Annotated in this window: 56 protein-coding genes and 3 pseudogenes (1 of these 59 running past the window's edge); 26 read left to right on the top strand and 33 right to left on the bottom strand. The window is 68.9% G+C overall.

What is annotated here, in order from left to right; genetic code table 11:
* From JWP65_RS09530 to JWP65_RS09545, 4 genes and pseudogenes are all read right to left on the bottom strand, one after another.
* Nucleotides 1–307, bottom strand: a pseudogene (locus tag JWP65_RS09530) (EamA/RhaT family transporter); the annotation flags it as partial.
* 70 nt (nucleotides 308–377) lie between these two features.
* Nucleotides 378–503 carry a hypothetical protein gene (locus tag JWP65_RS09535; protein WP_299763083.1) on the bottom strand — a complete coding sequence of 42 codons (126 nt, stop codon included), beginning with the start codon at nucleotides 501–503 and terminating at the stop codon, nucleotides 378–380.
* Between the two features lies 1 nt (nucleotide 504).
* Nucleotides 505–1,344: a cyclopropane-fatty-acyl-phospholipid synthase family protein gene (locus JWP65_RS09540; RefSeq protein WP_299763085.1), complete on the bottom strand. Its 840-nt coding sequence runs from the start codon at nucleotides 1,342–1,344 to the stop codon at nucleotides 505–507.
* A 28-nt stretch (nucleotides 1,345–1,372) separates the two neighbouring features.
* Nucleotides 1,373–1,591, bottom strand: coding sequence for a hypothetical protein (locus JWP65_RS09545; RefSeq protein ID WP_299763087.1), 219 nt, complete (start codon nucleotides 1,589–1,591; stop codon nucleotides 1,373–1,375).
* Between the two features lie 191 nt (nucleotides 1,592–1,782).
* Here JWP65_RS09545 and JWP65_RS09550 point away from each other — a divergent pair, with 191 nt between their 5' ends.
* The gene (locus JWP65_RS09550; protein ID WP_299763089.1) at nucleotides 1,783–4,629 is read left to right on the top strand and encodes a PAS domain S-box protein; all 2,847 of its coding nucleotides are present in this window, start codon (nucleotides 1,783–1,785) and stop codon (nucleotides 4,627–4,629) included.
* Nucleotides 4,630–4,660: 31 nt separating this feature from the next.
* Nucleotides 4,661–6,460, top strand: coding sequence for an ABC transporter ATP-binding protein (locus JWP65_RS09555; RefSeq protein ID WP_299763091.1), 1,800 nt, complete (start codon nucleotides 4,661–4,663; stop codon nucleotides 6,458–6,460).
* On the opposite strand, the gene JWP65_RS09560 is transcribed toward JWP65_RS09555, so the two are convergent.
* A complete protein-coding gene (locus tag JWP65_RS09560) occupies nucleotides 6,457–6,612 on the bottom strand; it encodes a hypothetical protein (protein ID WP_299763093.1) in 156 nt (51 codons plus the stop codon). The two genes, JWP65_RS09555 and JWP65_RS09560, sit on opposite strands and share 4 nt — an antisense overlap.
* A gap of 83 nt (nucleotides 6,613–6,695) precedes the next feature.
* Between JWP65_RS09560 and JWP65_RS09565 the strand changes: the two genes are divergently transcribed.
* The 7 genes from JWP65_RS09565 to JWP65_RS09595 all read left to right on the top strand — a co-directional run bounded on the left by JWP65_RS09565 (nucleotide 6,696) and on the right by JWP65_RS09595 (nucleotide 13,447).
* Complete coding sequence (locus JWP65_RS09565; protein ID WP_299763095.1) at nucleotides 6,696–7,622, top strand: ABC transporter ATP-binding protein; 927 nt, start codon at nucleotides 6,696–6,698, stop codon at nucleotides 7,620–7,622.
* A 2-nt stretch (nucleotides 7,623–7,624) separates the two neighbouring features.
* Nucleotides 7,625–8,386, top strand: a complete 762-nt coding sequence (locus JWP65_RS09570) for an ABC transporter permease (RefSeq protein ID WP_299763097.1) — start codon at nucleotides 7,625–7,627, stop codon at nucleotides 8,384–8,386.
* 138 nt (nucleotides 8,387–8,524) lie between these two features.
* Entirely contained in the window at nucleotides 8,525–10,225 is a 1,701-nt protein-coding gene (locus JWP65_RS09575) for an MFS transporter (protein ID WP_299763099.1), read from the top strand.
* A gap of 198 nt (nucleotides 10,226–10,423) precedes the next feature.
* A complete protein-coding gene (locus tag JWP65_RS09580) occupies nucleotides 10,424–11,254 on the top strand; it encodes a TIGR02587 family membrane protein (protein WP_299763101.1) in 831 nt (276 codons plus the stop codon).
* 10 nt (nucleotides 11,255–11,264) lie between these two features.
* Nucleotides 11,265–11,702 carry a hypothetical protein gene (locus JWP65_RS09585; protein WP_299763103.1) on the top strand — a complete coding sequence of 146 codons (438 nt, stop codon included), beginning with the start codon at nucleotides 11,265–11,267 and terminating at the stop codon, nucleotides 11,700–11,702.
* 139 nt (nucleotides 11,703–11,841) lie between these two features.
* Complete coding sequence (locus JWP65_RS09590; protein ID WP_299763105.1) at nucleotides 11,842–12,108, top strand: hypothetical protein; 267 nt, start codon at nucleotides 11,842–11,844, stop codon at nucleotides 12,106–12,108.
* Between the two features lie 187 nt (nucleotides 12,109–12,295).
* A complete protein-coding gene (locus JWP65_RS09595; RefSeq protein ID WP_299763107.1) occupies nucleotides 12,296–13,447 on the top strand; it encodes an aminotransferase class V-fold PLP-dependent enzyme in 1,152 nt (383 codons plus the stop codon).
* 59 nt (nucleotides 13,448–13,506) lie between these two features.
* Here JWP65_RS09595 and JWP65_RS09600 read toward each other — a convergent pair whose 3' ends face one another.
* Complete coding sequence (locus JWP65_RS09600; RefSeq protein ID WP_299763108.1) at nucleotides 13,507–14,034, bottom strand: hypothetical protein; 528 nt, start codon at nucleotides 14,032–14,034, stop codon at nucleotides 13,507–13,509.
* 159 nt (nucleotides 14,035–14,193) lie between these two features.
* Here JWP65_RS09600 and JWP65_RS09610 point away from each other — a divergent pair.
* The 5 genes and pseudogenes from JWP65_RS09610 to JWP65_RS09630 all read left to right on the top strand — a co-directional run.
* Nucleotides 14,194–14,657: pseudogene (locus JWP65_RS09610) on the top strand (SRPBCC family protein).
* Nucleotides 14,641–15,000, top strand: coding sequence for a helix-turn-helix transcriptional regulator (locus tag JWP65_RS09615; RefSeq protein WP_299763114.1), 360 nt, complete (start codon nucleotides 14,641–14,643; stop codon nucleotides 14,998–15,000). The pseudogene JWP65_RS09610 and the gene JWP65_RS09615 overlap by 17 nt, the downstream one beginning before the upstream one ends.
* A 269-nt stretch (nucleotides 15,001–15,269) precedes the next feature.
* On the top strand, nucleotides 15,270–16,127 hold the full coding sequence (locus tag JWP65_RS09620) for a restriction endonuclease (RefSeq protein WP_299763116.1): 858 nt from the start codon (nucleotides 15,270–15,272) through the stop codon (nucleotides 16,125–16,127).
* A gap of 208 nt (nucleotides 16,128–16,335) precedes the next feature.
* Nucleotides 16,336–16,728, top strand: a complete 393-nt coding sequence (locus JWP65_RS09625) for an STAS/SEC14 domain-containing protein (protein WP_299763118.1) — start codon at nucleotides 16,336–16,338, stop codon at nucleotides 16,726–16,728.
* 47 nt (nucleotides 16,729–16,775) lie between these two features.
* Nucleotides 16,776–17,044: pseudogene (locus JWP65_RS09630) on the top strand (IS256 family transposase); the annotation flags it as partial.
* A 132-nt stretch (nucleotides 17,045–17,176) separates the two neighbouring features.
* On the opposite strand, the gene JWP65_RS09635 reads toward JWP65_RS09630, so the two are convergent.
* The 11 genes from JWP65_RS09635 to JWP65_RS09685 all read right to left on the bottom strand — a co-directional run bounded on the left by JWP65_RS09635 (nucleotide 17,177) and on the right by JWP65_RS09685 (nucleotide 24,909).
* Nucleotides 17,177–18,967 carry a glutamine--tRNA ligase/YqeY domain fusion protein gene (locus JWP65_RS09635; RefSeq protein WP_299763120.1) on the bottom strand — a complete coding sequence of 597 codons (1,791 nt, stop codon included), beginning with the start codon at nucleotides 18,965–18,967 and terminating at the stop codon, nucleotides 17,177–17,179.
* A gap of 296 nt (nucleotides 18,968–19,263) precedes the next feature.
* Complete coding sequence (locus JWP65_RS09640; RefSeq protein ID WP_299763122.1) at nucleotides 19,264–19,512, bottom strand: hypothetical protein; 249 nt, start codon at nucleotides 19,510–19,512, stop codon at nucleotides 19,264–19,266.
* A gap of 356 nt (nucleotides 19,513–19,868) precedes the next feature.
* The gene (locus JWP65_RS09645; protein WP_299763124.1) at nucleotides 19,869–20,855 is read right to left on the bottom strand and encodes a kelch repeat-containing protein; all 987 of its coding nucleotides are present in this window, start codon (nucleotides 20,853–20,855) and stop codon (nucleotides 19,869–19,871) included.
* A 167-nt stretch (nucleotides 20,856–21,022) separates the two neighbouring features.
* Nucleotides 21,023–21,808 (bottom strand): LytTR family DNA-binding domain-containing protein, encoded by a 786-nt coding sequence (locus JWP65_RS09650; protein WP_299763126.1) that lies wholly within the window; start codon nucleotides 21,806–21,808, stop codon nucleotides 21,023–21,025.
* Nucleotides 21,805–22,839, bottom strand: a complete 1,035-nt coding sequence (locus tag JWP65_RS09655; RefSeq protein WP_299763128.1) for a sensor histidine kinase — start codon at nucleotides 22,837–22,839, stop codon at nucleotides 21,805–21,807. The genes JWP65_RS09650 and JWP65_RS09655 overlap by 4 nt, the downstream gene beginning before the upstream one ends.
* The gene (locus JWP65_RS09660) at nucleotides 22,836–23,144 is read right to left on the bottom strand and encodes a 2TM domain-containing protein (protein ID WP_299763130.1); all 309 of its coding nucleotides are present in this window, start codon (nucleotides 23,142–23,144) and stop codon (nucleotides 22,836–22,838) included. The genes JWP65_RS09655 and JWP65_RS09660 overlap by 4 nt, the downstream gene beginning before the upstream one ends.
* Before the next feature lie 35 nt (nucleotides 23,145–23,179).
* A complete protein-coding gene (locus JWP65_RS09665; protein WP_299763132.1) occupies nucleotides 23,180–23,461 on the bottom strand; it encodes a 2TM domain-containing protein in 282 nt (93 codons plus the stop codon).
* On the bottom strand, nucleotides 23,433–23,636 hold the full coding sequence (locus JWP65_RS09670) for a DUF6622 family protein (protein WP_299763134.1): 204 nt from the start codon (nucleotides 23,634–23,636) through the stop codon (nucleotides 23,433–23,435). Before JWP65_RS09670 ends, JWP65_RS09665 begins: the two co-directional genes overlap by 29 nt.
* A 46-nt stretch (nucleotides 23,637–23,682) precedes the next feature.
* Nucleotides 23,683–23,925 carry a DUF6622 family protein gene (locus tag JWP65_RS09675; RefSeq protein WP_367280492.1) on the bottom strand — a complete coding sequence of 81 codons (243 nt, stop codon included), beginning with the start codon at nucleotides 23,923–23,925 and terminating at the stop codon, nucleotides 23,683–23,685.
* 146 nt (nucleotides 23,926–24,071) lie between these two features.
* Entirely contained in the window at nucleotides 24,072–24,485 is a 414-nt protein-coding gene (locus JWP65_RS09680) for a DUF2306 domain-containing protein (RefSeq protein WP_299763138.1), read from the bottom strand.
* Between the two features lie 199 nt (nucleotides 24,486–24,684).
* Nucleotides 24,685–24,909, bottom strand: a complete 225-nt coding sequence (locus JWP65_RS09685; protein WP_299763140.1) for a hypothetical protein — start codon at nucleotides 24,907–24,909, stop codon at nucleotides 24,685–24,687.
* 94 nt (nucleotides 24,910–25,003) lie between these two features.
* Between JWP65_RS09685 and JWP65_RS09690 the strand changes: the two genes are divergently transcribed.
* Nucleotides 25,004–25,828 carry an undecaprenyl-diphosphate phosphatase gene (locus JWP65_RS09690; protein WP_299763142.1) on the top strand — a complete coding sequence of 275 codons (825 nt, stop codon included), beginning with the start codon at nucleotides 25,004–25,006 and terminating at the stop codon, nucleotides 25,826–25,828.
* On the opposite strand, the gene JWP65_RS09695 is transcribed toward JWP65_RS09690, so the two are convergent.
* From JWP65_RS09695 to hydA, 11 genes are all read right to left on the bottom strand, one after another.
* Nucleotides 25,791–26,579 carry an alpha/beta hydrolase gene (locus JWP65_RS09695; RefSeq protein WP_299763144.1) on the bottom strand — a complete coding sequence of 263 codons (789 nt, stop codon included), beginning with the start codon at nucleotides 26,577–26,579 and terminating at the stop codon, nucleotides 25,791–25,793. The genes JWP65_RS09690 and JWP65_RS09695 overlap by 38 nt on opposite strands.
* A gap of 112 nt (nucleotides 26,580–26,691) precedes the next feature.
* A complete protein-coding gene (locus JWP65_RS09700; RefSeq protein WP_299763146.1) occupies nucleotides 26,692–27,501 on the bottom strand; it encodes an alpha/beta hydrolase in 810 nt (269 codons plus the stop codon).
* Between the two features lie 31 nt (nucleotides 27,502–27,532).
* A complete protein-coding gene (locus JWP65_RS09705) occupies nucleotides 27,533–28,363 on the bottom strand; it encodes a proteasome-type protease (protein ID WP_299763148.1) in 831 nt (276 codons plus the stop codon).
* A complete protein-coding gene (mutS, locus tag JWP65_RS09710; protein ID WP_299763150.1) occupies nucleotides 28,360–30,969 on the bottom strand; it encodes a DNA mismatch repair protein MutS in 2,610 nt (869 codons plus the stop codon). Before mutS ends, JWP65_RS09705 begins: the two co-directional genes overlap by 4 nt.
* A 41-nt stretch (nucleotides 30,970–31,010) precedes the next feature.
* Nucleotides 31,011–31,787, bottom strand: a complete 777-nt coding sequence (locus JWP65_RS09715; protein WP_299763152.1) for a fumarylacetoacetate hydrolase family protein — start codon at nucleotides 31,785–31,787, stop codon at nucleotides 31,011–31,013.
* A 36-nt stretch (nucleotides 31,788–31,823) separates the two neighbouring features.
* Nucleotides 31,824–33,230 (bottom strand): amidase, encoded by a 1,407-nt coding sequence (locus tag JWP65_RS09720; RefSeq protein WP_299763154.1) that lies wholly within the window; start codon nucleotides 33,228–33,230, stop codon nucleotides 31,824–31,826.
* Between the two features lie 10 nt (nucleotides 33,231–33,240).
* Nucleotides 33,241–34,533: a TRAP transporter large permease gene (locus JWP65_RS09725; RefSeq protein WP_299763156.1), complete on the bottom strand. Its 1,293-nt coding sequence runs from the start codon at nucleotides 34,531–34,533 to the stop codon at nucleotides 33,241–33,243.
* A complete protein-coding gene (locus JWP65_RS09730) occupies nucleotides 34,530–35,090 on the bottom strand; it encodes a TRAP transporter small permease subunit (RefSeq protein WP_299763158.1) in 561 nt (186 codons plus the stop codon). The genes JWP65_RS09725 and JWP65_RS09730 overlap by 4 nt, the downstream gene beginning before the upstream one ends.
* 86 nt (nucleotides 35,091–35,176) lie before the next feature.
* The gene (locus tag JWP65_RS09735; RefSeq protein WP_299763160.1) at nucleotides 35,177–36,232 is read right to left on the bottom strand and encodes a TRAP transporter substrate-binding protein; all 1,056 of its coding nucleotides are present in this window, start codon (nucleotides 36,230–36,232) and stop codon (nucleotides 35,177–35,179) included.
* Between the two features lie 49 nt (nucleotides 36,233–36,281).
* Nucleotides 36,282–37,031 (bottom strand): aspartate/glutamate racemase family protein, encoded by a 750-nt coding sequence (locus JWP65_RS09740; protein WP_299763162.1) that lies wholly within the window; start codon nucleotides 37,029–37,031, stop codon nucleotides 36,282–36,284.
* A gap of 7 nt (nucleotides 37,032–37,038) precedes the next feature.
* Nucleotides 37,039–38,454: a dihydropyrimidinase gene (hydA, locus tag JWP65_RS09745; RefSeq protein ID WP_299763164.1), complete on the bottom strand. Its 1,416-nt coding sequence runs from the start codon at nucleotides 38,452–38,454 to the stop codon at nucleotides 37,039–37,041.
* Nucleotides 38,455–38,766: 312 nt separating this feature from the next.
* On the opposite strand from hydA, the gene JWP65_RS09750 reads away from it, so the two are divergent.
* The 8 genes from JWP65_RS09750 (at nucleotide 38,767) to JWP65_RS09785 (ending at nucleotide 47,315) form a co-directional block, all read left to right on the top strand.
* Complete coding sequence (locus JWP65_RS09750; RefSeq protein ID WP_299763166.1) at nucleotides 38,767–39,492, top strand: aspartate/glutamate racemase family protein; 726 nt, start codon at nucleotides 38,767–38,769, stop codon at nucleotides 39,490–39,492.
* Between the two features lie 59 nt (nucleotides 39,493–39,551).
* Nucleotides 39,552–40,259 carry a GntR family transcriptional regulator gene (locus tag JWP65_RS09755; protein WP_299763237.1) on the top strand — a complete coding sequence of 236 codons (708 nt, stop codon included), beginning with the start codon at nucleotides 39,552–39,554 and terminating at the stop codon, nucleotides 40,257–40,259.
* Between the two features lie 256 nt (nucleotides 40,260–40,515).
* Nucleotides 40,516–41,283 carry an ABC transporter ATP-binding protein gene (locus JWP65_RS09760; protein WP_299763239.1) on the top strand — a complete coding sequence of 256 codons (768 nt, stop codon included), beginning with the start codon at nucleotides 40,516–40,518 and terminating at the stop codon, nucleotides 41,281–41,283.
* Nucleotides 41,270–43,192, top strand: coding sequence for a long-chain fatty acid--CoA ligase (locus JWP65_RS09765; RefSeq protein ID WP_299763167.1), 1,923 nt, complete (start codon nucleotides 41,270–41,272; stop codon nucleotides 43,190–43,192). The genes JWP65_RS09760 and JWP65_RS09765 overlap by 14 nt, the downstream gene beginning before the upstream one ends.
* Entirely contained in the window at nucleotides 43,192–44,079 is an 888-nt protein-coding gene (locus JWP65_RS09770) for a branched-chain amino acid ABC transporter permease (protein WP_299763169.1), read from the top strand. The genes JWP65_RS09765 and JWP65_RS09770 overlap by 1 nt, the downstream gene beginning before the upstream one ends.
* 4 nt (nucleotides 44,080–44,083) lie before the next feature.
* Nucleotides 44,084–45,157, top strand: coding sequence for a branched-chain amino acid ABC transporter permease (locus JWP65_RS09775; protein ID WP_299763171.1), 1,074 nt, complete (start codon nucleotides 44,084–44,086; stop codon nucleotides 45,155–45,157).
* A 9-nt stretch (nucleotides 45,158–45,166) separates the two neighbouring features.
* On the top strand, nucleotides 45,167–45,985 hold the full coding sequence (locus tag JWP65_RS09780) for an ABC transporter ATP-binding protein (RefSeq protein ID WP_299763173.1): 819 nt from the start codon (nucleotides 45,167–45,169) through the stop codon (nucleotides 45,983–45,985).
* Nucleotides 45,986–46,061: 76 nt separating this feature from the next.
* Nucleotides 46,062–47,315, top strand: coding sequence for an ABC transporter substrate-binding protein (locus tag JWP65_RS09785; RefSeq protein ID WP_299763175.1), 1,254 nt, complete (start codon nucleotides 46,062–46,064; stop codon nucleotides 47,313–47,315).
* Between the two features lie 110 nt (nucleotides 47,316–47,425).
* Here JWP65_RS09785 and JWP65_RS09790 read toward each other — a convergent pair whose 3' ends face one another.
* Nucleotides 47,426–47,917 (bottom strand): MarR family winged helix-turn-helix transcriptional regulator, encoded by a 492-nt coding sequence (locus JWP65_RS09790; protein ID WP_299763176.1) that lies wholly within the window; start codon nucleotides 47,915–47,917, stop codon nucleotides 47,426–47,428.
* Between the two features lie 111 nt (nucleotides 47,918–48,028).
* Between JWP65_RS09790 and aliB the strand changes: the two genes are divergently transcribed.
* Nucleotides 48,029–49,183: a cyclohexanecarboxyl-CoA dehydrogenase gene (gene aliB, locus JWP65_RS09795; RefSeq protein WP_299763178.1), complete on the top strand. Its 1,155-nt coding sequence runs from the start codon at nucleotides 48,029–48,031 to the stop codon at nucleotides 49,181–49,183.
* Nucleotides 49,184–49,245: 62 nt separating this feature from the next.
* Here the strand turns inward: aliB and JWP65_RS09800 are convergent, their stop codons facing one another.
* On the bottom strand, nucleotides 49,246–50,322 hold the full coding sequence (locus JWP65_RS09800; RefSeq protein ID WP_299763180.1) for a mechanosensitive ion channel family protein: 1,077 nt from the start codon (nucleotides 50,320–50,322) through the stop codon (nucleotides 49,246–49,248).
* Nucleotides 50,319–51,236, bottom strand: coding sequence for an inositol monophosphatase family protein (locus tag JWP65_RS09805; RefSeq protein ID WP_299763182.1), 918 nt, complete (start codon nucleotides 51,234–51,236; stop codon nucleotides 50,319–50,321). The genes JWP65_RS09800 and JWP65_RS09805 overlap by 4 nt, the downstream gene beginning before the upstream one ends.
* A gap of 240 nt (nucleotides 51,237–51,476) precedes the next feature.
* Here JWP65_RS09805 and JWP65_RS09810 point away from each other — a divergent pair, with 240 nt between their 5' ends.
* Together JWP65_RS09810 and cysE are read left to right on the top strand one after the other, a co-directional pair.
* Nucleotides 51,477–52,202 (top strand): RNA methyltransferase, encoded by a 726-nt coding sequence (locus JWP65_RS09810; protein WP_299763184.1) that lies wholly within the window; start codon nucleotides 51,477–51,479, stop codon nucleotides 52,200–52,202.
* Between the two features lie 26 nt (nucleotides 52,203–52,228).
* Nucleotides 52,229–53,002 (top strand): serine O-acetyltransferase, encoded by a 774-nt coding sequence (gene cysE / locus JWP65_RS09815; protein ID WP_299763186.1) that lies wholly within the window; start codon nucleotides 52,229–52,231, stop codon nucleotides 53,000–53,002.
* Nucleotides 53,003–53,022: 20 nt separating this feature from the next.
* On the opposite strand, the gene mog is transcribed toward cysE, so the two are convergent.
* Entirely contained in the window at nucleotides 53,023–53,610 is a 588-nt protein-coding gene (gene mog, locus JWP65_RS09820) for a molybdopterin adenylyltransferase (protein WP_299763188.1), read from the bottom strand.
* A protein-coding gene (yjgA, locus tag JWP65_RS09825) for a ribosome biogenesis factor YjgA (protein ID WP_299763190.1) crosses the window boundary here: on the bottom strand, nucleotides 53,603–53,714 show its final stretch. 515 nt of this gene lie beyond the right edge of the window; 112 of the gene's 627 nt are visible here — the last part of the coding sequence; its start codon lies off the right edge, out of view; its stop codon occupies nucleotides 53,603–53,605. The genes mog and yjgA overlap by 8 nt, the downstream gene beginning before the upstream one ends.

Genomic DNA, 53,714 nt, shown 5'->3' on the forward strand with positions numbered 1-53,714 from the left:
CGCAAGCCAGGCCCGAGCCGGCGGCGCCGCTGGTCCAGGTGCGGGCGCCGCCGAGCGCCGACGCCTTGCGCGGCAGCGACAGCAGCACGACGCCCGCGCTGGCCAGCGCGATCGCCAGCAGCGTCGCCCAGCCGGGCAGCTCGCCCAGGACCAGGGTGCCGAACAAGGCCACCTGCAGCGCGTCGGTCTTGCCGCAGGCGACGCCGACCACGAAGCTGCGCGGCTTCATCGCGGCCAGCAGGAAGGCCGTTGCGGCCAGCTGGCCCAGCGCGGCCACCATCAGCCAGCCCAAGTAGCCGGGCGCCAAAGCCCGGCATCGGCCCAACGGTGACCGGCCAGGCGTGCAGCAGCAGCACGGCGGCGGCGAACGCAATGCCCTACCGGAAGCGCACCAGGGTCGCGCCCAGCGTGCCGGCCTGCGCCACCAGCGAGCGCTGCGCCGCGTTGCCGGCCGGCTGCGCCAGCGCGCCCCACAGCACGATGGCGACCCACAGCCAGGTCATGTCAACCGGGGCAGCTGGCGCCGCTGGCGCGACGGAACTCGCCGCGCAACCCGGACAGGGCCCCACCGGCGCTGACCACATGGAGCGCGTCGCCGGCGGCATGCAGTTCGAGCGTGGCGTCGGCCTGCGGCGCGCTGCGCAGCTGGTCGCCGCGGATGCGGCCGGCGAGCTGGCGCAGCGTCGCGCCCCGGGCCAGCCGGGCCTCGAACTGCTGGTGGTGCTGCGCCACCTGCAGGCTGGCGCCGTTGCCGCACCACAGGCCGTCCACCCGCGCCGGCACCAGCCACAGGTGGACCTTGCTGGATTTCTCCAGGCCGACTTTCTTGTCCGGCACCGGCAGCAGCGTCGTCTCGTCCGGCTTCCAGTCGCCCATGTCCCAGTCGTGCGAGACGATGCGCGTGCCGGGCTTCAACGCCAGCAGCGCCGGGCGCAGCTGCAGGTTGAACTCGGGCAGCAGGTACATCGTGATGACCGTGGCCCCCGCCAGCTCGGTCTTGAACAGGTCCTGCTCCAGGAACCGGACCCGGCCGGCGACGCCGGCGTCGCGGGCGTGGCGATTGCTTTGCTGCACCAGTTGCGGGTCGATCTCCACCCCCAGCCCGCTGGCGCCGAAGCGGCTGGCGGCGAGGATGACGATACGGCCGTCGCCCGAGCCCAGGTCGATCACGTGGTCGGCACTGCCCACGCCGGCGATGCGCAGCATCTCCAGCGTGACGTTGTCGGGGGAGGTGATGAACGGAACCTCCTCCGCCAGCTGGGCGGAGGCCGGCGTGGCCAGCAGGCCGCCGGCGAGCGTCAGGGCCAGCGCGGAGAAAAGAGAAAGGCGGCGAAAGGCATGCATGGCGAAATCATGACACGCCCGCCCCGCCTCAACTGCCCTGGACGCGGATCTTGCCTTCCTTGACGTAGCGGTCGTACTCGTCGCGGGTGATGGCGGTGGAGATGGCATTGCCTTGGCCTTCTTCCCAACCGAGCGTCACGCTGTCGTCGGCCACGTCGATCGATACCGGGCCGTCGGGGATCGGCAGCAACACGCCGTCGCCGACGCGGAAACTGACCTCGCCCCGGATGGTGGCTTTCTGGCTCATAGCTGACCTCCTGCTTGCTGTGACTGACCGGAGTATTTCACGCGAAAGGCTCGACCGTGGATGTCAGCCAACCGCCCGTGTGGTGCCGCGGCGGCCGCCTGGTTTGCACGGACAATGCCGGGCATGCCGCCACTTCCGATCCACCACCCCCATCTGCCCCGGCCCACGCCCGCCCGCACGGTGCCGGCCCGATGCCCAAGGCGGGCGGCCTGAAGCGCGCAGCGTTCTCCGGCAACGAGCTGCTCGCGGGGGAGGGGCGGCTGCCGTGGCTCGTGGTCTCGTTCGCGGTGCTGACCGGCGCGCTGCTGGTGATCGCGCTGTGGGTGCTGCGCACCGAGGCGCTGCGGGCCGGCGAGACCCGTGCCGTGGCATTGTCGCAGGTGATCGCCGAGCAGACCTCGCGCACGCTGCAGTCGGTCGACACCCGGCTGCAGCTGGCCGAGGCCAGGCTCGACGCGCTGGCGATCACCGGCGGGCTGGACGAGCCGGCGGGGAGCCGGTTGCTGCAGGCCCAGCTGGTCGAGTTGCCGTTCATGGGCGCGATCTGGGTGCTGGACCCGCAAGGCCGCGTGGTGTTCGATTCCGCCAGCGCCAGCGTCGGCCTCGAGCTGGCGCACCGTGCGTACTTCCGGCACCACCGCGATGCGCCCGACGTCGACTTCCACGTCGGTCCGCCGATCCGCAGCCGCATCACGGGCCGCTGGCAGCTGACCGCCTCGCGGCCCTTGCGCACCGGCCCGGCCGGGCCCAAGGGCATCATCGTCGCGGCCATCGAGCCGCCGTACTTCGAGCAGCTGTGGGGCCGCGTCGATGCCGGCGGCACTGGCAGCGTGGCCCTGTACAACCGGCATGGCGTGCTGCTGCTGCGCAGTCCGGCCAACCCGTCCCTGCTGGGCCAGGACATGTCGGGCCTGCCCTTGTTCACCGATCACCTGCCTCGCGCGCCCGAAGGGCGCGTCCTCCTCAAGTCCGTGTACGACGCGGTCGACCGGGTGGGCGCCTACCGCGTCATTCCAGCGCACCCGCAGCTGGTCGTGGTGGTGGGCATCGGCCAGGTCGAAATGCTGGCACCGTGGCGGCGCTTCGCCTTGCTGTCCTCCGTGTTCTGGGGCGGCGCCATGCTGATCGCCATTGGCCTGGCGCTGCAGCTGCAACGCCAGGCCGGCATCCGCGCGGCCAGCGAACGGCGCTTTCGTGCGCTGGCCCAGGCCATGCCGCAGATCGTCTTCATCGCCAACCCGCGCGGGCTGGTGCAGTTCGTCAGCCAGCGCTGGGCCGAGGTCACCGGGGTGCCGGTGGAGCAGGCGATCGGCACCGGCTGGCAGGAGCGCCTGCACCCCGAGGACCGCGCCGGCGCGCTGGAGCACATCATCCGGGTGCTGGAAAGCGGGATGGAACTGCAGCTGGAAATGCGCTTGCGTCACAGCGACGGCAGTGACCGCTGGCAACTGCTGCGGGCCGTGCCGATCCGTGACGAAGCCGGTGCCATCACCGCCTGGTACGGCACGGCAACCGACATCGATGCCCTCAAGCAGGCCCAGGCGCGGCTGGTCAGCCAGGCGGAGTTCCTGCGCATGGCGGGCCGGCTGGCCCGCCTGGGTGGCTGGCGGCTGGACCTGGCCAGCCAACAGATCACGTGGTCGGAGGAAGCCGCGGCGATCGTGGAGCTGTCGCCCAGCGACGCTCCTTCCATGCAGCAGGTGCTGGCGATGTTCACTGGCGACTCGCTGGCCATCGCGCAGCGGGCCTTGCGCGAGAGCATGGAAACCGGCGTGCCGTTCGACATCGAGGTGGAGCTGGTCGCGGCCAGCGGCCGCCGGTTGTGGATCCGCTCGCTCGGGCAGCCGGTGCGCAACGCCGAGGGGCGCATCGTGGCGGTGCAGGGGGCCCAGCAGGACATCACCGCGCGGCTGCGGATGGTGGAGGAAATCCGGCAGCTGAACGTGAACCTGGAAGAGAAGGTGGCGCGGCGCACCCGCCAGCTCGCCCAGCAGGAGGCGCTGTTTCGCACGCTGGCGGAGCAAGCGCCGCTGCCGTTCTGGACCGTGGACGCGTCCGGCGCCGCCACCTTCTTCAGTCGCGCCTGGTACCAGCTGGTGGGCGGCACGCCGCCGCGCTGGCAAGGCTTTGCCTGGATGGAGCTGCTGCACCCGGACGACGTCGGCGAGGCCCGCGCGAACTGGGGGCGGGCCCGCGCCGGCGGCACCGTCTACGCGGGCACGCGCCGGCTGCGGGCGCGCGACGGCAGCTACCACAGCACCGTCTACCGGGCCGAGCCGATCCGCGACGCGCAAGGCGAGGTCGCCTTCTGGGTCGGCATCGACACCGACATCACGGACATCCTGCAAAGCAAGGCCGAGCTGCGGCTGGCCAACGAGCAGCTGGAAGCCTTCGCCTATTCGGTGTCGCACGATCTGCAGTCGCCGCTGCAGCGGGTGCTGTCGTTCGGCCGCCTGCTGCAGGAGGAGCTGGGCGTGCTGCCGTCCGGCCGCGCCCAGCACTACCTGGCGCGCATCATGGGCAACGCCGAGACGATGACGCACCTGATGGACGGCCTGCTGGCGCTGGCGCAGGTGTCCGAGGTGGACATCATCCGCGGCACCGTGAACCTCAGCGACATGGGCGCCGAGGTGCTGCAGCGGCTGCAGCAGGATCAGCCGCAGCGGCGGGTGCGCTGGAGCGTGCAGCCGGGGCTGGCGGTGCAGGGCGACGTGCGGCTGATGCGCTCGGTGCTGGAGAACCTGCTGGGCAACGCCTGGAAGTTCACTGGCCGCGTCGACCAGGCGCAGATCACCCTGGGCAGCTCGGCGCAGGCTGGCGAGTTCTTCGTGCGCGACAACGGCGCCGGCTTCGACATGGCCTATGCCGACCGCCTGTTCAGCACCTTCCAGCGGCTGCACGATGCCGAGGAGTTCCCCGGTACCGGCATCGGCCTGGCCACGGTGGCACGCGCCATCTCGCGCCAGGGCGGGCGGGTCTGGGCGCAGGCGGCGCCGGGCGAAGGCGCGACCTTCTACTTCACCTTGCCGACGGCCTGAAGCGGCGCCGCCGCCGTATCCTGCGCCAGCCATGTCCCTGCTCTGGAAATACCTCAAACCGCAGCGCCGGCTGCTCGCGCTGGCGCTGCTGCTGGCCGGCCTGTCCCAGGTGCTGGCGCTGGTCGACCCGATCATCTTCGGCTGGCTGGTGGACGACTACGCCAACCAGCGCGACGTCAAGAGCGACGCTGCGCTGGTGCAAGGCGCGCTGCGGCTGCTGGCGCTGGCCGTTGCGGTGGCCATCGCCTCGCGCGCCTGCAAGGCGATGCAGGACTACTTCACCCGGCTGCTGGTGCAGCGCTTCGGCACCCAGATCTTCAACGACGGCCTGCGCCAGACGCTGCGCCTGCGCTACCAGGAGTTCGAGGAACAAAGCAGCGGCGAGACGCTGTCGCTGCTGCTGCGGGTGCGGCGCGACACCGAGCGCTTCATCAACGCCTTCATCAACGTGCTGTATGCGTCGGTGATCGGGCTGGCCTTCCTGCTCTGGTATGCCGTCACCAAGAGCTGGCTGCTGGTGCCGGTGTTCCTGGTCGGCCTGCTGGTGCTGGGCGGCCTGTCCGGGCTGCTGAGCCGGCAGATCCGCTCGCAGCAGCGGGCGCTGAACCGCGAAACCACCCGCAACGCCGGCTTCATCACCGAGAGCCTGCGCAACGTGGCCCTGATCAAAAGCCTGGGGCTGACCTTCCGCGAGATCCGGCGGCTGGAAGCCCAGACCCAGAAGATCTTCGAGCTGGAGATGGCCAAGGTGCGGCGCATCCGCTGGCTGTCGTTCCTGCAAGGCACCACGCTCAGCGTGCTGAAGCTGTCGATCCTGTTCTCACTGCTGTGGCTGATCTTTCGGGACGTGCTGTCCACCGGCGAGCTGATCGCCATGCAGTTCATCTCGGTGGCCATCCTGGCGCCGCTGCAGGAGCTGGGCAGCGTCATCCTGGCCTGGCGCGAGGCCAGCTCCTCGCTGACCAACTTCGCCGAGCTGATGTCCAAGCCGGTCGACCAGCGGCCCAAGGACGCGGTGCACGTCGGGGCCATCGAGTCGCTGCGCTTCGAGCACGTGGTGTTCCGGCACCGCGGCGCCGAGGAGAACGCGCTGGACGACGTCAGCTTCGTCGCCCGCCGCGGCGACACGATCGCCTTCGTCGGGCCGTCCGGCTCGGGCAAGTCGACGCTGGTCAAGCTGCTGCTCGGGCTGTACCGGCCGGCCGCGGGCGAGGTGTTCTTCAACGACGTCAGCACCCGGCGCCTGCGCTACAACGAGGCGCGGCGGCAGGTCGGCTACGTGACGCAGGAAACCAGCCTGTTTGGCGGCACCGTGCGCGAGAACATGCTGTTCGTGCGGCCCGACGCCACCGACACGCAGATCCTGGCCGCGCTCGAGCATGCGCAGTGCAGCGCGTTGCTCGCGCGGCTGCCGCAGGGGCTGGACACGGTGATCGGCGAGGCCGGCACCCGGCTGTCCGGCGGCGAGCGCCAGCGGCTGTCGATCGCCCGGGCGCTGCTGCGGGAGCCGCGGCTGCTGATCTTTGACGAGGCGACGTCGGCGCTGGACTCGCTGACCGAGCAGCAGGTGACGGAGACGGTGCGCCGGATCTCGGGCGAGCGCACCCAGATCTCGCTGCTGATCGCCCACCGGCTGTCGACGGTGCTGCACGCGGACACGATCTACGTGCTGGAGCGCGGGCGCATCGTGGAGCAGGGCAGCCACGCCGAACTGGTCGCTGCCAAGGGCCTGTACTACGCCATGTGGCGGCAACAGGTGGGGGAGCGGCCGCCCGGGCCGGCGCCCGTTACGCCGCCGGACGACGCCGGCGACGAGGTCGAATCGGCTTAGCCGACCTTGTTCTTGAGCTTGCCGCGCACCGGGACCACGGTGGTGGTCGGCGGCATCGGGCGGTCGGAAGTGCTCGAGCCTTCCTTCGGGGGCGAATTGTCCTTCTTGGGCTTCTTCGCCATCTTGTTGCTGCGCTGTTCGCCTTTGGCCATGGGGTGCTCCTCGTTATGCCTGACTTTAACCGGTACGCCGCCTGCCGGCACGCACCAGCGTGATCGGGTATCGTCGCGCCCACATGCCCGAAGCCATCCTTTCCATCGCGGGCGTCTCCAAGCGCTACGCTTCCGGCCACCACGCCCTCAGGAACATCAGCCTGGAGATCCGGCGCGGCGAGATCTTCGCGCTGCTGGGCCCCAACGGCGCCGGCAAGACCACCCTGATCGGCATCGTCTGCGGCATCGTCAATGCCAGCGAAGGCCGTATCACCGTCGGCGGGCACGACATCGTGCGCGACTACCGCGCCGCCCGCGCCATGATCGGCCTGGTGCCGCAGGAGCTGACCACCGACGCCTTCGAGACGGTGTGGAAGGTCACGAGCTTCAGCCGCGGGCTGTTCGGCCTGCCGGCGAACCCCGCGCACATCGAAAAAGTGCTGCGCTCGCTGTCGCTGTGGGACAAGAAGGACGCCAGGATCCGCACGCTCTCGGGCGGCATGAAGCGCCGCCTGCTGATTGCCAAGGCGCTGGCGCACGAGCCACAGGTGCTGTTCCTGGACGAGCCGACCGCGGGCGTAGACGTGGAACTGCGGCGCGAGATGTGGGAGCTGGTGCGCGGTCTGCGCGCCACCGGCGTGACCGTCATCCTGACCACCCACTACATCGACGAGGCCGAGGAGATGGCCGACCGCATCGGCGTGATCAGCAAGGGCGAGATCATCCTGGTGGAAGACAAGGAGGAACTGATGCGCAAGCTGGGCAAGAAGCAGCTGACCCTGCAGCTGGCGCAGCCCCTGGCGCAATTGCCTGGCGCGCTGGCCGAATTCCCGCTGCAGCTGGCGGCCGGGGGCAGCGCGCTGACCTACACCTACGACGCCAGGGGCGAGCACTCGGGCATCACCGAGCTGCTGCAGGGGCTGGAGCGCGCCGGCATCGCCTTCAAGGACCTGCAGACCCAGCAAAGCTCGCTGGAAGACATCTTCATCAGCCTGGTGCGGGAACAGTGACCATGAACCTGCATGCCATCCGCGCCATCTACCTGTTCGAGATGGGCCGCACCTTGCGCACGCTGCTGCAAAGCATCGTCTCGCCGGTGGTTTCCACCGCGCTGTACTTCGTGGTGTTCGGCTCCGCCATCGGCTCGCGCATCCCCGAGGTTGGCGGCGTCAGCTACGGCGCCTTCATCGTGCCCGGGCTGGTGATGCTGTCGCTGCTGACGCAGAGCGTCTCCAACGCCTCGTTCGGCATCTACTTTCCCAAGTTCACCGGCACCATCTACGAGCTGCTGTCGGCGCCGGTGTCGCCGCTGGAGGTGGTGATCAGCTATGTCGGCGCGGCCGCCACCAAGTCGATCTTCCTGGGCATCGTGATCATGCTGACGGCGGCGCTGTTCGTGCCGATGAAGATCCTGCATCCGGGCTGGATGCTGGTGTTCCTGGTGCTGACGGCCGTGACCTTCAGCCTGCTGGGATTCATCATCGGCATCTGGGCCGACGGCTTCGAGAAGCTGCAGTTCATCCCGACGCTGATCATCACGCCGCTGACCTTCCTGGGCGGCAGCTTCTATTCGATCGACATGCTGCCGCCGATCTGGCAGAAGATCAGCCTGTTCAACCCGGTGGTCTACCTGGTGAGCGGCTTTCGCTGGAGCTTCTACGGCATCTCGGACGTCGGCGTCGGCACCAGCCTGGTGATGACGCTGGTGTTCATGGCGGCCTGCCTGGCGGCGATCACCTGGATCTTTCGCACCGGCTACCGGCTCAAAAGCTAGAGCCAGCTGACGCGGCCCTGACGCGAGGCGCCGCTTCTAAGGGATTTCCCCAGCCGAGTCGGGGCCCTGGCGCGGCCAAACGTCAGCCTGGAGTCAGACGCAGTTCCAAGACTGTTGCTTCTCACAAGAGGAGACATCATGGCAACTGCTTCGACGGTGGACAACGTGGGGCCAGGGCCCGTCACGACCTTGCGCGGTGACGAAAAGAAGGTGATCTTCGCCTCGTCGCTGGGCACCGTGTTCGAGTGGTACGACTTCTACCTGTACGGGTCGCTCGCCGCGATCATCGCCAGGCAGTTCTTCTCGGGGCTGGATCCGACCTCCGCCTACATCTTCGCGCTGCTGGCGTTCGCGGCCGGCTTCCTGGTGCGGCCGTTCGGCGCCATCGTGTTCGGCCGGCTCGGCGACATGATCGGTCGCAAGTACACCTTCCTGGTCACCATCCTGATCATGGGTGCGTCCACTTTCATCGTCGGCCTGCTTCCCAGCTACGCCACGATCGGCATCGCCGCGCCGGTGATCCTGATCGCGCTGCGCATGCTGCAGGGCCTGGCGCTGGGCGGCGAGTACGGCGGCGCCGCCACCTACGTGGCCGAGCACGCGCCGCACGGCAAGCGCGGCGCCTACACCTCCTGGATCCAGACCACGGCAACGCTGGGACTGTTCCTGTCGCTGCTGGTCATCCTGGGCGTGCGCAACTGGCTGGGCGAAAAGGACTTCGGCGACTGGGGCTGGCGCATCCCCTTCCTGCTGTCGATCGTGCTGCTGGGCGTGTCGGTGTACATCCGCCTGTCGATGAACGAGTCGCCTGCCTTCCAGAAAATGAAGGCCGAGGGCAAGACCTCCAAGGCGCCGCTGACGGAATCGTTCGGCAAGTGGCCCAACCTGAAGATCGTGATCCTGGCGTTGCTCGGGCTGACCGCCGGCCAGGCCGTGGTCTGGTACACCGGGCAGTTCTACGCGCTGTTCTTCCTGACCACGATCGCCAAGGTGGACATCACCACGGCCAACCTGCTGATTGCCGCCTCGTTGCTGATCGGCACGCCGTTCTTCATCGTCTTCGGCGTGCTGTCGGACAAGATCGGCCGCAAGCCGATCATCATGGCCGGCTGCCTGCTGGCCGCGCTGACCTACTTCACGGTGTTCCCGCTGCTGCTGAAGTACGCCAACCCGGCGCTGGTGCAGGCGCAGGAGGCCAACAAGGTGACCGTCACGGCCGACCAGAAAGAGTGCTCGTTCCAGGGCAGCCCGATCGCGCGCGACATCGATTTCCGCACCAGCTGCGACATTGCCAAGCGGGCGCTCACCCAGGCCTACATTCCGTACGAGAACAAGGCCGGCCCGGCCGGCCAGCCAGCCACCATCACGCTGGGCGACAAGGTGCTGACGGCGCCCACCGCCACGCTCAACGACAAGCGTGACGCGTTCGCGCCGGAGAGCGCCAAGTCGATCGGCGAGTTCCGCAAGGGGCTGACCGACACCGCCAAGGCGGAGGGGCTGACAGCTGCGGCCGACACCACGAAGATGAACACGACGATGGTGCTGGTGATCCTGGTGTACCTGGTGATCCTGGTGACCATGGTGTACGGCCCGATCGCGGCCATGCTGGTCGAACTGTTCCCGACCCGGATCCGCTACACCTCGATGAGCCTGCCTTACCACATCGGCAACGGCTGGTTCGGCGGCCTGCTGCCGACCACCGCGTTCGCCATGGTGGCCGCCACCGGCGACATCTTCTACGGCCTGTGGTACCCCGTGGTCGTCGCGGCCGCCACCTTCGTGATCGGCATGATCTTCATCCGCGAGACCAAGGACGTGGACATCTACGCCAACGACTGATTCGCAACCCGAAGATCCGAAGGGCCCGCCCCGCGCGGGCCCTTTGCATTTGCATTGGCGACGCGAACCGATCGCAAGAAGCCGAGCAGGCCGCAGTCGTCCCGGTGCCGGCCTGCGCACGCACGCCCCACGCTTGCCCGTCGGTCCAGCTCCGCGAGGGGCCCCCGTCGAGCCCCAGTGCTGCTATCGTTGCCGCGGATGAGAAGCGCCGCCCGCGAGAGCAACGCCATGTTCGCCCGCGGACTGGCCCGGGCGTTCGCGGGCGCCGTGATCTTCGGGCTGCCGCTGATGATGACGATGGAAATGTGGTGGCTCGGCTTCCACATGGAGCCGGCGCGGCTGGCGTTGCTGCTGGCGGTGTTTCTGCCGTTCCTGGTGCTGCTGTCCTGGCATTCCGGCTTCGAGCCGACCTTCAGCTGGCGCGACGACGTGGTCGATGCGCTGGTGGCGTTCGCCGTCGGCATCGTCGCCAGCCTGGTGATCCTGTCGGCCTGCGGCCTGCTGGCGCGCGACATGGCGTGGCGCGAGATCGTCGGCAAGGTCTCGCTGCAGGCGCTGCCGGCCAGCATCGGCGCGCTGCTGGCGCAGACGCAGCTGGGCGAGCGCGACGAGGCGAAGTCGCCGCGCGGCGGCGCCGAGGCCTATGCCAGCGAGCTGTTCATCATGGCCGTGGGCGCGCTGTTCCTGGCCTTCAACCTGGCGCCGACCGACGAAATGATGGTGATCGCGCTGCAATGCACCGAGTGGCAGGCGATCGTGTTGATGCTGCTGGCGCTGGCCGCGATGCACGCCTTCGTCTACGCGCTGGCGTTCCGCGGCAGCCACGACAAGCCGCGCGACGCTTCGGCCTGGAGCATCTTCCTGCGCTTCACGGTGACCGGCTACGCGCTGGTGCTGCTGCTGTGCGCCTGGATGCTGTGGTCGTTCGGGCGCTTTGACGGCCTGTCGCTGCTGCACGCCATCAAGGCGGTGGCGGTGCTGGCCTTTCCCGCCGCCATCGGCGCCGCCGCGGCGCGGCTGATTCTCTGAAGAAGGCGACATGGGACGCACGCAACAGGCCAGGGACCACGACGACGCTGCGGCGCCCGGGCCCGGTCAGCAAGGGCCGCCGCCGTTCTGGGAGTGGATGGTGGCGGGCCTCGGGCTGCTGCTGGTGCTGGCCTGCCTGGGCTACCTCGTCGTGCAGGCGCTGGCCGGCCCGCCGACGCCGCCCGACCCGAAGATCGACGTCGTCGCGGTGCATGCGCAGGGCGGCCGCTTCCTGGTGGAACTGCGGGTCACCAACAGCGGCCGGGCCACGGCGGAAGCCTTGAAGATCGGCGGCGACCTCAAGCAGGGCGACACGGTGCTGGAACACAGTGAAACGGAGTTCCAGTTCCTGCCGGGCGAATCGTCGCGGCAAGCCGGCCTGTTCTTCGTGCGCGACCCGCGCCGGTTCACGCTGGAGCTGCAGGCGGTGAGCTACCAGGCGCCCTGAGCGGCGCGTTGTCGATTTCGCTGGCGCCCGTTCGTCGTGCGAATGGGCGCGGGTTGCAGTCCGCGCCCGTCACCCCAACCAACGGAGGGCCCCATGCCCATGCTCGCCAGCTATCTTCAACGGCAACTGCGCCGAGGCGATGCGCTGCTACCACCAGGCGCTGGGCGGCGAGCTGCAGCCCATGCTGTCGCATGGCGACTCGCCGGAACCGGGGGCCTGCACGCCGGGCGGCAAGAGCCGGATCATGCATGCCCGCCTGGTGCTGGACGGACGGATGCTGATGGCCTGCGATGTGCCGTCGGACGACCAGGGCGCGATGCGCGGCTTCGCGGTGGCGCTCAACTCCCCCAGGGCGAACGAGGCCCGGCGCGCCTTCGATTGCGCTGGCCGCCGGCGGCTCTTGTGAGCATGCCCATGGGCAAGGCTTTCTGGACCGAAGCTTTCGGCATGGTGACGGACCGCCTAGGCGCGCCCTGGAGGGTGGGCGGCGGTCCGCAGGCGCAGCAGGCGCAACGGTGAGCTGAAATGCGGCGGCCGGCAGGGCCTTGAAGCGGGTGCTAAGCTTCCCTTTCCTCCTTGTACGAAGAGACGCCATGCCCGGATTGCTGCCCACTGTCGACCCCGAAGGCCTGCTCGAATTCTCCGTGGTCTACACCGACCGCGCGTTGAACCACATGTCGCAGAGCTTCCAGGGCGTGATGACGGACATCTCGTCCATTCTCAAGGAGGTCTACAACGCCCGCTCGGCCGTGCTGGTGCCGGGCAGCGGCACCTTCGGCATGGAAGCGGTGGCGCGCCAGTTCGCCGGCGGCAAGGACGTGCTGGTGATCCGCAATGGCTGGTTCAGCTACCGCTGGACCCAGATCTTCGACATGGGCGCGATCCCGGCGTCGTCCACCGTGCTGAAGGCGCGCAAGGTGGGCAGCGGCGCGACGGCGCCCTGGACGCCGGCGCCGCTCGCCGAAGTGACGGCCGCCATCCGCGACAAGAAGCCGGCGGTGGTGTTCGCCCCGCACGTGGAAACGGCCTCGGGGATGCTGCTGCCGGACGACTACCTGCGGGCGGTGGGCGACGCCGTGCATGCGGTGGGCGGCCTGTTCGTGCTGGACTGCATCGCCTCCGGCGCGGTCTGGGTCGACATGCAGGCCACCGGCGTCGACGTGCTGATCTCGGCCCCGCAAAAAGGCTGGAGCAGCTCACCCTGCTGCGCCATGGTGATGCTCAGCGAGCGCGCCCGCGCCGCCATCGACGGCACCACCAGCAGCAGCTTCGCCTGCGATCTCAAGAAGTGGCTGCAGGTGATGGAAGCCTACGAAGGCGGCGCCCACATGTACCACGCCACCATGCCGACCGATGCGCTGACGCGCCTGCGCGCCACCATGGTGGAGACCAAGGCTTACGGCTTCGCCAAGGTGCGGGCCGAGCAGGAAGATCTCGGCCGCAAGGTGCGCGCGCTGTTCGAGAGCCGCGGGCTGGCCAGCGTCGCCGCCGACGGCTTCAAGGCGCCGGGCGTGGTGGTCAGCTACACCACCGACCCCGGCATCCAGTCGGGCAAGAAATTCCTCGACGAAGGCCTGCAGACGGCCGCCGGCGTGCCTTTGCAGTGCGACGAAGGTCCCGACTTCAAGACCTTCCGGGTCGGTCTGTTCGGCCTGGAAAAGTGGCACAACGTCGAGCGCACTGTGGGCCAGCTGAAGGCGGCGCTGGACCAGATCGGCCTGGTTGCGCCGGCGAAGGTGGCCTGAGGCGGAAAAGCCCTCTCGCGGCCGCGGACGGCGGTGCGAGTTGGTGCCGGGCTGCGCGCCTACCGCGATTGAGCGACGACGCGGCCCCGGGCGACCGCGGTGGTCCCCGCGAGCAGGAAGAAATCGGTGCCCGGCACCAGCTGCGCGAGCGCGCCCGCCGGGTGCAGGAACTCGATCGGCGCCAGCTGCGAGGTTTCCGAATCCAGCACCTGCGCCAGCGGTTCGGCCAGCCGTGCCGTGAAGCCGCGGCGGCCGACGATGACGGTGCAGGTGTGCGTGGCCGGGTCGAGCGCCGCCAGCATGCCGGCCGACTCCGTGGTCGGCTCGAGCCGGACCTGCAGATGCGGCGAGAACACGCTGGCGTCGGCGAACTCGGTCGCCGGCGGCGCGCGCCGCGGGATCTTGCGCACCAGAAAGCCGATCAGGTTGCCCACCGCCGGCAGCCACAACACCAGCAGCAAGGTGCCCACGTCGCGCAGCGTGGACGGGTTGTCGGCGAAGTGGCGGATGAAGCCGCCCGACACCGCCAGCGCGAGCATGGCGGCCATGGCGAGCTGGCGCCGGGTGGGGGTGACGGTGTAGGCCATGCGGGGGATTGTGCAGTGCGGGAAACGGCAGTGAAATGGTTGCATGTTTTTGGCCTGGCGCGCACAGTCGACACGCAACCATCCGGTTGCACCATGCAGGGTGTGCAGCTTTGCTGGGCACCATCCCCGCCGACCTCACCGAAGGAGAGCCGAATGTCCATGACCGCAGTCAGCGACTCGATCGAGCGCAGCACCCTGATCGCCGCGCCGCGCCACCGCGTCTGGCAGGCCATCCCGAGCGCGCAAGAGTTCGGCCGCTGGTTCGGCGCCGACCTGGAAGGCCAGGCGTTGTGCCGGGCCAGCGAACCCGGGGCCGGATCAACAGCAAGGGCTTCGAGCCGGTGCTGTTCGGCGTGACCATCGAGCGCCTGGAGCCCGAGCACACGCAGGCCTGGCGTTGGCATCCGTATGCCGTCGATCTCCAGGTCGACTACAGCCAGGAGGAATGCACCCTGGTGCTCTGGACGCTGGAGGACTCGCCCGACGCAGGCACCCTGGTGAAGGCGGTCGAATCGGGCTTCGGTAAAGTGCCGCCGGAGCGGTGGATGGAAGCTTTCCGCATGAACAGCCGCGGCTGGGACGGGCAGCTGGAGAACGTCCGCAAGCATGTCACCGCGCAGTAAGGCGGCCGTGCCCGCCGCTGCCGCGTTGCCCGGTCCGGCGTTGGCCAACGTCTTCTTTGCGCTGGGCGACGCGACGCGGCTGGGCCTGCTGGCCGTGCTGTGCGCCGGCGGCTTCTACTCGATCGCGCAGCTGACGGCGAACACCGACCTGACCCGGCAGGCCGTGACCAAGCATCTGCGGGTGCTGGCGGACGCGGGCCTGGTCAAGGACCTGCGCATCGGCCGGGAGCGCCTCTGGCAGTTCGACCCGACGCAGGTGGAGGAGGCGCGCCGCTCGCTGGAAGTCATCGGGCAGCAGTGGGAGACGGCGCTGAGGAAATTGAAGGCAATCGTGCAGGGGTGAGAGGTACGAAAAATTGGGGCCGATCGTCCCCAGACTGGATCTTCATGCGTCATCGGGTCGGCGCCCACCGGATCCGCGGCGCGCGTGAGGTGCGCAGATCCTTTGGGGCTTGCCTGCGGAGGTCGACACGGCCGCAGGGCACGGGACGCGTCATTCCCGCGCAGCCGGTAATGCAGGGCTTCCCTCGCCGTGCGCTTCGAAACCAAGTGCGCATGGACGGTCCGCGGCGTCGAGGCTACGATGGCTCCCAAAGAACAGGGGAGACGGCAATGGCCAGAAGGAAGCGCACCAGCGGTGCCGAAGACGTCATGGATCTCGTGGCCAGGATGCCGTGGTGGGCGGGGATTGCGCTGGCGGGGGCGAGCTACCTGTTGTTCCACTGGCTGGCGACCCGACCGCAATCAGTCATCACGAGTTCGCGCGTGCTTGCGGGCAACTTCCAATGGATCATGGTCTCGAGCGTCTCGCTGGTGCTCCAGTACGTCGCGCCAGCGCTGTGCCTGGTTGGCGCCTTCATGTCCTTGGTCAGGCGCAGCAAGCGCGAGGCGCTCGCAGCCAATGTCACGGGATCCTCCAGCGCGCATTCGCTCGACGGCATGTCCTGGCGCGAATTCGAGATGCTGGTCGGCGAGGCGTTCCGCCTGCAGGGATACGAGGTCCGCGAGCGGGGCGGTGCCCAGCCGGACGGCGGTGTCGATCTCGTGCTTCGCAAGGGCAACGAGACCTTCCTCGTGCAATGCAAGCAGTGGAAGGCGTTCAAGGTCGGCGTGGATGTCGTGCGCGAGCTGTACGGCGTGATGGCCGCCGAAGGCGCGGCGGGCGGTTTCGTCGTGACCTCCGGGCGCTTCACCGATGACGCCGTGGCGTTCGCCAGCGGCAGGAACGTGCGGTTGGTGGACGGGAGCAAGCTGTTCGGCTTGTTGAAACAAGCCGGTGCCGCGAGGGCCGACCGCGCGCCCGGCAGCAGTCAGCCCGCGCGCAGCGCCACACCTGTCGCGCCCGCAGCCGCAGTGTCGTGTCCGAAGTGCAGTGCGCCCATGGTCAAGCGCACTGCCAGGAAAGGGACCCAGGCCGGAGCCGAGTTCTGGGGATGTTCCACGTTTCCCGCGTGCCGGGGGACGCGATGAATCCCGAGCGGGACGGGGGATCCTGCCTGGCGGGCCTGATCGATGCGGACAACGGACAAGCCTGAGGGTCTGGTGATCCCGTCTCGTCGCTCGGCGCCCTTCAGACGCTGGCTCGAGTGCCCGGCGGTACCGCAGAACTCCCCCCATCCAATTGGCGGGGTGCACCGAAACGGCGCCGGGGTACGCCGCGTGGAGGTAGCATTGACGCATGAGAGACGAGCGTATCTGGGTGGAGCCCGTCGGCTCCGTGATCGTGGCGCGGATCCGCGGTCACGTGACCGCGGAGCTGTTGAGGGAGTGCGAAGACCGTGTACTCGAGCTTGCTCGTGAGACGCAGCATGTAAGGGTGCTCTATGACGGCCTGGAATTGGAGGCGCCGGAGATGGAGGTGGTGCTTTTTCAGCAACAGCTAGAGATAGCCAAGAGGGCGCATCTGCGTTCCGCATCGCTGCGTACCGCTCTCCTTGTACCGAACACGCGCATCGCGTACCTTGCGCGAATTGCCTTCGGGCATGCGGGCGAGTCCAACTACCGGGTCTTCTACAACGACCTTGGCGCTGCGCTGAAGTGGTTGGAAGACCCCGGATCTGCGCCTCAGTAGTCCAGTCGCGGGTGTGTACCTGCCAGCGGTGTGGCAGCAACTAGACGATGCGACTGGCTGGCTGGCCCGATCCTGAATTTTGTGCGACGGAACTGATTGACCAGTTCGTTACCGGCCCCATGGCCGGCGAGGCGGTCAACGCTGCGTCCATGGCTTTCAAGAAGGCCTTGATCGCGGGCGATGGGCGCCGAGCTGGGGCACCATCCGGGCTGCCCAGCCGGCGCGGCCAAGCCCGATGCGGCAGGCAACCAGCGCAACGGCACGACCGGAAAAAACGGTGCTTCCTGGCGAGGGCCGGTTGCGGGTGGAGATCCCCAGCGCCCGCGTCCTTGCCCACACCCGTCGATGATGTCTACGACCAACCCCTCGCCGATCTTTCGCCTGGCCATGCGCTCGCGCGCGTGCCTCGTCAGCGCGATGGGCAACTGGAAGCGACGGCTGAACACGCCTACCTTCCGAATGAATCCTTCAACCCCGCCACCCTGTTGAACACAGCCTTGCCGGCCTCCCCGGCATGATCCTTGCGATCCGCCACGAAGTACCCGTGCCGCTCGAACTGGAATCTCTGATCCCCTTTTGCGTTCCCCAGTGACGGCTCCACATAGGCCGTCACCACCTTCAAGCTGTTCGGATTCAGCTCCTCGAGAAAGTCCTTCTCCCCCGTATCGGGCTGCGCCACCGCGAACAGCCGGTCGTACAGCCGCACTTGCGCGTTCACCGCGTCGGCCACGCCCACCCAGGTGATGTTGCCCTTTACCTTCACAGCATCGGCACCGGGCGTGCCGCTCTTGGTGTCAGGCACCAGCCGGGCCTGAACTTCCACGATCGCGCCCGACGCATCGCGCGAAGCGCCGACGCACTCCACCACATAGCCGTATTTCATGCGCACCTTGTTCCCCGGGAACAGGCGAAAAAAGCCCTTGGGCGGCGTCTCTTCGTAATCCGTCCGCTCGATCCACAGCTCGCGGCCGAACATGAACGCGCGCCGCCCCAGGTCGGGCAGGTGCGGATGCACCGGCGCCGAGCACGGCTCCAGGTGGCCCGCGCCCATCACCTCGTCCCAGTTCGTGACCACCAGCTTCACCGGGTCCAGCACCGCCATCGCGCGCGCCGCCTTCGGGTCGAGGTCGTCGCGCAGCGCGATCTCCAGCGTCGAATAGTCGATCCAGGTGTCCGACTTGGTCACGCCGATGCGTTCGCAAAACAGCTGCAGGCTCTCGGGCGTGTAGCCGCGCCGGCGCAGGCCCACGATGGTCGGCATGCGCGGGTCGTCCCAGCCCGCCACGTGGCCCTGGTCCACCAGCTGCTTCAACTTGCGCTTGCTGGTGATCACGTAGGTCAGGTTCAGGCGGGCGAATTCGTACTGGCGCGGGTGCGGCGTGTTGACCAGGCCGCCCTCGGCCAGCCGGTCCAGCAGCCAGTCGTAGAACGGCCGCTGGTCCTCGAACTCCAGCGTGCAGATGCTGTGGGTGATGTTCTCCAGCGCGTCCTCGATCGGGTGCGCGAAGGTGTACATCGGGTAGATGCACCACTTGTTGCCGGTGTTGTGGTGCTCCGCATGCTTGATGCGGTAGATAGTCGGGTCCCGCATGTTGATGTTCGGGCTGGCCATGTCGATCTTCGCGCGCAGCACCGCCTTGCCATCTTCCAGCTGGCCGTCGCGCATCTCGCGAAAGCGCCGCAGGTTCTCGTCGATGCTGCGGCTGCGAAACGGGCTGTCGGTGCCGGCCTTGCCGAAGTCGCCGCGGTTCACGCGCATCTCTTCCGGCGTCTGCTCGTCCACGTAGGCGTGGCCGGCCTCGATCAGGTATTCGCCCGCGCGGTACATGAAGTCGAAGTAGTCGCTGGCTTGGTACAGGTGGCTGGTGCCGTTGGCCTCCCAGCCGAAGCCCAGCCAGCGCACGGCGTCCTTGATGGCGTCCACGTACTCCACCTCTTCCTTTTCGGGGTTGGTGTCGTCAAAGCGCATGTGGCACACGCCGCCGTAGTCGCGCGCCAGTCCGAAGTTCAGGCAGATGCTCTTGGCATGCCCCACGTGCAGGTAGCCGTTGGGCTCGGGCGGAAAGCGGGTGCGGATGCGTGCCGGGTCGGGCTCGCCCGCTTGGTGGTGCGCCGCGTCGCCCGGGCTGCCGCCCCACTGGCGCTGCGTGTAAGTGCCGTTGTCCAGGTCACGGTCGATGACGGCCCGCAGGAAGTTGCTGGTTTTGCCGGTCGGTTCTTGGTCGGGGGGGGAAGCCATATGCGGACGATTTTGTCATGGCTTGTTGCAGCGCACCCGGCACCCCTCGCATGCCTGCTGGCCCCGCGTGTGCGAGTGGCTGCTCTCGCAGTCCGCGAAACCGTGACGGAGTTACGTCCGGCGACGGATTTGACCGCGAGACAGCAGGCACGACCGGTTTTCCGGGGGTTAAATGCAGCCGTTGCAAGGTCATCGTCACTGAGCCAGGCAGGGCGCAGACGAAATCAGGTATCTCCAAGCGATTGGCCCCGGCGAACGAAGCTGGGGCCTTTTTTTGGCCTTTGGTCCGCCGCGATTCACCAGTGATGTTCGTCTTTGCCCGGGCGCAGCAGTTCGGGAACGGGGTGCTTCGAAGGCAGCAGGGCCTTGAGCTTGAGCTGGTCGCGCAGATGGGGCAGCACGCTGTCCGAGCCGTGCCCGCTGTGGCCGCCGGCGATGGCGCGCTGCACGTAGCCGCGCTGCCGGCGCGGCACGCTGCCACAGCGGTCCGAGGCGCGCCGTTGGGGCGGCCCCCGCTCGTCGTTGGGTTTGTTGTCTCGCGTCATGTCGGTGTTCCTCTGAGTGTTTACAGAGTAGGGACGACGCGACGCTTTAGATGCAGGTCATGCCCGACCATGGGCGTCGGACGGCAGCGACCGGGCTGTACAAAAAAAGAACCCCCAGGTGGAACCTGGGGGTAACAATGCCAGTCGCGGGACGGAGGGCCGGACCAGCTCACCCCGGAGGAGGAGGGGACTCAGAGGAGTCGGGGTGACCGGGAGACGAAAAGCGTGGTTCGTGGGACCAGCCGCGCCTTGCGTGCAATTCGATAGCCCGTAGTAGACGCTTGCGGCTTCCCGGCGCCCTGTAGGACGTTGGCCACAGGGCCTGCCAGACGATCCCGATTCCGCCGGTTCATGCGCTATTCGGGCTCGAAGGCCTCATGCACCGCGCTTTGCACGCCACCTCCCATCATCGGTCCGCCGCCCGCCACGTAGACGGTGGTGCCGATGGCCACGGCGCCCAGGCCGTGGCGCGGTGTCGGCATCGGCGCGAACTGTTCCCAGGCGTCCTGCGCGACGTCGTAAGCCTCGTTCTGGCCGAACACGCGGTTGCTGCCCTCGCCGCCCATCACGAAGATGCGCTGGCCGACGAGCACGGCGCCATGGCCCGAGCGGGCGGTCGGCAGCGGGCTGCGCGCCGTCCACTTGTCCTGGCGCGGGTCGTACGCGTGGTGCAGGTTGCTGTTGGTGTGGAAGCTGTCGACCCGCCCGCCGATCACGTGGACCAGGTTGCCCGCGACCACGGCGCCCACGTGGTCGCGCGCGGTGGGCAAGGGCGCGTTGCGCTCCCAGCGATCGGCGCCTGGCAGGTACGACAGGTGCCAGGCCACCGACCGCTTGCTGTCGAAGCTGGCGCCGACGGCGCCGCCGATGGCATGGATGCGGCCGCCGATGGCGCCGCAGCCGGCCGAGCCGACCGGCCGGGGCAGCGGTGCGATGCGGCGCCAGCGGTCGTCACCCTCGTTCCAGCCGAAGCACTCCGCGTGCGGCTTGCGGTTCTGCTCGGTGAAGCCGCCGATGGCGTAGAGCGTGTCGCCCAGCACCGCCACGCCGACGTGGTTGGCGCCCAGCGGCAGCGGCGCGGCGCTGGTCCAGGCGTCGCGCTGCGGGTGATAGACGTGGTGGTAAGGGCGGTCCACCCGCTGCTCGCCGTAGCCGCCCACCAGGTGCATGCGCCCGTTCATGGCCGCTGCCCACGCCATCTCGCTGCGCGGCAGCGGCAAGGGCGCCTTGGTGCTCCAGCGCCCCATGCGCGCCGCCCTGGGCGCGGGGCTGTCGAACACGTTCTGCACCGCCGCCAGCTCGGGCCGGTCGATTCGGCCCGGCGCGTTCAGCCGCTCGTACATGCCGGCGTTGTGGGCGTGGGGTGCTGCCGGGCCACCGGCTGGCTGCAGCCGGCAAGGGCGGCCGGGGCGGCCAGCAGCAGGGTGCGACGTTGCAGGGGCATGGTGGAGGCTCCGGGACGCGGGTTCCGCAGCCTACCAGTGCCCGGCGCCGGCGAAAACCGCCGCCTTCACATGGCCCGGAACAGGTGCGCGTAGAGCCGGCTGACCGGCAGCTGCTCGCGGCGGCCGTGCACCGCCAGCTGCAGCTTGCCGGCCTCGTCGCGGTGCACCGCTTCGATCGCGGCGGCCCGCACCACCGTGCCGCGGTGCACCTGCCAGAACACACCGGGGTCCAGCTGCGGCAGCAGGTCTTTGAGCGCGGTCCGGATCAGGTACTCGTGGGACGCGGTCAGCACCCGCAGGTACTTGTCGGCGGCCTCGAACACCAGCACCTCGTCGACCGGCACCATGCGGATGCTGGTGCCGACGCTGGCCTGGATCACCTTCAGCGCGGGCTGCCCAGGCGCGGCGGCGAGCAGGCCGCGCAGCTGGCCCAGCGTGGCTTCCAGCTCGTCCGCGCCGCCCTGCCGGGCCGCCAGCGCCTGCTGCAGCCGCGCCACCGTCTTGCGCATGCGATCCGGCTGGTGCGGCTTGAGAACGTAGTCGATCGCGTGGGCTTCGAAGGCCTGCACCGCGTACTGGTCGTACGCCGTGACGAACACCAGCGCCGGAAAGGCGACGCCGGCGGGCCAGTCGTCAACCAGTTGCGCGGCAGCCTCCAGGCCGCTCTGCCCGGGCATGCGGATGTCGAAGAACAGCACGTCCGGCCGCAGCGCAAGCGCCCGGGAGACGGCCGAGAGGCCGTCGGCCACCGTCGCCACCACCTGCAGGGCCGGCCACTCGCGTTGCAGCTCGATGGCCAGTGCCTGGGCCAGCAACGGCTCGTCTTCGGCGATCAGGGCGGTGGCTTTCATGATTGCACCGGCATGCGAATCACCGCCCGCATTCCGGCCTCGCCTGCCGGCGCCAGTTCCAGGCTGGCGCCGGCCCCATGCAGCGTGGCCAACCGGTCGCGCACCTGTGCCAGCCCGAAGCCCTTGCCGTCCGCCGGCGGTGCTGCATGGCCGATGCCGGTGTCGACCACCTCCAGCACCAGCTGCCCGCCCTCGCGCCGCGCGCTGACGGCGATGCGGCCGCCCTCCAGCTTGGGCTCCAGCCCGTGCTGGATGCTGTTTTCCACCAGCGGCTGCAGCAGCAGCGTCGGCACCCGCTGCTGCGCCAGCTGCGGCGGCAGCTCCAGCACATACGCCAGCCGCGGCCCCATGCGGATCGACATCAGCTCCAGGTAGTCGCGCAGCCGCTCGAACTCGCGCTCCAGGCTGTGGCTGGTGGCGCGCGAGCCGTCGAGCGTGGCGCGCAGATAGGCGATCATGTGGTCCAGCATCCGCTGCGCCCGCTGCGGATCCAGCGCGATCAGGACGCGCAGGTTGGCCAGCGTGTTGAACAGCATGTGCGGCTCCAGCTGTGCCTCCAGCAGCTTCAGCCGGGCCTCGTTCGCATGGTGCTGGGCCTCGCCCATCTTGCGCTGCAGGTAGGCGCCCTTGTTGCGGGCGTAGAACCACGAGGTGGCGGCCAGGCCGGCCAGCACCGTGATCAGCAGCGAGGCGCGCCATTGCGACGGACTCGGCTCGCCGGTGTACCAGCCGTAGGCCAGGCCGATCCGGTCACCGGCCGCCATGCCGAAGAAATAACCGGCCAGGATGCCCGCGACGATCAGCAGCACGCCGCCCAGCCCTTGGGGCCAGCCGGTTTCGGCAGCCGAGGGCAAGGCGTGGCGGCCGAGGTCGACCACCGCCCAGGTGATGCTGCCGATCAGCAGCGAGTAGACCAGCGTGGGAAGGTACGGCTTTTCGGGGCTGAAGGCGATCTGCAGCGCCGCCACCGCCAGGCAAAAGGCCAGGGTCTGCAGCAGGTGCTGCAGCTTGGCGATGCCGTCGATCTTCATCGCCCTTGCGCGCGGTCCTGCTGGCGCAGCAGGCGCTCGTGTTCCTGCCGCACCAGGCGCTCGCGCATCGGGCCGGCGCCGCCCAGGACAAACACCGCCACGCCGTGCAGCGCCAGCCCCAGGCCCCATCCCAGCACCGGATAAACCGACCAGGGCCGGTGACCGAAACCGTAGCGCGACATCGCGAACAGGCCCAGGTTCACCAGCACGTAGACCGCGGCATGCACGAACCAGCCCAGCTTGGCGCTGGCGCGCTTGCGCGCCAGGCGGTCGATCTCTTCGGGGCTGAGGCGGGCAGCGGACATCGTGGACGATTTTAGGTGAGCCATGCGGCCAGCGCTCACCACGGCCCCTGCTGCTGGCGCAGGGCCCGGCGCTCCCGCTCCACCAGCCGCCCAAGCGTGCCGCCGGTTGCGAGGAAGACGCCGGTGCGGTGCACGGCCAGGCCGATGCCCCAGCCGAGCGCGGGATAGATGGCCCAGGCGCGCCCGCTCATGAACGACAAGGTGGCCAGCAGCAGGTTGACAGCGATGTAGACCATGGCGTGGGTGTACCAGCCCAGCTTGGCGCCGGCGCGGCGGCGCGCTTCGCGCTCAAGGCAATCGGTGGCGGTGGTGTCCATGGTGGTCTTTCTTTTCGATGCAACGGGTTTCAGGCGGTGATCCGGTCGTGGCAGGCGTGCCCAGCGCCAGCCGCCACAGGCGCACGGCGCGGCCGACGAAGATGCCGGCCAAGCAGCCGTACAGCGCCGCCACGGTCAGGGCGTACTGCGTGTCATGCACCAGCTTCGGTGCCATCGTCAGCTCCACGCCCAGGTGTACTTCACCAGGAAGATGCCGGCAATCAGGGCCAGCGGCACCATGCTGCCGGGCAGCGCGTCGCTGCGGCTCGTCGCGTCGTATCGCGCCGCGGCCCGGCCGGGGCGACCAGGGCGAACAGCAGCAGTGCGCCGGTGGCCCAGACCGCCAGCGCCTGCCCCAGCAGCGGCGAGGCGCCGAAGGCCGACAGCGCCCCCCAGGCGGAAAAGACCGTCATGCCGATCGGCAGCAGCGACACCCGCAGCAGGCTGGCCGTGCGGTCACGCATCTGGCTCAAGCCCAGCGCCAGCGGCGCGGCGAGCAGGCCCCCGGACCCGGATGGGGGTCTGGCGCAGGATGGGGCCGACGGCCTGCGGATGGTGGGCGACGAGTCGGATCAGCATGGTTTGCTCCTGCAAGGGCAAGGGGGTGGAATCAGACGAGGCCGAGCCAGTCGCCCAGGACCAGGCGGCCTAGGTAGCGGTTCGGCAGCAGCGTGAAGCCGCCAGCGACGAGGCAGCCGCCCACGTACAGGCTCTGCATGGTGAGGCGATGGCCGCGGATGTTGCCGCGCGCCAGCAGCCAGAAGGCGCCGAACAGGGCAACCAGGGTCACCGGCACCAGGATGTGGACGGGGGTGTAGCCCGCGAGGTTGGGCAGCGACCAGTCACGGATGAAGATGGCCGAGATCGCCGTCGCCAGCATCAGGGTGACCCAGGCGTAGCCGAAGGCGCGGTGCAGGCGCGGATGCTGGTGCCGGCTGCGGCGCGCCCACAGGGCGACCGGCCCGATGGCAACTGCGCCGAGAGCGGCGCTCATGTGGACGGCGATCAGGGGAGTCAGTTGCATGGCGGGCACCTAGTCTGCGATCGACGGACTGTGCGGTCCGCCGCCGGAAAGGGCCACCACGCTGCGACGGAACGCCGTCGGCGGGGAGTGAAATGCAGTTGCCGCGGAGCGAGCCGCGGGCGCCAACGCGCCTGGAGGGGTTGAAAAGGGGAAAGTGGTGCGGCGCCGGGCGCTGCCGGCGCCGCTGCGAATCAGCCCGTCAGGCCGAAATGCGGCGGAACTGCTCGCTCAGCTCCTGCTGGCGCAGCATGATCCGCGGCACATCCGGGTGCAACGGGTTGATTTCTCGCATCGCCCATTTGTAGAACGCCTGGGCGGTCACCAGGTAGAGCAGGTTGATGATTTTCATGTCGGCAATGATCACGGCCAGCCGACCGGCGACCTGTAGGCACGCCGCGCCGCCGCGGCTGCCGGATTGCGACATGCCTTGTCGGACGAGGGCCGCCTGCCGTGCCAGCCGGGTTGCCCCACGGCAAAGGGCCGGCCCGGCGATAATCCGCCCTTTGCCTGGAGCGCACGTGGACGTCGTATTGCTGGTGAAAGCCGCCGTCATGGGCGTGGTCGAGGGCCTCACCGAGTTCCTCCCCATCTCCAGCACCGGGCACCTGATCCTGGCGGGCACCCTGCTGGGCTTTCACGACGAGAAGGCCAAGGTCTTCGACATCGCGATCCAGACCGGCGCCATCCTGGCCGTGATCCTGGTGTATTGGCAAAAGATCCGCTCCACGCTGGCCGGGCTGGGCAGCGAGCCGGAGGCGCGGCGCTTCACCCTGAACGTGGCAGTGGCCTTCGTGCCGGCGGTGGTGCTGGGGCTGGCGCTGGGCAAGATGATCCAGGACAACCTGTTCACGCCGGTGGTGGTGGCCACCACCTTCATCATCGGCGGCTTCGTGATCCTGTGGGCCGAAAAGCGCGCGCCCGGCGCGGTGCGCATCCAGGAAGCCGAGGACATGCGCTGGCCCGACGCCCTCAAGCTGGGGCTGGTGCAGTGCCTGGCGCTGGTGCCGGGCACCAGCCGCAGCGGCGCCACCATCATCGGCGGCATGCTGCTGGGCCTGTCGCGCAAGGCGGCCACCGATTTTTCGTTCTACCTGGCGATCCCCACGCTGATCGGCGCCGGCGCGTACAGCCTGATCAAGGAACGGGGCCAACTGTCGGTGGCCGACCTGCCGATGTTCGGGGTGGGCCTGCTGTTCTCGTTCGTCAGCGCCTGGCTGTGCGTGCGCTGGCTGCTGCGCTACATCTCCAGCCACAGCTTCACCCCGTTCGCCTACTACCGCATCGTGTTCGGCGTGGTGGTGCTGCTCACTTCGTGGACAGGCTGGGTGCAGTGGTCGCACTGAGGCCGGCGGCGCGCGTGCGCCGGTAGGGCCGCCACCGGCCTTCCGGCTGCGCCAGCCGGTCGGCCACCACCCGCATCACGTCCGCGTGGGTCGCCATGCCCAGATGGCTGGCGTCCACCGCCACGTTCTCCACCTGCGGCCCGGCCGGCTCGACGCAGCCGCGCCAGCTCACCATGCCGTCGCTCTTGCTGTAGATCGAGGTGGTGGGCACCGGCGGGCGCTCGCGCAGGCGGGCCTGCAGCTGCGGCGTCAGGTGCGAGGTGTCGCCGCCCATCAGCTTGAAGATGGTGCCCGCATGGTTGCCGTCGCCCATCGCGCGAAACGGCGTGGCCAGCGTGATCACCTGCCGCACGCTGGCGGGCGACTGCTTGGCCACTTCGCGGGCGTAGACGCCGCCCAGGCTCCAGCCGACCAGGCTGACCCGTTGCCCGTGTTGCGCGTGCAATTCGCTCACGCGGTCCGCCAGCGGCGCCAGCCAGCCGTCGAACGGCGAGTCGGGGCCGCGGTTCATGCCAAGGCCCCAGTCGTGCACGGCGAAGCCGCAAGCCTTGAGGTAGCCGCGCAGTTGCGAAGTGGAGTAAGCCCCGGCGCCCAGGCCGGGATAGATCACGACCGGGTGGCCGTCACCGCGCACGCGCGGCGGCTGGCCCAGCTTGGCGGAAAAGAAGTCGAGCGCGGCCCGGAACGGTTCCGTCGCCAGCAGCGAGAGCGATGGGGCACGGAAGGTGGCGCGGGCGTTCGGGGTTGGCATGCATACGATCTTCGGCGCTGCGCCGCGCTCGTGTCTGTGGGCCGCCGGACGACGGGCATGTAGGACGGCGACGTCGATGCTGCACTGCAGCAGTGCGCCGGGCCAAGCCGTTTCAGGTGCGCGCCGGCAGCGCCAGCAAGGACGCCTCGATGGCGGCGGCGCTGGCCACCGGCTTTTCCATGGGGAACAGGTGGCTGCCATCGAGCATCGTCACCCGGCCCTGAGTGACCTTGTGCGTCATCGCGGTGCCGACCCGCTTCATCTCCGCCGACTGCAAGCCGCCGATGAAAGCCACCGGGCAGCGCAGCGGATGCCGCTGCAGCAGCCGGTCGAGGTTGTCCGGCAAGGTGTTGTAGATCGCGGTCTCGACCTCGCGGTCGAACGCGAGCACGCGTTCGCCGCCGTCGTCGCGGGTGCCGTGGACGATGTAGTCGGTCAGCACCTGCGGATCCCAGCGCGCGAAGGCCTTCTTGTGGCGGAAGTGCTCCAGCGCCGCCTCGGGGGTGGGCCAGCGGTTCTTGCGCTTGCGGCTGATGGCGCCGGGCGAGACCGCCCCGACCAGCTGCGTGCCTTTGACGGCCCGCAGCGCCTGCGCCTTCCAGCCGCCCAGCAAGGGCGAGTCGAGCAGCAGCACGCCGCGCGCCAGCTGCGGATGGCGCGCCGCGCACATCACGCTCAGGAAGCCGCCCAGCGAATGGCCCACCAGGTAGGCCGGTTCGCCGGCCCTTTCCACCTCGCGCGCGGCGAAGTCGTGCAGTTGCTGCACCAGGGCAGGCCAGTTGTTGCTGGGCGCGTAGCGATCCTCGTGGCCGAACTTGTCCACTGCCTTGACCACGAAGCCGCGCGAGCGCAGCGACTTGAACAGCACGCCGTAGGTGGCCGCGGGAAAGCTGTTGGCGTGGGCGAAGACGATCAGCGACATGGCCGCCTCGTCGTCCCCGCGCGGCGATCGGTCAAATGAGCTTCTCTTCCGGCGTCGAGATCTTGCGCAGCGGCTTGTTGCGCGCGCCTGCCGCGGTCAGCAGCGGCGTCTCGGTGTGGGCGTCGTCCCAGACCGGGTCGTCCAGGCTGTCGAACACCTCGCGCAGCTTCTGGCCCCAGCCCGAATGCAGCATGCGGAAGTAGGGGTTCTGCATGTCGATGCAGACGACCTTGTCGGTCTCGAAGCGGTTGGCTTCGTACACCACCATGTCGAGCGGTGGGCCCACCGAGAGGTTGGACTTCATGGTGGAGTCCATCGACACCAGTGCGCACTTGGCCGCTTCGTCCAGCCCGGTGTCGGGCGTCAGCACGCGGTCCAGCACCGGCTTGCCGTACTTGTACTCGCCGATCTGGAAGTACGGGGTCTCGGGCGTGGCCTCGATGAAGTTGCCCGCCGAATAGACCTGGAACAGCCGCATGCCCTCGCCGGCGATCTGGCCGCCGAAGATCAGGTTGACGTTGAACTCGACGCCGGCCCGCTTGAGCGACTGGGCGTCGCGCTCGTAGACGTGCCGCACCGCCTGGCCCAGCACCCGGCAGGCGTCGAACATGCTGGTGGCGTTCCAGATGGTGACCGGGGCGCTTTCTGGCGTTTCCTTGAGCTGCTCGATCTGCAGGATCTCGCGCACCGACTGCGAGATGCTCAGGTTGCCCGCCGACAGCAGCACCATGAAGCGGTCGCCCGGCTTTTCGTAGATGATCATCTTGCGGTAGGTGCTGATGTTGTCCACGCCCGCGTTGGTGCGGGAGTCGGACAGGAACACCAGGCCCGCGTTCAGTTTGATGCCGACGCAATAGGTCATGACTTGAGTTTCTTGAGGGTGTAGAGGGCGTCCAGGGCTTCGCGGGGGCTGAGCGCGTCCGGGTCGATGGCGGCCAGGGCGGCTTCGACCCGGCTGGCCGGGCCTGCCTCGGCGGCCGGGGGCGCTGCGAACAAGTCTACCTGCTCCCGGCTTTGCTCCTGGTGCCGCTCCAGCGCCGCCAGCGCATGGCGCGCGTGGTTGACCACGCCGGCGGGCATGCCGGCCAGCTTCGCCACCTGGATGCCGTAGCTGCGGCTGGCCGGGCCCGGCTGGATCTCGTGCAGGAACACGATGTCGCTGCCCGACTCGGTCGCGCCAACGTGCACGTTGATCGCGCAGTGGTGCTTCGCCGGGAACTCGGTCAGCTCGAAGTAGTGCGTCGCGAACAGGGTGAAGGCTTGCGTCTTGTCGTGCAGGTGGGCGGCGATGCCCGAGGCCAGCGCCAGACCGTCGAAGGTGGAGGTGCCGCGGCCGATCTCGTCCATCAGCACCAGGCTTTGCGCGGTGGCGCCGTGCAGGATCTGCGCCGCCTCCGTCATCTCCACCATGAAGGTCGACTGCGCGTTGGCCAGGTCGTCGGCCGCGCCGATGCGGGTGTGGATGGCGTCGATCGGCCCGAGCCTGCAGGCCTGCGCCGGCACGTACGAGCCCATGGCCGCCAGCAGGCAGACCAGCGCCACCTGCCGCATGTAGGTCGACTTGCCGCCCATGTTGGGACCGGTGATCACCTGCATGCGCTGCCTGGGTCCCAGCCGCGTGTCGTTCGGGATGAAGCCGCCGCCGTGCGTCTCGGCCAGCCGCGCCTCCACCACCGGGTGCCGCCCTTGCGTGATCTCGATGCCGGGCTCGCGCATGAACTGCGGTCGGCACCAGTTCAGCGTCAGCGAGCGCTCGGCCAGCGCGCACAGCGCATCCAGCGACGCCAGCGCGCGCGCCAGCCGGGTCAGCGCCGGGATGTGTTCCTGCAGGGCGTCGAGCAGTTGCTCGTAGAGGAACTTCTCGCGCGCCAGCGCCCGCTCCTGCGCCGACAGCGCCTTGTCTTCGAAGGCCTTGAGCTCGGGCGTGATGAAGCGCTCGGCGTTCTTGAGTGTCTGGCGGCGGCGGTAGTCGGCCGGCACCTTGTCCAGCTGGCCTTGCGTGATCTCGATGTAGAAGCCGTGCACCTTGTTGAACTGCACCTTGAGGTTGGCGATGCCGCTGCGGGCCCGCTCCTTGACTTCGAGGTCGAGCAGGAAGCCGTCGCAGTTGTCCTGGATGGCGCGCAGCTCGTCGAGTTCGCCGTCGTGGCCGGTGGCGATCACCCCGCCGTCGCGCACCAGGGCCGCCGGCTCCTCGTGCAGGGTGGCCACCAGGCGCTCGGCGCAGCCGGGCGGCGGCTCCAGGTCGGTCGCCGCCTGGGCCAGCAGGCCGACCTGGCCATGCAGCAACGTGCCCACCTGCTGCGCCTTGGCCAGCGCCCAGCGCAGTCCCACCAGTTCGCGCGGTCGCACCTGGCGCAAGGCGATACGCGCGGTGATCCGTTCCACGTCGCTCACGCCCTTGAGTTCGGCGCGCAGCTTCTGCCAGCTGCCTTCGCGCAAGGCGGCGATGGCCTCCAGCCGCTGGGTGGGCAGGCCGCGGTCGCGCGGCGGCTCCAGCAGCCAGGACTTCAGGGCCCGGCTGCCCATGCCCGTCATGCAGGTGTCCAGCAGCGAGAACAGGGTGGGAGAGTCTTCGCCGCGCAGGGTCTGCACCAGCTCCAGGTTGCGCCGGGTGGCGGGCGGCAGCTCCAGCCGTTCGCCGTCGCGCACCACTTGCAGCTGCTGCACGTGCGACAGTGCCCGGCCTTGCGTGTGTTCGGCATAGGCGAGCAGGGCGGCGGCCGCCGCATGTGCCTGCGGCAGGTCTTCGGCGCCCCAGGCCGAAAGGCTGGCGGCGCGCAGCTGCTCCAGCAGCTTGCGCTGGCCCAGGCCGCTGTCGAACTGCCATTCCGGGCGTTCCGTCAACGGCATGCTGCCGGCGCTGCGCGCCGCCTGCAGCCGTTGCGTGAAGGCGGCGGTGACATCGGCGCTGTGCAGCAGCTCGCTCGGCCCGATGCGCGCCACCCAGTCGCCCAGGCCGTCGCCGTCGCATTCGGCCAGCTGGATCGCGCCTTGCGTGACACTCAGCCAGGCCAGTCCGACGCGGTTGCGCTGGCCCTGGTGCACGGCCAGCAGCACGGCCTCGGACTTTTCGGTGAGCAACGCGGTGTCGGTCAACGTGCCGGGCGTGACCACCCGCATCACCTTGCGCTCCACCGGCCCCTTGGTCGCGCCCACCTCGCCGACCTGTTCGCAAATGGCGACCGACTCGCCGGCGCGGATCAGGCGCGCCAGGTAGCCCTCCATCGAGTGGAACGGCACGCCCGCCATCAGCACCGGCTCGCCGGCCGACGCGCCGCGGCGTGTCAAGGTGATGTCGAGCAGCCGCGCGGCCTTCTCGGCGTCGTCGTAGAACAGCTCGTAGAAATCGCCCATGCGGTAGAACACGAGCGTCGTCGGGTGCTGCGCCTTGATGCCCAGGTACTGGACCATCATGGGGGTGTGCTTGCTCGGGTCGGGAGCGGCGGTGGCGGGGGACTGGGTCATGCAGGCGGGATTATCCCGTCCTCGGCCGGACCCGGCCACGCTCACAGCTGCACGCTGGCCTCCCCGATCCCCGCGAACGCCACCCGCACGCCATCGCCCTTGGCCGCGGCCAGCAGCCCGCACCACGTGCCGGTGGTGACGACCGTCCCCGCCGGCAGCGTGGCGCCGTCGCGGGTGGCGTGCTGGAGCCAGGTGGGCAGCAGCCAGGCCGGGTGGACCAGGGAGTGGGTGCCGACGAAGCGCGTGCTCGAGTCCCCGATCCACACTTCGCACACCTGCTTGCCCCAGTCGCGGTCCTGCCAAGGCTGGAAGCTGCCGAGCACCAGCGCGCCATGCGACTGCGCATCGGCCAGCTTCAGCAGCGCCGGCGCTGCGAAGCCCTGGGCCCAGCGCGAGTCGACCAGCTCGATCGAGACGGCGATGCCGTCCACCAGCCGCACCGCGTCCTCCCACGGGGCGGACTGCAACGCAGTAGCGGCGTGCGGCGTGACGTCGCGCGCCAGCCGCAGCGCCACTTCCGCTTCCACCATGCGGTGGTTGAACGGCAGGAAGGACGCATCGGCGCCGCTGGCGAGCAGGCCGACCGACGGCAGGCCCGCATGGGTCAGCGTCGCGGTGCGCGACGGGCCACCGGCCTTCCAGGCGCCGCAGCGGGCCGGGTTGTCGCCCAGACCCTGCAGCACGAGGTCCTGAACCAGGTAGGCATCGGCGGCATCGCGCACGGCGCCGGCCAGCGCGGTGGCATCGGCCAGGGGACCGCCACGGCGGGCAGCGAGCAGGGCCGCGGCGACGGCGGCAAGGGCTGGGGTGGTGTTCATCCCCGAAGTATCGACCGGGCCGGGCATGCGTTGGCGTCAGAGCGGGGGCCAGCGCTCGGCCCAGGGGTGCGCGGCTTCGTAGCCAGCGCCCAGGTCCAGCAACAGGTCGTCGCCGCCGTAGCGGCCAACCACTTGCATGCCGATCGGCAGGCCCTCGCGCGACGGCGCGCAAGGCAGCGCCAGCGCCGGCAGGCCGGCCGCATTGACCCACCCGGTGTAGATCGCATGGCCGCGCGGCCCGACGTCCTGGCCGTCGATGCGCAGCGGGTAGGCGTCCTGCGCCGGCCAGGGCAAGGCGGCGGCGCAGGGCAGCGCGATCGCGTCGACATGCTCGAACAGGGTGGCTGCGTCGCGCCGCAGCTGCCTGACCCGCTCCAGAATGTCCCACAGCCGCGAAGCGGGGATCCGCTCGCCCAGTTCCGCCATGTCGCGGTATTTCTGAGAGGCGGCGGCCTGCCACTTCGGCGCATGCTCGAACAGCCGCGCCAGGCCGGCCTGGCCGATCTGCGGCCAGGCGGCGGCGAAGAAATCGAGGTCGAGAGACAAGGGGCCGCGCTCGACGCGATGACCGAGCGCGGCGAGCTGGTCCACGGCACCGGCCACGCTGGCGGCCACCTGCGGGTCGAGCGGGGCGGCGCCGAAGCGCTCGACATACAAGATGCGCAGCGGCCCGGCGCTGGCCGGCTGTCCGGCGGCATGGGCCGCGGCCAGCGACGAGCGATCCACCGCGGCCGGGCCGCGCATCACCTCGAACAGCAGCCGCACGTCGGCCACCGTGCGCGCCAGCGGTCCGACCACCTCGAAGTCCAGCAGCAGGCTGGGCAGCACGTGCTCGCGCGGCACCGCCGACAGCGACGGCTTGAGGCCCACCACGCCGGTGTGGGAGGCAGGCCGGCGAATCGAGCCGCCGCCGTCCTGCCCGATCGCCAGCGGCGCGATCCCCGCCGCCAGCGCCGCGACGCCGCCGCCGGTGGAGCCGCCCGGCGTCAGCGCCAGGTCCCATGGATTGCGGGTGGCGCCGAACACCGGGTTGTCGGTGTAGCCCTCCAGCGCGAACTCGGGCACGTTGGTCTTGCCCACCATCAGCGCGCCGCCCGCGCGGGCCCGCGCCACCGCCAGTTCGTCGTGGCCGGTGCGGTGGTCACGCAAGGCGGGGCAGCCCCAGGTGGTCGGCAGGTCGGCGGTGTAGAGGCTGTCCTTGACCGTCAGCGGAATGCCGTCGATGGGCGACAGCGGCGCGCCGCGCGCCCAGCGATCGGTGGCGGCCCGCGCCTCGGCGATGAAGGCCGCGTCGCGCCGGGCCACCACCGCGTTGATGCGCGGGTTCACTGCCTGCAGCCGCCCCAGGCAGTCCTGGGCGACGGCCAGCGGCGTGAGACTGCGGTCCCGGTAGCGCCGCGCCAGTTCGGTGGCCGGCAGGCGCCACAGGTTGTTGTCGCTCATGGCATGGTTCCTACATGCGGCTGGGCAGCCATGTGGCCAGCCCGGGCACGGCCAGCAGCAGCAGCGTGAACAGGATCATGATCACCGCGTACGGCAGCGCGCCCCAGATCGCGTCCTCGATCCCGCCCTTGTCGGGCCGGATGCCGTGCACCACGAACAGGTTCATGCCCACTGGCGGCGTGATCAGCCCCAGCTCGCACATCAGCACGATGAAGATGCCGAACCAGATCGGGTCCACGCCCAGGGCCACCGCGATCGGGTAGGTGATGGGAATGGTGGCGACCTGCATCGACAGCACGTCCATGAACATGCCCAGGATCAGGTAGAACATGATCAGCACCAGGATCAGGCCGGTGGCCGACAGGCCCAGGCCCGTCACCCACTTCGTCATGGCCTCGGCCACGCCGGTCAGGCTGAGGGCCAGGTTCAGGATGAAGGCCGCCGTCATGATCAGCAGGATCATGCCGCTGACGCGGGCGGTGGAGACGAAGCAGTTGCGCAGCAGCTCCCGGCTCATCTTGCCCGAGTGCACCACGAACACCAGCGCGGCCATCACGCCCAGGGCGGCGCTTTCGGTGGTGGTGGCGATGCCGAAGTACAGGCTGCCCATGACGATGCCGAACACCACCAGCGGCGGGATCAGGTGCACCAGGCTGCGGAACTTGTCGCCCCAGGACACCTTGGCTTCCCGCATCACGTTGCCACTGAGCAGGCTGGACAGCGCGATGTACAGCATGAAGCAACCCGTCAGCAGCAGGCCGGGGATGATGCCGGCGATGAACAGCTGGCCGATCGAGTTGTTGGTGAGCGAGCCGTAGACGATCATGTTCACGCTGGGCGGGATCAGGATGCCGAGCGTGCCGCCGGCGGCCAGGCTGCCCAGCGAAGCGCGCATCGAATAGCCGCGCCGCATCAGGGAGGGCAGGGCCACGGTGCCGACGGTCGCGGCGGTCGCCACGGAGGAGCCGGAGGTTGCCGCGAACATGGCGCAGCTGCCGATGTTGGTGTGCAGCAGGCCGCCGGGCAGCCGCCCCAGCCATGCCGACAGCGCGATGTACATGCGGTCGGCGATGCCCGATCGCAGCAGCAGCTCGCCCAGCAGCACGAACAGCGGGATGCAGGTGAGCAGGTTCTCGTTGTGCACGCCCCAGACCACCGGGGCGATCGAGTCCATGAAGGGAATGCCATAGGCGGCGATGCCGCCGACGATGCCCACCAGCGCCATCGCCACGGCAATGGGCAGGCCCACCAGCATCATGGCCAGCATCGCGGCGAACGCGATGCCAAACAGGGGCAGCATCATGGCTTGGCTCCTTCGGTCGACTGGCGCACGGCCAGGTCGTCCAGTTCTTCCTTCAACTCTTCCTTGGCGCTCTTCGGATGGAAGTCCTGGTTCAGCACGTCCAGCCGCCCGCTGGCGAGCAGCACGGTGGCGCGCAAGGCGAGCCCGGTTCCCACCAGCGCGAAGATCACCAGGCCCGCATACCAGACCGATTGCGGCCACACCAGCGGCGTGGCCCAGGGCGTCTGCGCGGTGCTGCCGTAGGCCAGCGTGTCGGCCAGCACCTTGGTGGCCACCCAGGCCATGAAGATGCCGAACGCGGCCATGCTGGCGATGGAGAACCAGTTCAGGAAGGCCTGCACCCGGCGCGGCATGCGCTCGTGGAACACGTCGACCCGGATGTGGTTGCGGCCCATCAGCGCCAGGCTGAAGGCGATGGTGCAGCCGACCGCCAGCGCATAGCCCCCCAGTTCGTCGGCGCCCTGCAGGGAGATGTTGAAGGCCTTGCGGGCGATGGTCTCCACGGTGACCACGCCGGCGAGCGCCAGGAAGATGGAGCCGAAGGCCCAGGCCAGCATGTTCTCGATGTGCTGCTTCGCCGCGGCTGCGGTCGTCGCGGGGGCCGCGCCAGGCGCGCCCGCCTTCAGAGTGGACGCACCGGAGTTCACTTCAGCCCCAGCACCGGCGCAACTTGCGCCTTCCATTGCGCGGAACAGCCGGCGTTGGACTTGTCGCAGATCTCCGCCCAGGTGGGCAGCGAGACCTTGCTCACGGCGCTGCGGATCAGCTCATTGTCGGCGGGCGTGACCGGCACGTTCACCAGCTTGAACTTCTTGCCGGTGGTGCACGGGTCCTTGCCGGCGTTGCAGTTCAGTGCGTCCTGGAACAGCTCCTCCGAATAGACCCAGATTTCCTCGGTCAGCTTGTCGAAGGCCGCGGTCATCTTCGCCTGCTGGTCGGGCTTGAGCTGGTTCCAGGCCTTGAGCGTGATGGCATAGCCGTTCAATGCCATCTGGAAGCCCAGCGGCAACTGGTGCGTGGTCACTTCCGGCCAGCCGGCGGAGTTGGCGGAACTGGGGCCGGTGATGGCGCAATCCACCACGCCCAGCGACAGCGACTGGTGGGTGTCGGCGAACGAGACCGGCACCGGGGTGCCGCCGACCATCTCGATGAACTTTGCCAGGTTCTGGTCGTAGACCCGGACCTTCATGCCCTTGATGTCGGCCAGCTGGGTGATCGCTTTCTTGCAGAACAGGATCTGCGGGCCGAACGGCCAGACGCCCAGCAATTTCACGTTGAACTGCTTTTGCAGGCGCTGGTCGACCGTGTTGAAGTAGGCCTTGGAGACCTTGCGGCCGGTGGCGTAGTCGGGCGAGGCGCCCACCAGGTCCAGGCCCAGCAGCGTCGGCTCGTCGCGCGAGTTTTGCGAGACGCGCAGCGAGACCAGGTCGAACAGGCCGGCCTTCATCACGCGCAACTGCTCGGTGTCCTTCAGGCCCAGCGTGTCGATCGGCTTGTAGTCGACGTCGACCGGCAGCCCGGTGCGCGCCGCGAAGTTCTCGAAGAACACCTGCTCCTTGTTCTTCTGGATCAGGCCGGTGGCCAGCGGCTGGCCGATGGCCTTGAACTTGATGCGGTCCTGGGCGATGGCGGGACTGGCCAGCAGGCTGCAGCCGAGGGCGGCGCAGGCCAGCAGGCGGGACACGGTGGTGACGGTCATCGGGGAGCTCCTTGGGTGGATCGAGAGGGAGGGAACGGTTGGAAGAAAACTAGCGGCGGCCGGCGTGGAGCAGGCGCGCGATGGCGGCGGGCAAACCCTGGTGGGGCTTGGCGGGCGGGGCGGCGAAGCTGCCGTGTAGGGCGCGCCCGGGCTGCAGCGCGACCAGGGTTTCGGCGTGGCGCACGGCGCTCGAGACGCCGTCGACCACCGGCACCGGCAGCTGGCCGTGCAGCGAGCGAGCGAGGCCGGCCAGCGGCGCGCCTGCGAGCACGATGACTTCGGCACCGTCTTCGTCGACCGCGCGTTCGGCCAGTGCCTTGAGTGCGGCGGCATGCGCGTCCTGGATGCCGCCGATACTGGCCAGCGGCCGGTCCAGCGCGCGGATGCTGGCCAGCCGGCTGCCGAAGCCGTAGCCTTCGATGATTTCGCGGTACCAGGCCTGGATGCGCTGCGAGATCGCGATCACCGAGATCCGGTGGCCCAGCAAATGGGCGCTTGCCAGCGCCGCCTCGGTCAGGCCGGTGACCGGCACCGGCAGCACTTCGCGCAGGGCGGTCAGGCCCGGGTCGCCGAAGGCGGCGACCACCACCGCGTCGTAGCCCGCGTGGTGCTCGCCGGCCAGCTGCGCCGTGGCATAGGCGCCGATCAGCGCCTCGAAGCGCGTTTCGATGTAGGCCACGCCCAACGGCGCCGTCACCACGTCGATCTCGGTGCCGGGCGCGGCGCTGCGCTGCGCCTCGGCCAGGATCAGCGCCGACACGCTGTCGGAGATGTTGGGATTGATCAGGAGCAGCCGCATGCTTGCCTCAGGCGCGGCGCGGCAGCAGCGAAGGCTGGCCGCACGGCAGGAAGCGGCCGTGGCCGGCGCGGCCGGTGAACGACTGGCCGTCCCACACCACTTCGCCGCGGCTGAGCGTCAGGCCCGGCCAGGCCTTCAGCCGCATGCCGGCGTAGGGCGTGTAGTCGACGGCGTGGTGCAGCTGCTCGTTGCGCAGCACCAGTTCGCGCTCGTCCCAGACCACCAGGTCGGCGTCGCTGCCAACGGCGATGGTTCCCTTGCCCGGATGCAGCCCGTAGGCCTTGGCCGGATTGGTGGCGGTGAGTTCCACGAACTTCTGCAGGGTGATGCGCCCGCCCAGAACGCCTTCGGAATAGAGCAGCGGCAGCCGCGTCTCCAGCCCCGGGATGCCGTTGGGGATGTGGCGGAACGCCACTTCCTCGCCGCCCGGCTTCTTGCCGTGTTCGCCTTCGTAGGTAAAGGGCGCGTGGTCGGACGAGAACACCGTGAACAGGCCGTCGGCCAGGCCGTTCCAGATCACTTCCTGGTTGCCCTTGTCGCGCGGCGGCGGGCTGCAGATGCAGCGGGCGCCGTGGTAGCTGTCGTCGATGCCCAGATCCTCTGCGGTCAGGAACAGGTATTGGGGGCAGGTTTCCGCAAACACCTGCAGGCCTTGCGCGCGGGCCCAGCGGATCTGCTCGATGGCTTCGCGGCCGGAGACGTGGACGATCAGGATCGGCACGTCCACCAGCTGCGACAGCGCGATCGCGCGGTGGGTCGCCTCGCGCTCCACCAGCATCGGCCGCGCCTGGGCGTGCCAGCGCGGCGCGGTGCGGCCGGCGGCCTCCAGCCGTTTGGTCAGCCACGCGATGCAGTCGGCGTTTTCCGCATGGACCATGGCCATGGCGCCGTGCTGGCGCGCCACGTCGAGCACGTCGAGCATCTGGCCGTCGTCGAGCTTGAGGTCGTCGTAGGTCATGTAGACCTTGAACGAGGTGTAGCCCCGGGCGATCAGCGCCGGCAGCTCCTGCGCCAGCACCCGCGGCGTCGGGTCGCTCACGATCAGGTGGAAGGCGTAGTCCACCGCTGCCTTGCCTTCCGCGCGGGCGTGGTAGTCCTGCACCGCGGCGGCCAGCGACTGGCCCTTGGCCTGGGCGGCGAACGGAATCACCGTGGTGGTGCCGCCGCAGGCCGCCGAGCGGGTGCCGGTGATGAAATCGTCCGCCATCCTGGCCGGGCCGTCCATCGGCTGGTCCAGGTGGCAGTGGGCATCGACGCCGCCGGGCGTGACGGTGCGGCCACGGGCGTCGATTTCGCGGTCGCCGGCGGGCAAGCCGGCGCCGAGCAGCGCGATGCGGCCGTCCCGGATCCCGATGTCGCAAGGGAAGGTGTCGCTGGCGGTTGCCACCAGCGCATTGCGGATGACGAGGTGCAGGCTGTTCACGCCGGCACCCTTTGCACCAGGAGGGGGCGACAGTAACACCATAGAAGTGCGGACACAGTTGTCGACATTCGTTTGTTGGTCAATTTGAAAGCGGGCGGCGTTGTCATGGCAGTTGGGAGGGCTGGTTGCAACTTCCGGGCCACGGTGCGTGGGGCTACCGGACTTGGTACGAGGGAAAGGATCGACCATGGGACTCGGATCGGCGTCTGTGTTTACATGGATGTCGACAAAGTAGTCATTGATTTGTTGAGAGCATTGCCGCGATCCCTCATACTTCGCCTTCGCATTGCCGCTCTTCATGGAGGAACTTGCATGAGCCAACCGCTGCGTCTGGGGGTGCTGACCCCTTCTTCCAACACCGCGCTGGAGCCGCTCACCAGCGCGCTGGTGGCCGCGTTGCCGAACGCCAGCGCCCATTTCTCCCGCTTCAAGGTGACGCAGATCGCGCTGGATGCGGCCGCCCTGGGCCAGTTCGACGACAGCAAGATCCTGGCGGCGGCCGACCTGCTGGCGGACGCCAAGGTCGATGTGATCGGCTGGAGCGGCACCTCGTCCGGCTGGCTCGGCTTCGATGCCGACCACCGGCTGTGCGAGCGCATCCGCGAACGCACCGGCATCCCGGCCACCACGGCGGTGCTGGCCCTCAACGAGTTGCTGGCGATCCGGCGGGTGCGGCGGCTGGCCCTGGTCACGCCCTACACCGACGACGTGCAGGCCCGGATCGTCGCCAACTACCGCGCCCTGGACATCGAGGTGGTCGCCGAGCGCCACCTGGGCATCCGCGTCAACCACGACTTTGCCGCCGTCGCGCCGCAGGCTTTGTCGGAACTGATGGCGCAAGTGGCCCAAGCCAGGCCGCAGGCGATCACCACCTTTTGCACCAACCTGCGGGCCGCGCCGCTGGCCGCGCAGGTCGAACGCACCCACGGCATCGCCCTGCTGGACACGGTCAGCACCACGGTGTGGGGCATGGTGCGCGCGGCCGGCGGCTCGCCCGCCACCATCACCGGCTGGGGGGAGCTGTTCCAATGGACCTGACCTCCGGCCGCGGCAAGGGCGCCGATAGAATGGCCGCCGACCGCCACTCCCCCGCCGCCATGCCCGACTCCGCGCGCAAGACGACAGCCAGCCGCGCCGAGCGCGAGAAAAGCGTCGATGAGATCTACGAGAAGATCTACATCGCGATCCTCGAGCACCGCCTGCATCCCGGCACCAAGCTGGGCGAGGAGCGCATGGCCGACATCTTCGGCGTCAGTCGCGCGCGGGTGCGCGAGGTGCTGGCCCGGCTGGCCCACGAGCAGATCGTGGAGCTGGTTCCGCAGCGCGGCGCCTACGTCGCCAAGCCCACCACTGAGCAGGCCCGCGATGTGTTCGAGGCGCGCCGACTGATCGAGCCGGCGGTGCTACGGAGGCTGGTGGACACGCTCACGCCGGAAAAGATCGCGCGGCTGCGCCAGCACCAGGAGCTGGAGGCGGATGCGCGCCGGCGCAACGACAAGCGCGCGGTGATCCGGCTGTCCGGCGAGTTCCACACGCTGGCGGCCGAACTGGCCGGCAACTCGGCGCTCTCGCGCAGCATGCGCGAGCTATGCATGCTGACCTGCCTGACCATCTTCCTGTACGACGCGCCGACGGCGCAGAGCTGCCGTCACGATGAACACGAGCTGATCATCGAGGCGGTGGCCAGGCGCGACCGGGCGCGGGCCGAGAAGCTGATGCTCGACCACCTCGACCACATCGAGGGCAGCCTGCAGCTGGACAACGCCAACGGCGAAGTCGACCTCGAGGCGATCTTCAAATCCTGACGACGGCGCCTGCGCCGGATTGGCATCCTGGCGACAATTAGGCAGCCAGTTGCCTATCGTGGTGCCCGCCGGCGGAGTGGCCGCCTAGCGTAATCCATGAGAACAAGCCGCCGTCGCGGCCTTGCGCACGTTTCGCAACCTGCCTAGCATTCGGCCACACGTTGTCATATCGCCGCCTTGCCGCTTCGGCCGGGCCGCGACTGGAACAAGGAGACGACGCAAGGTGACAGCGACGCACGCAAACGGTCCCGCGCGGGTGCTCGAGTGCACCGGCGTGGAACGCCGCTTCGGCGGGCTGGTGGCGGTGACGGGCGTCGACCTGCACGTGGACAAAGGCGAGATTTTCGGCCTGGTCGGCCCCAACGGCAGCGGCAAGACGACGCTGACCAACGCCATCACCGGCTTCTATCCGCCGCAGCGGGGCCGCATCCTGCTGCATGGCCAGGACATCACCGGCCTGGCGCCGCACAAGGTGGCGCGGCGTGGCGTGGCCCGCACCTTCCAGAACCTGGCGCTGTTCAACGGCATGAGCGTGCTGGACAACATCCTGCTCGGACGCCACGTGCACATGCACCCTGGCGTGTTCCGCACCTTGCTCTACCCCTGGCTGGCGCGGCCCGAGGAGATCGCCAACCGCGCGGTGGTGGAGGAAGTGATCGACTTCATGCAGCTCCAAGGGGTGCGCGACGAGCCGGTGGAAGCCATCCCGCTGGGCCTGAAAAAGCGGGTGGAACTGGCGCGGGCGCTGGTGGCCCAGCCCAGCTTCCTGATCCTGGACGAGCCCATGGCCGGCATGAACCAGGAAGAAAAGGAGTACATGGCGCGCTTCATCCTGGATGCGCGCGATGAACGCGGGGTGACGGTGATGCTCATCGAGCACCACATGGACATCATCACCGGCATCTGCGACCGCATGCTGGTGCTCAACTACGGCGAGGTGATCCAGACCGGCATCCCGCGCGAGGTGATCGCCGACCCGCGCGTGATCAAAGCCTACCTGGGGGGCGCGCATGCAGCGGCCTGAAGGCGCCAGCTGGGACTTCGAGCCGGCCACCACGCTGGTGCGGCTGCTGGCCGCCAACGCCGCCACCCATCCGGACCAGGTCGCCTTTCGCGAGAAGGACCGAGGCATCTGGCAGCAGACCACCTGGGCCCAGGTGCACGAGACGGTGCTGCGCTGCGCCGCCGGCCTGCAGGCAGCGGGGCTGGCGCCGGAAAGGGGCGTGCTGGTGCTGGGCGACAACCGCCCGCGCCTGTACATGGGCATGCTGGCCGCCGGCGCGCTGGGCGCCTACGCGATGCCGGTGTACCCGGACGCGACGCCCGACGAAATCATGCACGTCGACAGCGAAGTGCATGTGAGCTTCGTGCTGGCGGAAGACCAGGAGCAGGTCGACAAGGCGCTCGACTTGCGCGAGCGCGGCGCGCGCATCGAGCACATCGTCTACGACAACCCGCGCGGGCTGGCCCGCTACACGGCGCCGGGCCTGATCTCCTGGGCCGACCTGGAGCAGCGCGGCGCGCAGCGGCTGGCCGGCCAGCCCGGCCTGCGCGAGCAGCTGCTGGCACTGGCGCGGCCGGACGGCCCCGCGGTGTTCATCCATTCGTCCGGCACCACCGGCAAGCCCAAGGGCCTGGTGCTGAGCCACCGCAACATCCTCAGCGGCGTGCGCAACGCCCACCGGGCCGGCGCCTTCGACTTCGGCGATTCCGTCCTGGCCTACCTGCCGATGGCCTGGGTGGGCGACTTCTCCATGACCATGGGTGCGGGCGTGGCGCTGCGCTTCACGATCAACATTCCGGAAGGCGCCGAGACGGTGCTGCACAACCTGCGCGAGATCGCGCCGAGCTTCTACCTGGCGGCGCCGCGCAGCTGGGACAACATGCTGACCACGGTGCAGGTCCGAATGGAAGACTCGAGCCGCCTGAAAAAGGCGCTGTACGAACTGTTCATGCAGTCGGCCATCGCCGCCGAGAGGCGCAAGCTCTCCGGGCAGGAGCCGACCGCCGCCCAGAAGCTGCTGCGGCCGATCGGCGAATGGCTGGTGATGGGCCCGATCAAGGACCAGCTGGGCATGAGCCGCTTGCGCAATGCCTTCACCGGCGGCGAGGCGATCGGCGAAGACACCTTCGTGTTCTACCGGGCGCTGGGCGTCAAGCTGCGCCAGCTCTATGGCCAGACCGAGAGCAGCGCCTTCAATGCGATGCAGTCGCCCGACGAGGTGCGGCTGCACACGGTGGGCCGGCCGCTCCCCGGCGTGCAAGTCAAGATCGCCGACAGTGGTGAGATCATGATCCGATCGGGCAGCGTGTTCCGCGGCTACTACGGCAACGAGGCCGCATCGCGCGAGTCGCTGGACGACGGCTGGCTGCGCACCGGCGATGCCGGCTACCTGGAGCCCGACGGACAGCTGGTGGTGCTGGGCCGGGTTTCCGAAGTGGTGCACACCGCGCAGGGCGAGCGCTACATCCCGAACTACATCGAAAACCGCCTGAAGTTCAGTCCCTACGTCAAGGACGTGGCGGTGCTGGGCAAGGGCCGCGGCACGCTGGGCGCGATCGTCTGCGTCGACAAGGAGACGGTGGGCCACTGGGCCGAGATGCGCGGCATCTCGTACATCTCCTACGCCGACCTGTCGCAAAAGCCCGAGGTGATCGAGCTGCTGGCCGGCGCTGTGCGGCATGTCAACACCACGCTGCCCGACGGCCTGAAGCTGCGCCACATCGTCAGCCTGCACAAGGAGTTCGACGCTGACGACGGCGAGATCACCCGCACCCGAAAGCTGCGGCGCAACGTGGTGGAGGAGCGCTACGCGCCCATCATCGACGCGATCTATGGCGGGCAGCGGACGGTCGCCATGCGCGCCACGGTGGTCTACGAAACGGGCGAGATCGGCGTGACCGAACGGCTGCTGACGGTGAAGGAAATCTGATGGACGTCATGTACTTCCTGGAACTCGCCATCAACGGCGGGCTCGCCGGCCTGATGTACGCGCTGGTGGCGATGGGCATCGTGCTGATCTACAAGTCATCGTCGGTGCCCAACCTGGCGCAGGGCGCGCTGACCATGCTGGGCGCCTACCTGGTGCTGGGATTGTCCGACGCCCTGGGCCTGCCGCTGTGGCTGGCCATTCCGGCGGCGGTGGTTGCCATGTTCTTCGTCGGCGTCGGCATCGAGCGGGTCGCGCTGCGCCGGCTGGCCGGCCGTCCCATCGTGATGATCCTGATGATGACGCTGGGCATCGACATCTTCCTGCGCGCCACCACCATGACGCTCTGGGGCGGCAGCGGCCGGCCGATGCGCCTTGGCATTCCGGACTCGCCGCTGTTCCTGGGGCCGCTGCTGCTCAATCGGGCCTACGTGGTCGGCGCCGCTGTCACGCTGGTGCTGTTCGTGATCTTCATGCTGTTCTTTCGCAGCCGGCAAGGCGTGGTGCTGCGCGCGATTGCCGACGACTACACCGCTTCCTGGTCGGTGGGCATTTCGGTGGAGCGCGGGGTCGCCTTGTCGTGGGCGCTGTCGGCGGTCGTGGCCACCACGGCCGGCGTGCTGTGGGGCTCGGTGCAGACGGTGGACCAGTCGCTCTCGCTGCTGCTGCTGAAAGGAGTGACGGTGGCGGTGCTGGGCGGCATGGACAGCCTGGGCGGGGCGGTGCTGGCGGGGATGCTGCTGGGCATGCTGGAGAACGTGGCGTCGGGCTACCTGGACCCGCTGCTCGGTGGCGGCACCCGTGAGCTGGTGGTGGCCGCGGTGCTGATCCTGACCATCATGATCCGGCCGCACGGCCTGTTCGGCCGCCACGACATCGAGAGGATCTAACGTCATGCTGTACCGCCGCGCCGGCATCTTCCACACCAGCTACGCGTCCGACCGCGCGCTGTTCACCATTCCGTTCGAGCAGTGGGCGATGGTGGCGTTGCTCGCCTTCGCGCTCGTTGCGCCGTTCGTGCTCAGCTCGCTGGCGCTCACCAGCTACGTGCGGCCCTGGCTGATATGGACCTCGGCCGTGCTCGGGCTGAACCTGATCCTGGGCTGGGCCGGCCAGTTCCACTTCGGCTACGCGGCGATCATGGGCATCGGCGCCTATGCCTCGGTGCATGCCACGCGCAACGGCGTGCCGTGGGAGATTGCCGTGGTGCTGGGCGGCCTGACCGCCAGCGTCATCGGCGTGGTGTTCGCCTTCGCCGCCTTGCGCGTCAAGGGCCTGTACCTGGCGCTGTCGACGCTGGCCATGCAGTTCGTGATGGACTGGGTGATCTCGCACGTGCCCGCCATCAGCGGTGGCGTCTCCGCCACTTTGCAGGCGCCGCCGATGAAGCTGCTGGGGCAAGCCGTCACCTCCGAGGCCGCCACCTACTATGTGGTGCTGGGCTGGACCTTGCTGGTGATGCTGTTCATGCTGAATCTGCGCCGCACCGCGCTGGGCCGCGCGCTGGTGGCGGTGCGCGAGAAAGACTTCGCGGCCGCCGTGATCGGCGTGCAGAGCTTCTACTACAAGCTGGTGGCCTTCGCCGCCTCGGCCTTCATCGGCGGCGTCAGCGGCGCCATGCTGATCTTCGGCTTCTACCACGCGGTGACGCCCGAGCAGTTCGCCGTCAATGTCTCGATCGAGCTGCTGGCGATGGTGATCGTGGGCGGCCTGGGCAGCATCATCGGCAGCTTTTTCGGCGCTGGATTCATCCTGCTGCTGCCGGGCCAGATGAACACCTTGATCGCCTGGCTGGCCAGGGTGTTTGGTCTCGACATCGGGGTCGAAGCCCTGGCGCACATCCCGCACATGGTTTACGGTGCCACCATCATCGTGGTGCTGCTGATCGAACCGATGGGCCTGGGCAAGCTGTATGGCAACCTGCGCAACTACCTCTTGGTGTGGCCGTTCGGCTACGCACGCAAGTAAGGGCATGGCATGACCCAAGCAAGCATGGCCGCCGGCACCATCCTCAGCCTCAACAACATCGAGGTGATCTACGACCGTGTGGCGCTGGCGATCAAGGGCGTCTCCATCGAGGTGCCGCAAGGCGGCATGGTGGCGCTGCTGGGCGCCAACGGCGCCGGCAAGAGCACCACGCTCAAGGCGATCAGCGGGCTGCTCAAGCCCGAGCGCGGCGAAGTCAGCCGCGGCGAGCTGCGCTTTCTGGGCCACGACATCGATTCCATGATGCCGCAGCAGCGCGTCAAGCTGGGCATCGTGCAGGTGCTGGAAGGCCGCCGCGTGTTCGAGCACCTGACAGCGGACGAGAACCTGCTGGCCGCGTCGGCAGTGACCGGCGGCAGCCGCGCCGAGATGCAGCGCAAGCGCGACATGGTCTACGGCTACTTCCCGCGGCTGCACCAGCGGCGCGCGGCGCAGTCCGGCTTCCTGTCCGGCGGCGAGCAGCAGATGCTGGCGATCGGCCGGGCGCTGATGACCAACCCGAAGCTGCTGATGCTCGACGAGCCGAGCCTGGGCTTGGCGCCGTTCCTGGTCGCGGAGATTTTCGAGATCGTGCAGCAGATCAACCGGCAGGAAGGGCTGTCGGTGCTGCTGGTGGAGCAGAACGCGCTGGCCGCGCTGGAGGTGGTCTCGCACGGCTACCTGATGGAGAACGGCCGCATCGTGATGCACGACAGCGCTGCTGCCATGAAGCTGAATCCAGACATTCAGGAGTTCTACCTGGGCGGCAGCGAAGGCAAGAACTTTCACGAGATCAAGCATTACAGCCGGCGCAAGCGCTGGCTGAGTTGAGTCCGGGACACGGGGTGGGCAGCGCGCGTACTTGGCGCCCACCGCGGAAACTTTCACCGTACGCAGGAGACACGCCATGAAAAGATCATTGCTAGCGACCCTCGCCGGGTTGGCCCTGCTGGCGGGAGCGACCGGGGCGCAGGCCCAGGCCGCCGGCAACACCATCAAGTTCGGCATGTGCTACGACCTGAGCAAGGCCTACACCTTCGTCACGCCGCAGATCGTGCAGGCGGCCAAGGACTACGCCACGCTGCTCAACGCCAGGGGCGGCATCGAGGGCCGGCAGATCGAGGTCGTGGTGCAGGACCACGGCAACGAGCCGCAACGCGGCATCGAGTGCTACGAAAAGCTCAAGCGCGAAGGCGTGATGGTGTTCGACTACCTGTCCACGCCGGTCTCGCGCGCCGTGCTGCCGCGCCACATGGCCGACGGCAACGTGATGCTGCAGTCCTTCGTCGGCCGCGGCGACGCGGTGGACGGGGACGTCTTCAAGTGGGTGTTCCCCATCGGCCCGACCTACTGGGGCCAGATGGCCAACAACATCCAGTACATCAAGAACCGGCACAAGGGCAACCTCAAGGGCGTGAAGGTCGCCTTCATCTACCCCGACTACGCGTTCGGCCAGGAGCCGATCCCGGTGCTCAAGACGCTGGCGGCCAAGGAAGGCTTCCAGCTGCAGCTGTTCCCCAATCCGATGCCGGGGCGTGACCAGGCGGCGGTGTGGACGCAGATCCGCCGCTTCGACCCGGACCACGTGATCACCTGGAACCTGTCGGCCATGCACGTGGTGGCGGCGCGCGAGATGAAGCGCAACGGCATCGCGATGGACAAGCTGATCTCGGTCAACTGGTTCAACGAGGTGGACATCCGCAACATCGGCGCGGCCGAAGCCAAGGGCATGAAGCGCGGCACCAACGTGGTGGGCGGGCGCGACCACCCGCTGATGCAGCAGATCCAGAAGGAAGTCTACGGCCCGGGCAAGGGCAGCGGCGACCCGAAGAACATGGACGACATCTACTACAACACCGGCCTGGCGATGTACTCCACGGTGTTCGAGGGCGTCAAGCTGGCCATCAGGAAGGACGGCTGGCCGCTGACGCCGGCCAAGATCAAGGCCGGCCTGGAAAGCCTGCGCAACTTCGATGCCAACGGCTTCATCGCCCCGGTGACGGTGACCGCCAAGGACCATGGCGGCGGCGGCAAGACCCGCATCGACATGTGGGACGGCGCCAGGTGGGTGCCGCAGGGCGACTGGATCGCCGCCTACACCGACGTGGTGGACCAGGTGGTCAAGGAGCAGTCGGCGGAGTTCGCCAAGACGGGCAAGTAGCCCCTGAAGATGTGATTGCGGGCTGGACCCGCAATCCATGACTGCCATGACTGCCATGGATGCCGGGTCCCGTCCGGCATGACTTCACAGGGTGGCCGGGGACCGCAGGGCTACTCCTCTTCGTCTCCGCCATCGGTCGCGTCGATCTTCTCCATGTTCTCCAGCATCTTGAGCAGGTAGTGCACCGTGTGCACCATGTCGTTGACGGAAAAGCCCTCCAGCGCCTGTTCGTAGAAGCCATGGATCTTGGGCAGCGCCTTGCGCTGCCACACCTGGCGGCCGCTGGCCGTCATGCGCACCAGCCGGGAGCGGCCGTCCTGCGGATCGGCGGCGCTTTCCACCCGGCCGTCGCGCTCCAGCCGGCCCACCACGCCGGCCAGGTTCTGGCGGCTGACCAGCAGGTAGCGCGCCAGCTCGCCCAGTTTCATGCCGCCTTCCGCCTGCGGCCGCGAGAGCGCTCCCAACACCGCCCACTGCTGCGTGGTCAGGCCTTCGTGTTCGATCGCGCGGGTGCCGGTTTTATGCAGCATATTGGCGCACTGGTAAAGCCGGAAGAACAGCCGGTTGGCCAGCTCCATGCGCGTGTCGAGGGTCTTGTCCATAGGGGTGTCCGCGGGTTTGTGCGAAGGGGCGCGGCCTTGCAGGCCGTTGCCGTCGCGCCTAATATAGGTCCGCATGTTGCCTATGTCGAGAGCGAAGGACCATCCGCAGCCATGAAGACGCCTTACATCGACGAAGACCTCGAGGCGCTGGCCGACCAGGCGCGGCGTTTCGGCGCCGGGCGGGTCGCGCCCGGTTTCCAGGAGCGCGACCGCACGCGCGTGCTCGATCGCGGCTTGATGCGGGAGATGGGCGAGCTGGGCTTCATCGCGCCGGAACTGCCGCAGGCGGACGGCGGCCTGGGCCTGGGCTGCCTGGCCGCCGGCGTGATCCACGAGGAGATCGCCCGCGCCGACCTGAGCATGTCGTACATCAACCTGCTGGCTTCGCTCAATGGGCAGATCCTGTCGCAGTACGGCAGCAAGGAAGTCACCGGGCCCTGGCTGCGCAAGCTCACGCGCGGCCAGGCGCTGGTCGCCATCGCGCTGACCGAGCCGCGCGGCGGATCCGATGCCGCCAACCTGCGGCTGAAGGCCGAGCGGGTCGCCGACGGCTACGTGCTCAATGGCGAGAAGACCTCGATCTCCGCGGCCGACCAGGCCGATGCGGTGATCGTGTTCGGCCGCACCGGCACGACGGAAGCCGGCGCGCACGGCGTGACGGCGCTGCTGGTGCCCACCGACGCGCCGGGCCTGACGCGCAGCCGCTTCGACTGCCACGGCCAGCGCGCCATCGGCCGCGGCGCGCTGTTCTTCGAAAACGTGAAGGTGCCGCTGGAGCACCGCCTGGGCGACGAGAACCGCGGCTTCGCGCAGGTGATGCAGGGCTTCGACTACTCGCGCGCGCTGATCGGCCTGCAGGTGCTGGCGGTGGCCCGGGTGGCGCTGGAGGAAACCTGGGCCTACGTGGCGCAGCGCGAGGCCTTCGGCAAGCCGCTGGTGTCGTTCCAGGGCGTGTCGCATCCGCTGGCCGACCTGGACACCCAGGTCGAGGCGGCGCGGCTGCTGTGCCTGCAGGCGCTGTGGCTCAAGGACCAGGGCTTGCCGCACGGGGCCCAGGCGGCGATGGTCAAGTGGTGGGCACCCAAGCTGGCCTACGACGCCATCCACCAGTGCCTGCTGTCGTTCGGCCATGGCGGCTACGACCGCGGCGTGATGGAGCAGCGGCTGCGCGACGTGCTGGGGTTCCAGATCGGGGACGGCACCGCGCAGATCATGAAGACCATCGTCGCGCGAGCCAGGGCGGGGCGGCACGCGGTGGGGAACTGAGGGGGCGCTGGGTCCCCGGATCAAGGCCGGGCAGCGTGGCGGCCTGGAGCCGCAATCCGGACTCAGGCGCCAGCCGAGGCCGCGGCCTCCGGACGCATCTCCGCTGGCTCCTCGCCACGCACTTTCGGCAAACTCTGCGGATACTCCCGCGCCAGGAAAGCCAGCAGGCCCTCGCGCAGCTTGCAGCGCAGATCGAAGGCGGCGCCGGAGTTGGCCGCCGACACCAGGATGCGCACCTGCATGGTCCGCTCGGTGGTGTCGGTCACCTGCACGCCGAACACGCGCTTGTCCCACTCGGGCGCCTCCTCGGTGATCCGCTTGGCCTCGGCGCGGATCGCGTCCACCGGCGCGCCGAAGTCCAGGTACAGGAAGGCGGTGCCCAGGAGCTGCGAGCCGGTGCGGGTCCAGTTCTCGAACGGGTTCTCGATGAACCATTGCAGCGGGATGATCAGGCGCCGTTCGTCCCAGATCTTGAGCACCACGTAGGTGCCGGTGATCTCCTCCACCCGGCCCCATTCGCCCTTGACGATCAGCACGTCGTCCAGACGGATCGGCTGGGCCAATGCCAGCTGCAGGCCGGCGATCAGGTTGCTGAACACCGGCCGTGCCGCCAGGCCGCCGACAATGCCCAGCACGCCGGCCGAAGCCAGCAGGCTGGCGCCCACCTGCCGCGCACCGGGGAAGGTCATCAACGCCATGGCGATGCCCGCGATCACCACCACCACCATCGCGCTGCGGCTCAGCACCTTGGTCTGGGTCTGGATCCGGCGCGCGTTCAGGTTGTCTTCGACGCTGGACGGGTGGCGGGCGATCAGGCCCTCGGACAAGCCGTTGATGAAGGAGAGCACCCACCAGGTGATGGCGCCGATCAGCAGCAGGCCGGTCAGGTGCCGCACGATGCCGATGAAGAGCAGGTCGTTGGGGGCCGCCTGCCACACCAGCATCAGCGCCAGCAGCGGCAGCACGGCGGAACCGGCGCGCTCGGTGGCGGTGAGCATCGACTGGAACAACAGGCTGCCGCGCATCACCTGCCGCAGCACCGCGCGCAGCAGCCGATGCGCGACCATCGCGCCCATCACGGCCGCCAGCGCGAGCAGCGCGGTGGCCACCCACGGGTTCTGTTGCAGCAGCTGGATCATTCCTGGGCGGTGGCTGGCGGTACCTCGTCGACCTTGGTGCCCGGCTTCATCGCCGGGTCCACCAGCGAGGGCGCGTTCTGGCGCAGTTCGGCCTTCTCGCCGGCGCTGGCGAACTTGCTGTACTTGCGCAGGATGTTGACCAGCTGGCCGTACACCTTCGGGTTGCCGGCCACGCACTCGCGCTGCTCGAGGAAGTCGGACTCGCCGGTGAAGTTGCCGATCAGGCCGCCCGCCTCGGTGATCAGCAGCGAGCCGGCCGCCACGTCCCACGCCGACAGGCCGGTCTCGAAAAAGCCTTCGGTCCAGCCGGCCGCCACGTAGGCCAGGTCGAGGGCGGCGGCGCCGGGCCGGCGCAGGCCCGCGGTGCGCTGCATCACGTCGGCCATCATCTTCAGGTAGACGTTGAAGTTGTCGCCCGGGCGGAACGGGAAGCCGGTGGACACCAGCGACTCCTTGAGCTGCGTGCGCTTGCTCACGCGCAGCCGGCGCTCGTTCAGGTAGGCGCCGCGGCCGCGGGTGGAAGTGAACAGGTCGTTGCGGGTCGGGTCGTAGATCACCGCCTGCTCCACGCGCCCGCGCACCAGCAGCGCGATGCTCACGCAGTAGACCGGGAAGCCGTGGATGAAGTTGGTGGTGCCGTCGAGCGGGTCGATCACCCACACGTGGTCGGAGGTGGCGTTGCCATGTTCGCGGCCAGACTCCTCGGCCCAGATCCCGTGGTCGGGATAGGCGGTCAACAGCGTCTCGATGATGGCGGCCTCGCTGGCATGGTCGACTTCGGTCACGAAGTCGTTGACCTGTTTCTGCGAGATGCGCACCGCCTCGACGTCGAGCGCGGCCCGGTTGATGATGGCGCCGGCGGCGCGAGCGGCCTTGACGGCCATGTTGAGCATGGGGTGCTGGTTGGCGGACATGGATTGTTTGAAGAGCTGCGCCGTGCGGCGAGGAAAGGCCCGGCGATGCGGGACTGGATGTGCCCCCATTTTAGCGGCGGCTGGGCGCCGCCGGCCTCGGCAGGGGCATCCTGTGCGTCCTACGCTGAACTGCGTAGCCTGGCGGCCCAGCCGGGCCTGCAGGCGTGAGAAACGCGGCGGCGCGCACCAGCGTGCCGGCCAGGCCCGGCACCACACCGCCCGGGCGGTGACAATCGCGGGGTGCAGACGCGATTCATCCTGATCCAGACCAGCCACTCCGGCAATGTCGGGGCCGCCGCCCGCGCCATGAAGGTGATGGGTTTTCACGACCTGGTGCTGGTGGCGCCGCGCTGGCCCGACGTGCTGCAGCGTCAGGAAACCCTGGACCGCGCCAGCGGCGCCGCCGACGTGCTGCAGCGCGCGCGCATCGTCGCCACGCTGGAGGAAGCGCTGGACGGCGTCACCCACCTGTGCGCCACGGTGATGACGGCGCGCGACTTCGGCCCGCCCACGCGCACGCCGCGCGAGCACCTGGGGCCGCTGGCCGGAACGCAGGCGAGCGTGGCCTTCCTGTTCGGCTCGGAACGCTATGGAATGCGCAACGAGGACGTCTACCGCTGCCATGCGGCGCTGCAGATCCCGACCAACCCGGACTACGGCTCCTTGAATCTGGCTGCCGCCATGCAGGTGGTGGCGTACGAATGGCGCATGGCGCTGGGGGGCTTTGGCGCCCCGCAGGCCGCGCCGGCGTCGAGCACCGCCGACGCCCAGGCGGTAGCCGGGATGCTGCAGCACTGGGAGCAGGCGCTGGTGGAGATCGGCTTTCTGGACCCGGCCGCGCCCAAGAAGCTGATGCCCAGGCTGAACCAGCTGTTCAACCGGGCGCAGCCGACCCCCGAGGAAATCCACATCCTGCGTGGTGTCGCGAAAAGCATGTCCGCAGCAGCGAACGGGCGCAAGCTATAGACTCTGGCCGGATCAGCAAGGACACCATGTTCAGCCGCCTGCGTTCCGACATCCAGTGCATCCTCGACCGCGATCCTGCCGCGCGCAGCACGTGGGAGGTGCTCACGTGCTATCCGGGGCTGCACGCGCTCGTGCTGCATCGCTTGAGCCACTGGCTGTGGCGGCGCGAGCTGCGCTGGCTCGGGCGCTTCGTCTCGCAGATCTCGCGCTGGCTGACCGGCATCGAGATCCACCCGGGCGCGACCCTGGGCAACCGGGTCTTCATCGACCACGGCATGGGCATCGTGATCGGTGAAACCGCCCAAGTGGGCGACGGCTGCACCATCTACCAGGGCGTCACGCTGGGCGGCACCTCGCTGTCCAAGGGCGCCAAGCGGCACCCGACGCTGGGGCGCAACGTGGTGGTGGGCGCCGGCGCCAAGGTGCTGGGCGGCTTCACCGTGGGCGACGACGCGGCCATCGGCTCGAACGCCGTGGTCACCAAGGCGGTGCCGCCGGGCGCCACGGCGGTCGGCATTCCGGCGCGCATCATCCAGGCCGAAGACGGCGCGCGGCGCGAGGAAGCCGCGGCCAAGATGGGTTTTTCGGCCTACGGCGTCACGGCCACCGACGATCCGCTGTCGCAGGCCATGCGCGGCCTGATCGACAACGCCTCGCTGCAGGAGCACCAGATCGCGCTGCTGTGGCAGGCGATCGAGAAGCTGTCCGATGCGCGGCGCGGGGAAGGCTGCGTGCCCGAGGACGCGGCGACCAAGGAATGCTTCGAGGCCGACAAGCTGACGCAGCTGGTTGGCAAATAGCCGCCTGCGGCGGCTTCCACCTACTTTGCGCGGATCGCGCTTTTTGGCCGGAAGGCCTTGCACACGGCGTCGTGCGTTTCCAGGTACGGCCCGCCGATCAGGTCGATGCAATACGGCACGGCCGCGAAGATCCCTTGCACCAGCTGCTTGCCGTCGGCGTCCTTCAGCCCTTCCAGCGTCTCCTGGATCGCCTTGGGTTGCCCCGGCAGGTTGATGATCAGGCTTTGCCCGCGGATCACCGCCACCTGCCGCGACAGGATGGCCGTCGGCACGAAGCGCAGGCTCACCTGCCGCATCTGCTCGCCGAAGCCGGGCATTTCCCTGTCGGCGATCGCCAGCGTCGCTTCCGGCGTGACGTCGCGCGGCGCCGGGCCGGTGCCGCCGGTGGTCAGCACCAGCGCGCAGCCGGCATCGGCCAGTTCCACCAGCGCGGCGCTGATGCGGTCTTTCTCGTCGGGGATCAGCCGCTCCTCGAGCGTGAGCGGATTTTTCAGCGCCCGCGCCAGCCAGTCCTTCAGCGCCGGCAAGCCCTTGTCCTGGTAGACGCCGCTGGCGGCGCGGTCGCTGATCGAGACGATGCCGATGCGCGCCGCCTCGTGCTCACTCATCCTGCGCCTCTTCCCGGTTCATCGCATCGCGCACGATCTGGAAGATGTCGCGAAAGGCCCGGCCGCGGCGCGGAGCGAGGCCCTTGGAGATCGATTCCTGGTCC

This window comes from Ramlibacter sp., from assembly GCF_028292805.1.
Classification (GTDB): Bacteria; Pseudomonadota; Gammaproteobacteria; order Burkholderiales; family Burkholderiaceae_C; genus Ramlibacter.

Excerpts from the sequence above, each read along its gene's own strand:
- JWP65_RS09535 (WP_299763083.1), bottom strand. The coding sequence starts at position 503 with ATGACCTGGCTGTGGGTCGCCATCGTGCTGTGGGGCGCGCTGGCGCAG.
- JWP65_RS09540 (WP_299763085.1), bottom strand. The coding sequence starts at position 1,344 with ATGCATGCCTTTCGCCGCCTTTCTCTTTTCTCCGCGCTGGCCCTGACG.
- JWP65_RS09545 (WP_299763087.1), bottom strand. The coding sequence starts at position 1,591 with ATGAGCCAGAAAGCCACCATCCGGGGCGAGGTCAGTTTCCGCGTCGGC.
- JWP65_RS09550 (WP_299763089.1), top strand. The coding sequence starts at position 1,783 with ATGCCCAAGGCGGGCGGCCTGAAGCGCGCAGCGTTCTCCGGCAACGAG.
- JWP65_RS09555 (WP_299763091.1), top strand. The coding sequence starts at position 4,661 with ATGTCCCTGCTCTGGAAATACCTCAAACCGCAGCGCCGGCTGCTCGCG.
- JWP65_RS09560 (WP_299763093.1), bottom strand. The coding sequence starts at position 6,612 with ATGGCCAAAGGCGAACAGCGCAGCAACAAGATGGCGAAGAAGCCCAAG.
- JWP65_RS09565 (WP_299763095.1), top strand. The coding sequence starts at position 6,696 with ATGCCCGAAGCCATCCTTTCCATCGCGGGCGTCTCCAAGCGCTACGCT.
- JWP65_RS09570 (WP_299763097.1), top strand. The coding sequence starts at position 7,625 with ATGAACCTGCATGCCATCCGCGCCATCTACCTGTTCGAGATGGGCCGC.
- JWP65_RS09575 (WP_299763099.1), top strand. The coding sequence starts at position 8,525 with ATGGCAACTGCTTCGACGGTGGACAACGTGGGGCCAGGGCCCGTCACG.
- JWP65_RS09580 (WP_299763101.1), top strand. The coding sequence starts at position 10,424 with ATGAGAAGCGCCGCCCGCGAGAGCAACGCCATGTTCGCCCGCGGACTG.
- JWP65_RS09585 (WP_299763103.1), top strand. The coding sequence starts at position 11,265 with ATGGGACGCACGCAACAGGCCAGGGACCACGACGACGCTGCGGCGCCC.
- JWP65_RS09590 (WP_299763105.1), top strand. The coding sequence starts at position 11,842 with ATGCGCTGCTACCACCAGGCGCTGGGCGGCGAGCTGCAGCCCATGCTG.
- JWP65_RS09595 (WP_299763107.1), top strand. The coding sequence starts at position 12,296 with ATGCCCGGATTGCTGCCCACTGTCGACCCCGAAGGCCTGCTCGAATTC.
- JWP65_RS09600 (WP_299763108.1), bottom strand. The coding sequence starts at position 14,034 with ATGGCCTACACCGTCACCCCCACCCGGCGCCAGCTCGCCATGGCCGCC.
- JWP65_RS09615 (WP_299763114.1), top strand. The coding sequence starts at position 14,641 with ATGTCACCGCGCAGTAAGGCGGCCGTGCCCGCCGCTGCCGCGTTGCCC.
- JWP65_RS09620 (WP_299763116.1), top strand. The coding sequence starts at position 15,270 with ATGGCCAGAAGGAAGCGCACCAGCGGTGCCGAAGACGTCATGGATCTC.
- JWP65_RS09625 (WP_299763118.1), top strand. The coding sequence starts at position 16,336 with ATGAGAGACGAGCGTATCTGGGTGGAGCCCGTCGGCTCCGTGATCGTG.
- JWP65_RS09635 (WP_299763120.1), bottom strand. The coding sequence starts at position 18,967 with ATGGCTTCCCCCCCCGACCAAGAACCGACCGGCAAAACCAGCAACTTC.
- JWP65_RS09640 (WP_299763122.1), bottom strand. The coding sequence starts at position 19,512 with ATGACGCGAGACAACAAACCCAACGACGAGCGGGGGCCGCCCCAACGG.
- JWP65_RS09645 (WP_299763124.1), bottom strand. The coding sequence starts at position 20,855 with ATGTACGAGCGGCTGAACGCGCCGGGCCGAATCGACCGGCCCGAGCTG.
- JWP65_RS09650 (WP_299763126.1), bottom strand. The coding sequence starts at position 21,808 with ATGAAAGCCACCGCCCTGATCGCCGAAGACGAGCCGTTGCTGGCCCAG.
- JWP65_RS09655 (WP_299763128.1), bottom strand. The coding sequence starts at position 22,839 with ATGAAGATCGACGGCATCGCCAAGCTGCAGCACCTGCTGCAGACCCTG.
- JWP65_RS09660 (WP_299763130.1), bottom strand. The coding sequence starts at position 23,144 with ATGTCCGCTGCCCGCCTCAGCCCCGAAGAGATCGACCGCCTGGCGCGC.
- JWP65_RS09665 (WP_299763132.1), bottom strand. The coding sequence starts at position 23,461 with ATGGACACCACCGCCACCGATTGCCTTGAGCGCGAAGCGCGCCGCCGC.
- JWP65_RS09670 (WP_299763134.1), bottom strand. The coding sequence starts at position 23,636 with ATGGCACCGAAGCTGGTGCATGACACGCAGTACGCCCTGACCGTGGCG.
- JWP65_RS09675 (WP_367280492.1), bottom strand. The coding sequence starts at position 23,925 with ATGCGTGACCGCACGGCCAGCCTGCTGCGGGTGTCGCTGCTGCCGATC.
- JWP65_RS09680 (WP_299763138.1), bottom strand. The coding sequence starts at position 24,485 with ATGCAACTGACTCCCCTGATCGCCGTCCACATGAGCGCCGCTCTCGGC.
- JWP65_RS09685 (WP_299763140.1), bottom strand. The coding sequence starts at position 24,909 with ATGTCGCAATCCGGCAGCCGCGGCGGCGCGGCGTGCCTACAGGTCGCC.
- JWP65_RS09695 (WP_299763144.1), bottom strand. The coding sequence starts at position 26,579 with ATGCCAACCCCGAACGCCCGCGCCACCTTCCGTGCCCCATCGCTCTCG.
- JWP65_RS09700 (WP_299763146.1), bottom strand. The coding sequence starts at position 27,501 with ATGTCGCTGATCGTCTTCGCCCACGCCAACAGCTTTCCCGCGGCCACC.
- JWP65_RS09705 (WP_299763148.1), bottom strand. The coding sequence starts at position 28,363 with ATGACCTATTGCGTCGGCATCAAACTGAACGCGGGCCTGGTGTTCCTG.
- mutS (WP_299763150.1), bottom strand. The coding sequence starts at position 30,969 with ATGACCCAGTCCCCCGCCACCGCCGCTCCCGACCCGAGCAAGCACACC.
- JWP65_RS09715 (WP_299763152.1), bottom strand. The coding sequence starts at position 31,787 with ATGAACACCACCCCAGCCCTTGCCGCCGTCGCCGCGGCCCTGCTCGCT.
- JWP65_RS09720 (WP_299763154.1), bottom strand. The coding sequence starts at position 33,230 with ATGAGCGACAACAACCTGTGGCGCCTGCCGGCCACCGAACTGGCGCGG.
- JWP65_RS09725 (WP_299763156.1), bottom strand. The coding sequence starts at position 34,533 with ATGATGCTGCCCCTGTTTGGCATCGCGTTCGCCGCGATGCTGGCCATG.
- JWP65_RS09730 (WP_299763158.1), bottom strand. The coding sequence starts at position 35,090 with ATGCTGGCCTGGGCCTTCGGCTCCATCTTCCTGGCGCTCGCCGGCGTG.
- JWP65_RS09735 (WP_299763160.1), bottom strand. The coding sequence starts at position 36,232 with ATGACCGTCACCACCGTGTCCCGCCTGCTGGCCTGCGCCGCCCTCGGC.
- JWP65_RS09740 (WP_299763162.1), bottom strand. The coding sequence starts at position 37,031 with ATGCGGCTGCTCCTGATCAATCCCAACATCTCCGACAGCGTGTCGGCG.
- JWP65_RS09750 (WP_299763166.1), top strand. The coding sequence starts at position 38,767 with ATGAGCCAACCGCTGCGTCTGGGGGTGCTGACCCCTTCTTCCAACACC.
- JWP65_RS09755 (WP_299763237.1), top strand. The coding sequence starts at position 39,552 with ATGCCCGACTCCGCGCGCAAGACGACAGCCAGCCGCGCCGAGCGCGAG.
- JWP65_RS09765 (WP_299763167.1), top strand. The coding sequence starts at position 41,270 with ATGCAGCGGCCTGAAGGCGCCAGCTGGGACTTCGAGCCGGCCACCACG.
- JWP65_RS09770 (WP_299763169.1), top strand. The coding sequence starts at position 43,192 with ATGGACGTCATGTACTTCCTGGAACTCGCCATCAACGGCGGGCTCGCC.
- JWP65_RS09775 (WP_299763171.1), top strand. The coding sequence starts at position 44,084 with ATGCTGTACCGCCGCGCCGGCATCTTCCACACCAGCTACGCGTCCGAC.
- JWP65_RS09780 (WP_299763173.1), top strand. The coding sequence starts at position 45,167 with ATGACCCAAGCAAGCATGGCCGCCGGCACCATCCTCAGCCTCAACAAC.
- JWP65_RS09785 (WP_299763175.1), top strand. The coding sequence starts at position 46,062 with ATGAAAAGATCATTGCTAGCGACCCTCGCCGGGTTGGCCCTGCTGGCG.
- JWP65_RS09790 (WP_299763176.1), bottom strand. The coding sequence starts at position 47,917 with ATGGACAAGACCCTCGACACGCGCATGGAGCTGGCCAACCGGCTGTTC.
- aliB (WP_299763178.1), top strand. The coding sequence starts at position 48,029 with ATGAAGACGCCTTACATCGACGAAGACCTCGAGGCGCTGGCCGACCAG.
- JWP65_RS09800 (WP_299763180.1), bottom strand. The coding sequence starts at position 50,322 with ATGATCCAGCTGCTGCAACAGAACCCGTGGGTGGCCACCGCGCTGCTC.
- JWP65_RS09805 (WP_299763182.1), bottom strand. The coding sequence starts at position 51,236 with ATGTCCGCCAACCAGCACCCCATGCTCAACATGGCCGTCAAGGCCGCT.
- cysE (WP_299763186.1), top strand. The coding sequence starts at position 52,229 with ATGTTCAGCCGCCTGCGTTCCGACATCCAGTGCATCCTCGACCGCGAT.
- mog (WP_299763188.1), bottom strand. The coding sequence starts at position 53,610 with ATGAGTGAGCACGAGGCGGCGCGCATCGGCATCGTCTCGATCAGCGAC.